Source organism: uncultured Porticoccus sp. (assembly GCF_913061305.1).
Lineage (GTDB): Bacteria > Pseudomonadota > Gammaproteobacteria > Pseudomonadales > Porticoccaceae > Porticoccus.
The window spans coordinates 56,411-114,081 of the sequence record NZ_CAJXST010000004.1; the positions used below are offsets into that span (position 1 = coordinate 56,411).

General features: G+C 53.7%; 54 protein-coding genes (2 of these 54 running past the window's edge). 31 read left to right on the plus strand and 23 right to left on the minus strand.

What is annotated here, in order from left to right:
* The 3 genes from QZ516_RS05720 to QZ516_RS05730 form a co-directional block, all read right to left on the minus strand.
* Positions 1-1,667, minus strand: the 5' portion of a protein-coding gene (locus QZ516_RS05720) for an alpha/beta fold hydrolase (RefSeq protein ID WP_297187460.1). It extends 121 nt beyond the left edge of the window; the window shows 1,667 of its 1,788 coding nt (coding positions 1-1,667); its start codon is at positions 1,665-1,667; the stop codon falls past the left edge of the window.
* A gap of 79 nt (positions 1,668-1,746) precedes the next feature.
* Positions 1,747-3,240 carry a YifB family Mg chelatase-like AAA ATPase gene (locus QZ516_RS05725; RefSeq protein ID WP_297187462.1) on the minus strand — a complete coding sequence of 498 codons (1,494 nt, stop codon included), beginning with the start codon at positions 3,238-3,240 and terminating at the stop codon, positions 1,747-1,749.
* A 67-nt stretch (positions 3,241-3,307) separates the two neighbouring features.
* Positions 3,308-3,565: an accessory factor UbiK family protein gene (locus QZ516_RS05730; protein WP_297187463.1), complete on the minus strand. Its 258-nt coding sequence runs from the start codon at positions 3,563-3,565 to the stop codon at positions 3,308-3,310.
* Between the two features lie 315 nt (positions 3,566-3,880).
* Here QZ516_RS05730 and QZ516_RS05735 point away from each other — a divergent pair, with 315 nt between their 5' ends.
* From QZ516_RS05735 to glnK, 4 genes are all read left to right on the plus strand, one after another.
* Positions 3,881-4,654 carry a TorF family putative porin gene (locus tag QZ516_RS05735; protein WP_297187464.1) on the plus strand — a complete coding sequence of 258 codons (774 nt, stop codon included), beginning with the start codon at positions 3,881-3,883 and terminating at the stop codon, positions 4,652-4,654.
* A 53-nt stretch (positions 4,655-4,707) separates the two neighbouring features.
* Positions 4,708-5,046 (plus strand): P-II family nitrogen regulator, encoded by a 339-nt coding sequence (locus QZ516_RS05740; RefSeq protein ID WP_036858463.1) that lies wholly within the window; start codon positions 4,708-4,710, stop codon positions 5,044-5,046.
* Between the two features lie 19 nt (positions 5,047-5,065).
* Positions 5,066-6,313, plus strand: coding sequence for an ammonium transporter (locus QZ516_RS05745; protein ID WP_036858462.1), 1,248 nt, complete (start codon positions 5,066-5,068; stop codon positions 6,311-6,313).
* A gap of 155 nt (positions 6,314-6,468) precedes the next feature.
* A complete protein-coding gene (gene glnK / locus QZ516_RS05750; protein WP_036858461.1) occupies positions 6,469-6,807 on the plus strand; it encodes a P-II family nitrogen regulator in 339 nt (112 codons plus the stop codon).
* Between the two features lie 121 nt (positions 6,808-6,928).
* Here glnK and QZ516_RS05755 read toward each other — a convergent pair whose 3' ends face one another.
* The 6 genes from QZ516_RS05755 to QZ516_RS05780 form a co-directional block, all read right to left on the minus strand.
* Positions 6,929-7,642, minus strand: coding sequence for an SIMPL domain-containing protein (locus QZ516_RS05755; protein WP_297187465.1), 714 nt, complete (start codon positions 7,640-7,642; stop codon positions 6,929-6,931).
* 89 nt (positions 7,643-7,731) lie between these two features.
* A complete protein-coding gene (gene xerC, locus QZ516_RS05760; protein WP_297187466.1) occupies positions 7,732-8,634 on the minus strand; it encodes a tyrosine recombinase XerC in 903 nt (300 codons plus the stop codon).
* A 16-nt stretch (positions 8,635-8,650) separates the two neighbouring features.
* Positions 8,651-9,349, minus strand: coding sequence for a DUF484 family protein (locus tag QZ516_RS05765; RefSeq protein WP_297187468.1), 699 nt, complete (start codon positions 9,347-9,349; stop codon positions 8,651-8,653).
* Positions 9,346-10,176: a diaminopimelate epimerase gene (gene dapF / locus QZ516_RS05770; protein WP_297187470.1), complete on the minus strand. Its 831-nt coding sequence runs from the start codon at positions 10,174-10,176 to the stop codon at positions 9,346-9,348. The genes QZ516_RS05765 and dapF overlap by 4 nt, the downstream gene beginning before the upstream one ends.
* Positions 10,177-10,233: 57 nt before the next feature.
* Positions 10,234-11,481: a diaminopimelate decarboxylase gene (lysA, locus tag QZ516_RS05775; protein ID WP_297187472.1), complete on the minus strand. Its 1,248-nt coding sequence runs from the start codon at positions 11,479-11,481 to the stop codon at positions 10,234-10,236.
* Positions 11,482-11,504: 23 nt separating this feature from the next.
* Positions 11,505-11,678 (minus strand): lipoprotein, encoded by a 174-nt coding sequence (locus tag QZ516_RS05780; protein WP_297187474.1) that lies wholly within the window; start codon positions 11,676-11,678, stop codon positions 11,505-11,507.
* 118 nt (positions 11,679-11,796) lie between these two features.
* Between QZ516_RS05780 and cyaY the strand changes: the two genes are divergently transcribed.
* The gene (gene cyaY, locus QZ516_RS05785; RefSeq protein ID WP_297187476.1) at positions 11,797-12,129 is read left to right on the plus strand and encodes an iron donor protein CyaY; all 333 of its coding nucleotides are present in this window, start codon (positions 11,797-11,799) and stop codon (positions 12,127-12,129) included.
* A gap of 114 nt (positions 12,130-12,243) precedes the next feature.
* Positions 12,244-12,990: a proteasome-type protease gene (locus QZ516_RS05790; protein WP_297187478.1), complete on the plus strand. Its 747-nt coding sequence runs from the start codon at positions 12,244-12,246 to the stop codon at positions 12,988-12,990.
* Here the strand turns inward: QZ516_RS05790 and QZ516_RS05795 are convergent.
* The 4 genes from QZ516_RS05795 to argH all read right to left on the minus strand — a co-directional run bounded on the left by QZ516_RS05795 (position 12,944) and on the right by argH (position 17,961).
* Complete coding sequence (locus tag QZ516_RS05795) at positions 12,944-13,987, minus strand: putative zinc-binding metallopeptidase (RefSeq protein ID WP_297187480.1); 1,044 nt, start codon at positions 13,985-13,987, stop codon at positions 12,944-12,946. The two genes, QZ516_RS05790 and QZ516_RS05795, sit on opposite strands and share 47 nt — an antisense overlap.
* Positions 13,984-14,922 carry an alpha-E domain-containing protein gene (locus QZ516_RS05800; protein WP_297187481.1) on the minus strand — a complete coding sequence of 313 codons (939 nt, stop codon included), beginning with the start codon at positions 14,920-14,922 and terminating at the stop codon, positions 13,984-13,986. Before QZ516_RS05800 ends, QZ516_RS05795 begins: the two co-directional genes overlap by 4 nt.
* Positions 14,922-16,367 carry a circularly permuted type 2 ATP-grasp protein gene (locus QZ516_RS05805; protein ID WP_297187483.1) on the minus strand — a complete coding sequence of 482 codons (1,446 nt, stop codon included), beginning with the start codon at positions 16,365-16,367 and terminating at the stop codon, positions 14,922-14,924. Before QZ516_RS05805 ends, QZ516_RS05800 begins: the two co-directional genes overlap by 1 nt.
* A gap of 193 nt (positions 16,368-16,560) precedes the next feature.
* Positions 16,561-17,961 carry an argininosuccinate lyase gene (gene argH / locus QZ516_RS05810; RefSeq protein WP_297187485.1) on the minus strand — a complete coding sequence of 467 codons (1,401 nt, stop codon included), beginning with the start codon at positions 17,959-17,961 and terminating at the stop codon, positions 16,561-16,563.
* A 93-nt stretch (positions 17,962-18,054) separates the two neighbouring features.
* Here argH and QZ516_RS05815 point away from each other — a divergent pair, with 93 nt between their 5' ends.
* From QZ516_RS05815 to QZ516_RS05840, 6 genes are all read left to right on the plus strand, one after another.
* The gene (locus QZ516_RS05815; protein ID WP_297187487.1) at positions 18,055-19,155 is read left to right on the plus strand and encodes a histidine kinase; all 1,101 of its coding nucleotides are present in this window, start codon (positions 18,055-18,057) and stop codon (positions 19,153-19,155) included.
* 11 nt (positions 19,156-19,166) lie between these two features.
* Complete coding sequence (locus tag QZ516_RS05820; protein WP_297187488.1) at positions 19,167-19,904, plus strand: LytTR family DNA-binding domain-containing protein; 738 nt, start codon at positions 19,167-19,169, stop codon at positions 19,902-19,904.
* Positions 19,905-20,003: 99 nt separating this feature from the next.
* On the plus strand, positions 20,004-20,936 hold the full coding sequence (gene hemC / locus QZ516_RS05825; protein WP_365333053.1) for a hydroxymethylbilane synthase: 933 nt from the start codon (positions 20,004-20,006) through the stop codon (positions 20,934-20,936).
* Between the two features lie 10 nt (positions 20,937-20,946).
* Positions 20,947-21,708 (plus strand): uroporphyrinogen-III synthase, encoded by a 762-nt coding sequence (locus QZ516_RS05830; protein WP_297187490.1) that lies wholly within the window; start codon positions 20,947-20,949, stop codon positions 21,706-21,708.
* 122 nt (positions 21,709-21,830) lie between these two features.
* Entirely contained in the window at positions 21,831-23,057 is a 1,227-nt protein-coding gene (locus QZ516_RS05835) for a uroporphyrinogen-III C-methyltransferase (RefSeq protein WP_297187492.1), read from the plus strand.
* Positions 23,054-24,268, plus strand: coding sequence for a heme biosynthesis HemY N-terminal domain-containing protein (locus QZ516_RS05840; RefSeq protein ID WP_297187494.1), 1,215 nt, complete (start codon positions 23,054-23,056; stop codon positions 24,266-24,268). Before QZ516_RS05835 ends, QZ516_RS05840 begins: the two co-directional genes overlap by 4 nt.
* 75 nt (positions 24,269-24,343) lie before the next feature.
* On the opposite strand, the gene QZ516_RS05845 is transcribed toward QZ516_RS05840, so the two are convergent.
* The 5 genes from QZ516_RS05845 to yrfG all read right to left on the minus strand — a co-directional run bounded on the left by QZ516_RS05845 (position 24,344) and on the right by yrfG (position 28,426).
* Complete coding sequence (locus QZ516_RS05845; RefSeq protein WP_297187495.1) at positions 24,344-25,903, minus strand: phosphoenolpyruvate carboxykinase; 1,560 nt, start codon at positions 25,901-25,903, stop codon at positions 24,344-24,346.
* An 87-nt stretch (positions 25,904-25,990) separates the two neighbouring features.
* Positions 25,991-26,881: an Hsp33 family molecular chaperone HslO gene (gene hslO / locus QZ516_RS05850; RefSeq protein ID WP_297187497.1), complete on the minus strand. Its 891-nt coding sequence runs from the start codon at positions 26,879-26,881 to the stop codon at positions 25,991-25,993.
* A 93-nt stretch (positions 26,882-26,974) separates the two neighbouring features.
* Entirely contained in the window at positions 26,975-27,412 is a 438-nt protein-coding gene (locus QZ516_RS05855; protein ID WP_297187499.1) for a DUF4124 domain-containing protein, read from the minus strand.
* Positions 27,409-27,816, minus strand: coding sequence for a S4 domain-containing protein (locus QZ516_RS05860; protein ID WP_297187501.1), 408 nt, complete (start codon positions 27,814-27,816; stop codon positions 27,409-27,411). Before QZ516_RS05860 ends, QZ516_RS05855 begins: the two co-directional genes overlap by 4 nt.
* A complete protein-coding gene (gene yrfG, locus QZ516_RS05865) occupies positions 27,809-28,426 on the minus strand; it encodes a GMP/IMP nucleotidase (protein WP_297187872.1) in 618 nt (205 codons plus the stop codon). The genes QZ516_RS05860 and yrfG overlap by 8 nt, the downstream gene beginning before the upstream one ends.
* An 82-nt stretch (positions 28,427-28,508) precedes the next feature.
* Between yrfG and nudE the strand changes: the two genes are divergently transcribed.
* Both nudE and cysQ read left to right on the plus strand, forming a co-directional pair.
* Positions 28,509-29,069: an ADP compounds hydrolase NudE gene (nudE, locus tag QZ516_RS05870; RefSeq protein WP_297187503.1), complete on the plus strand. Its 561-nt coding sequence runs from the start codon at positions 28,509-28,511 to the stop codon at positions 29,067-29,069.
* Entirely contained in the window at positions 29,066-29,905 is an 840-nt protein-coding gene (gene cysQ / locus QZ516_RS05875) for a 3'(2'),5'-bisphosphate nucleotidase CysQ (RefSeq protein WP_297187504.1), read from the plus strand. Before nudE ends, cysQ begins: the two co-directional genes overlap by 4 nt.
* On the opposite strand, the gene QZ516_RS05880 is transcribed toward cysQ, so the two are convergent.
* Entirely contained in the window at positions 29,897-32,380 is a 2,484-nt protein-coding gene (locus QZ516_RS05880; protein ID WP_297187506.1) for a penicillin-binding protein 1A, read from the minus strand. The genes cysQ and QZ516_RS05880 overlap by 9 nt on opposite strands.
* Before the next feature lie 134 nt (positions 32,381-32,514).
* On the opposite strand from QZ516_RS05880, the gene QZ516_RS05885 reads away from it, so the two are divergent.
* The 11 genes from QZ516_RS05885 (at position 32,515) to QZ516_RS05935 (ending at position 47,893) form a co-directional block, all read left to right on the plus strand.
* Entirely contained in the window at positions 32,515-33,582 is a 1,068-nt protein-coding gene (locus tag QZ516_RS05885) for a pilus assembly protein PilM (RefSeq protein ID WP_297187508.1), read from the plus strand.
* A 1-nt stretch (position 33,583) separates the two neighbouring features.
* Positions 33,584-34,171 carry a PilN domain-containing protein gene (locus QZ516_RS05890; protein WP_297187510.1) on the plus strand — a complete coding sequence of 196 codons (588 nt, stop codon included), beginning with the start codon at positions 33,584-33,586 and terminating at the stop codon, positions 34,169-34,171.
* A complete protein-coding gene (locus QZ516_RS05895; RefSeq protein WP_297187511.1) occupies positions 34,171-34,782 on the plus strand; it encodes a type 4a pilus biogenesis protein PilO in 612 nt (203 codons plus the stop codon). Before QZ516_RS05890 ends, QZ516_RS05895 begins: the two co-directional genes overlap by 1 nt.
* A 3-nt stretch (positions 34,783-34,785) precedes the next feature.
* The gene (locus QZ516_RS05900) at positions 34,786-35,322 is read left to right on the plus strand and encodes a pilus assembly protein PilP (RefSeq protein WP_297187513.1); all 537 of its coding nucleotides are present in this window, start codon (positions 34,786-34,788) and stop codon (positions 35,320-35,322) included.
* Between the two features lie 23 nt (positions 35,323-35,345).
* The gene (locus QZ516_RS05905; RefSeq protein ID WP_297187514.1) at positions 35,346-37,493 is read left to right on the plus strand and encodes a type IV pilus secretin PilQ family protein; all 2,148 of its coding nucleotides are present in this window, start codon (positions 35,346-35,348) and stop codon (positions 37,491-37,493) included.
* The gene (aroK, locus tag QZ516_RS05910; protein ID WP_297187516.1) at positions 37,493-38,017 is read left to right on the plus strand and encodes a shikimate kinase AroK; all 525 of its coding nucleotides are present in this window, start codon (positions 37,493-37,495) and stop codon (positions 38,015-38,017) included. Before QZ516_RS05905 ends, aroK begins: the two co-directional genes overlap by 1 nt.
* Before the next feature lie 44 nt (positions 38,018-38,061).
* Positions 38,062-39,150 carry a 3-dehydroquinate synthase gene (gene aroB, locus QZ516_RS05915; protein WP_297187874.1) on the plus strand — a complete coding sequence of 363 codons (1,089 nt, stop codon included), beginning with the start codon at positions 38,062-38,064 and terminating at the stop codon, positions 39,148-39,150.
* A gap of 184 nt (positions 39,151-39,334) precedes the next feature.
* Positions 39,335-43,789, plus strand: a complete 4,455-nt coding sequence (gene gltB / locus QZ516_RS05920) for a glutamate synthase large subunit (RefSeq protein ID WP_297187518.1) — start codon at positions 39,335-39,337, stop codon at positions 43,787-43,789.
* Positions 43,790-43,817: 28 nt separating this feature from the next.
* Positions 43,818-45,236, plus strand: coding sequence for an FAD-dependent oxidoreductase (locus tag QZ516_RS05925; RefSeq protein WP_297187521.1), 1,419 nt, complete (start codon positions 43,818-43,820; stop codon positions 45,234-45,236).
* 18 nt (positions 45,237-45,254) lie between these two features.
* Complete coding sequence (hemE, locus tag QZ516_RS05930; RefSeq protein WP_297187523.1) at positions 45,255-46,319, plus strand: uroporphyrinogen decarboxylase; 1,065 nt, start codon at positions 45,255-45,257, stop codon at positions 46,317-46,319.
* Positions 46,320-46,480: 161 nt separating this feature from the next.
* Positions 46,481-47,893 carry an HD-GYP domain-containing protein gene (locus QZ516_RS05935; RefSeq protein ID WP_297187525.1) on the plus strand — a complete coding sequence of 471 codons (1,413 nt, stop codon included), beginning with the start codon at positions 46,481-46,483 and terminating at the stop codon, positions 47,891-47,893.
* 28 nt (positions 47,894-47,921) lie between these two features.
* On the opposite strand, the gene asd is transcribed toward QZ516_RS05935, so the two are convergent.
* The 3 genes from asd to rsgA are packed head-to-tail and all read right to left on the minus strand — an operon-like array spanning position 47,922 to position 50,648.
* Positions 47,922-48,767 (minus strand): archaetidylserine decarboxylase, encoded by an 846-nt coding sequence (asd, locus tag QZ516_RS05940; RefSeq protein WP_297187527.1) that lies wholly within the window; start codon positions 48,765-48,767, stop codon positions 47,922-47,924.
* Positions 48,764-49,576 carry a rhodanese-like domain-containing protein gene (locus QZ516_RS05945; protein WP_297187529.1) on the minus strand — a complete coding sequence of 271 codons (813 nt, stop codon included), beginning with the start codon at positions 49,574-49,576 and terminating at the stop codon, positions 48,764-48,766. Before QZ516_RS05945 ends, asd begins: the two co-directional genes overlap by 4 nt.
* Positions 49,577-49,628: 52 nt before the next feature.
* Positions 49,629-50,648 carry a small ribosomal subunit biogenesis GTPase RsgA gene (gene rsgA, locus QZ516_RS05950; protein WP_297187532.1) on the minus strand — a complete coding sequence of 340 codons (1,020 nt, stop codon included), beginning with the start codon at positions 50,646-50,648 and terminating at the stop codon, positions 49,629-49,631.
* A 65-nt stretch (positions 50,649-50,713) separates the two neighbouring features.
* Between rsgA and QZ516_RS05955 the strand changes: the two genes are divergently transcribed.
* Together QZ516_RS05955 and orn are read left to right on the plus strand one after the other, a co-directional pair.
* On the plus strand, positions 50,714-51,805 hold the full coding sequence (locus QZ516_RS05955) for a mechanosensitive ion channel domain-containing protein (RefSeq protein WP_297187534.1): 1,092 nt from the start codon (positions 50,714-50,716) through the stop codon (positions 51,803-51,805).
* 1 nt (position 51,806) lies between these two features.
* Positions 51,807-52,373 carry an oligoribonuclease gene (gene orn, locus QZ516_RS05960; RefSeq protein ID WP_297187876.1) on the plus strand — a complete coding sequence of 189 codons (567 nt, stop codon included), beginning with the start codon at positions 51,807-51,809 and terminating at the stop codon, positions 52,371-52,373.
* 50 nt (positions 52,374-52,423) lie between these two features.
* Here the strand turns inward: orn and queG are convergent, their stop codons facing one another.
* Complete coding sequence (gene queG / locus QZ516_RS05965; protein ID WP_297187535.1) at positions 52,424-53,536, minus strand: tRNA epoxyqueuosine(34) reductase QueG; 1,113 nt, start codon at positions 53,534-53,536, stop codon at positions 52,424-52,426.
* 65 nt (positions 53,537-53,601) lie between these two features.
* Here queG and QZ516_RS05970 point away from each other — a divergent pair, with 65 nt between their 5' ends.
* The 4 genes in view from QZ516_RS05970 to mutL are tightly spaced (at most 10 nt apart) and all read left to right on the plus strand, a layout consistent with a single transcriptional unit that may run on beyond the window.
* Positions 53,602-55,095, plus strand: coding sequence for an NAD(P)H-hydrate dehydratase (locus QZ516_RS05970; protein WP_297187537.1), 1,494 nt, complete (start codon positions 53,602-53,604; stop codon positions 55,093-55,095).
* Entirely contained in the window at positions 55,092-55,565 is a 474-nt protein-coding gene (tsaE, locus tag QZ516_RS05975; RefSeq protein WP_297187539.1) for a tRNA (adenosine(37)-N6)-threonylcarbamoyltransferase complex ATPase subunit type 1 TsaE, read from the plus strand. The genes QZ516_RS05970 and tsaE overlap by 4 nt, the downstream gene beginning before the upstream one ends.
* Before the next feature lie 10 nt (positions 55,566-55,575).
* On the plus strand, positions 55,576-56,904 hold the full coding sequence (locus QZ516_RS05980) for an N-acetylmuramoyl-L-alanine amidase (protein WP_297187541.1): 1,329 nt from the start codon (positions 55,576-55,578) through the stop codon (positions 56,902-56,904).
* Between the two features lie 10 nt (positions 56,905-56,914).
* A protein-coding gene (mutL, locus tag QZ516_RS05985) for a DNA mismatch repair endonuclease MutL (protein WP_297187543.1) crosses the window boundary here: on the plus strand, positions 56,915-57,671 show its beginning. 1,040 nt of this gene lie beyond the right edge of the window; only the first 757 of its 1,797 coding nucleotides appear in the window; it begins with the start codon at positions 56,915-56,917; its stop codon lies beyond the right edge, outside the window.

Sequence of the window (57,671 nt, forward strand, 5' to 3'; positions counted from 1 at the left end):
GGCCACCAGGAGCCGGGGTGGCTCTCTACCGACTCCACCCAGCTGTCCGGGTCAATATAGGGTGCCATGGGATCCTGTGACTTGATCTGGTAGCGGCGGTGGGGATGCTCCGGGCCGGATACGATGCCGGCATTGTGGCCGCCACTGGTGAGCAGGAAGGTGATATCCGAGCGGGCCATATGGTGGATTTTATAGACGGATTTCCACGGTGCCACATGGTCGGCGGAGGTGCCCACCACAAAGAAAGGTGCGCGAATATCCTGGATTGCGACAGGTTTGCCCTCCACCAGAAATTTGCAGCTGGCCAACCGGTTTTCAACAAACAGTTCGTGCAGATAGCGGCTGTGCATGGCCGCAGGCATTCGGGTGCCATCGGCATTCCAGGCCATCAAGGCGACGGGTTTCGTCTCGCGGCCCAGATAGTAGCGTTCCACCGCCGGGTTCCAGACCAGTTCCTGGGTGCGCAGCGCCTTGAAGGCGCCGCCCATGTTGGCGGCTTCCAGATAGCCGTCGGTCCACATCATACTGTCGAGAAAAGCCAGCTGGCTGGCACCCAGGAACAGCTTGATTTCGCCGGGCTCGGTGAAGTCCGTTTGGGCCGCCAGCAGAGTGATACTGTTGAGGATGTCATCCTGCTCTCTGGCCAGGTAAGCTGCAGCCATTGCCAGCAGGGTTCCACCAATACAATAGCCGGTAGCATTGATTTTGGTCTTTGGGACCACCGTTTTGACGGCATCCAATGCGTCCAAAATACCGGATTTGATGTAATCATCAATATCCAGTTCGCGATCATCTTTATCGGGATTTTTCCAGGAAATCATGAACACGGTTTTCCCCTGGGCAACCAGATAATTGACCAGTGATTTTTCCGGCACCAGATCGAGGATGTAATATTTCATGATCCAGGCGGGGACGATTAATACCGGCTCCCTGGCCACGGTTTTCGTGGTGGGACTGTATTGAATCAGTTCGATCAGATTGTTCTGGTAGATGACCTGACCCGGGGTAATGGCCAGATTTTCCCCCACCTTGAAATCACCCATCTCAGGCCGGTTATCCCTGAGCAGTTTCTTTTGAATGTCCCGTTGCAGATTGCCGATGCCCTCCAGCAAATTCCGGCCTTTGTTTTCCCAGGTGGTCTTGAGAACCTCGGGGTTGGTTTGCGGCAAATTGGTCGGTGAGATGACCTCCAGGGCGTGGCCATTAATGAAGTCCACCAGTTCCTTGCTGAATGGCCCCATACCCGGCAGATCCGTATCCGCTTCCTTCAGCCATTCCACCGCCATGCTGTGGCCCTTGGCCATGACACTGAAAGGGACCTTTTTCCAGAGATCATTCATGAAATAAGGGTATTTTTTGGGGGGTGGATTCTCGCTTTTTTCGGTGATGGCCCGGGCGGTAAACGTGGATAGTCGCAGCAGCTTCTCAGAGAAATTCTGCAATAATCTCACACGTCTGGCGGGAGAAATAGACAGGTGGGCCAGCCAGTCTGTGTAGGCCAGCAATAACTGAACAGGAGACAGCCCCTGGGATGCCTTGCCAATGATTGAGCGTATCCGTGAGTCTATTTTCTCGACGGATGCATCGTTTAATCGGGGAATTTCGGCGATGAGGTTATCCAGTTCATCAATCACACTGGAAACTGTTCTGTCCGGTTTTTCCGCCATGTATTGCTCCTTGGTTAAGTCTTGCCAGTATACCACCGCCCAGAGGTCATTTTTGTGGCAGTCGTTTGTCGATGGCAAATCAATGACTCAGTCTGAGCCTGTAGCCGAGGGCTTCAGTGAGGTGAGCCATGGTGATAGCGGCACTGTTGTCGAGGTCTGCAATGGTCCGTGTCACTTTCAATATACGATGAAATGCTCTGGGTGATAAACCGAGTTGCGCTACAGCTTGATTGAGCAGGGTTTTTTGTGACGGGTCAAGTGCGCAAAAAGCAGCCACTTCCCGGCTGGAGAGGCGGGCATTGATTGTTCCAGCCCGGGTCAGCTGGCGCTGGCGGGCTGCCATGACCCTGTTGCGGATATCCGTGCTGCAGTCGCCATCGGTTTTTCCTTCAACCAGCCGGTCGCCCGGCAGGGGCGGGACTTCAATCTGTAAATCGATACGATCCAGCAATGGCCCGGAGATGCGATCGGAATAGCGGCGTATCTGGTCGGGGGTACAGCGACAGCGTTGGCTGCCCTGGTAGCCGCAGGGGCAGGGGTTCATGGCTGCAACCAGTTGGAATGCCGCCGGAAAGCGCGTCTGGGCCTGAACCCGTGAAATCATGATTTCACCGGATTCCAGTGGTTCGCGCAGTACTTCGAGGACCCGCCGGGGAAATTCAGGCAATTCATCCAGAAACAATACGCCGTGATGGGCGAGGGAGATTTCCCCCGGCCTGGGCACACTGCCACCACCCACCAGTGCCGTAGCCGACGCCGTATGGTGGGGCGAGCGAAAAGGCGGATTGTAAAGCGTATCCCGCAAGCCGCGACCTGCGACTGAATGAATGGCGGCCACCTCGAGCATCTCCCGCTCCTGCAACGGTGGCAATATACTGGTGAGCCGGCTGGCCAACATGGTTTTGCCGGTTCCCGGAGGGCCGCTGAAAAGCAGGTTGTGCCCGCCGGCAGCAGCGATTTCCAGTGCCCGTTTGGCTTGGTGCTGACCGATAATATCGGCCATATCTCCCTCCGTTTCAGTAGCGCTTGCCCCGGTGCGGCAGGAAAGGGGCTCAATCGGCTGATTGCCGTTCAGGTGTGCACAGACTTCGAGCAGATGGGTGGCGGCGATAACGCGGGTCTTGCTACTCAGGGCCGCTTCCTCCGCGTTCATGGCAGGCAAGATCAGAGATCTGCCCGACTTTCCGCAGGCCAGTGAGGTTGGCAGTACCCCCTCCACTGGGCGCAAACCTCCCGACAGCGCCAGTTCACCGATGACTTCGTATTGGTCGAGCCGGTCTGCGGGGATTTGTGCCGACGCGGCCAGTACCCCCAGCGCAATTGCCAAATCGAAACGACCCCCTTCCTTGGGCAGATCGGCGGGGGCCAGATTAATCGTGATACGTCGTGCGGGGAAATCGAAGTGAGTGTTCAGCAGGGCACTGCGAACCCGGTCCTTGCTTTCCTTCACTGCAGTTTCCGGCATGCCGACAATTGACAGCCCGGGGAGCCCGTTGGACAGATGAACCTCCACGGTCACGGCGGGGGCATCGATGCCGTATTTGGCGCGGGTATGGACGATGGCAAGTGACATGGATGCCCTCCTTGGCTGGCATGTCGATCAGATGGTGCTTCCTTTGTATTAGGGCGGCCGGGACCGTTCAGTCTTGCCGATTCTCCAATTGTGCTTCAAGCCTGGCGAGCTGTTGCTCGAGTTGTTCCAGCTTTTCCCGGCTGCGCTTCAGGACAGCCTGCTGCGCATCGAACTCGTCCCGGGTCACCAGCTCCAGCTTGTCGAAAGCAGCCTGTGCAGCCGTTCGCAGCTTCTGTTGCATGTCGCTACCCAGGGCCTCTGCGCCCGGGGTAATGACATTGTTGAGTTGGTGCAAAAACTGGTTGATGAACTCGTTAGGTCGCATTGATGGGCCGCTCCGAATAAGTGGTGATCTATTTTAAGGAGATCACTCTGTATGTACAGAGCACTTTAGTGACGGTTGCTTCCGGGCAGCAGTAAGCAGTGGGGCTTCCAGCGAAGTTTTTTGGTGCGATGACAGATTTGGTGAGTCCATTTGTGCACAAAAAAGGTGCATTGAGAGGTTGGTGCCCGCTTTACAGGAGTTCAATTACTGCTTTTTGAAGGTTGGCATGCCAAATGCATTAAGTGCTGATGTACCAATTACAAACCGTGATTGCATGTTTAATTTTTCGCTGTTGTTTATATTTTGGAGAAGCATATGAACGCATTTAAAAAGTCTCTGGTCGTTACCTCTATGGCGCTGACCTTCCCCTTGGCTTCCAATGTTGCGCAGGCCTACGAGGTCTCTGCCAACGTCACAATCGCTTCGGATTACAGATTCCGTGGGATTTCACAGAATGACACTGAAATTGCCATACAGGGTGGTTTTGATGTCGCGTTTGATAACGGACTGTATGTGGGTACCTGGGGTTCCCAGGTGGATTTCAATGATCCGGACAGCTCTGATGCTGGGCTCGAGCTGGATTACTACTTTGGTTACGGTGGCGATCTCACTGAAGAGGTTAGCTATGACGTCGGTTATATTTACTATGATTACCCCGGTTCCGATGCAACTGCATTTCCTCTGACCGGTAATCGTGATCTCGACTACCAGGAACTCTACGGTAGCCTGTCCTACAAGGGCGGCACACTGGGTTTCGCGTACTCTGACGATTATTGGCTGGAAACCGGTGAATTCTGGTATCTCTACGCGGACTACGGTTTCGAGCTGCCCCACGGGTTTTCATTGGGATTCCATGCGGGCTACAACAAGTTTGAAAATAAAAGTACTGACAGTGGCAAGGATGGCGAAGAAGCTTTCCTGACCGATGGTGAAGATAAGTACACCGACTACTCCATCACCCTCGGCAAGTCCTGGCAGGGACTGGATTTTGCACTGAGCTGGGTTGATACCACGCTGGACGATGAAGAGTGCTTCGATACGTCCTGGTGTGACAGCACGTTGTTGTTTTCCATTAGCAAAAGCATGTAATTGAACGGTGGCACCCGGCATGTCGGGTGCCACTATCTCTGAGGAGCAATGCAATGAAAATGATTACAGCAGTTGTCAAGCCCTTCAAACTGGATGACGTGCGAGAAGCGCTTGCCGCCATCGGTGTTCAGGGCGTGACGGTGACCGAGGTAAAAGGGTTTGGCCGACAAAAAGGCCACACAGAACTGTACCGTGGTGCTGAATATGTGGTGGATTTTTTGCCCAAGGTAAAACTGGAATTGGCCCTTGCGGATGAAATGGTGGACGGCGCTATCGAAGCGATTACCTCTGCCGCTCATACCGGCAAGATTGGTGATGGCAAAATCTTCATTTCGGATTTACAGGAAGTCATTCGAATTCGCACCGGTGAAACCGGTGTAGAAGCAGTTTAAGACACGGGAGACTACGACAATGAGTCCTGAAATTATTGAAGTTAAATACGCGCTCGATACATTTTATTTTCTGATCGCTGGCGCGTTCGTGATGTGGATGGCGGCAGGTTTTGCCATGTTGGAGGCCGGCCTGGTTCGCGCCAAAAACACCACTGAAATTCTTACCAAAAACGTCGCACTGTTTGCCGTTGCCTGCACCATGTATCTGTTTGTGGGTTATACCATCATGTATGGCGGCAGCGCGGGCGGTTTCCTGCCCGATGGCTGGTTCGGTAACAGTATTGCAAATGCTTCTCTCGAAGAGGTGCTGGCCAGCGACGGAGACACGTATTACTCCGGCGCATCGGACTTCTTCTTCCAGGTGGTATTTGTGGCAACCGCGATGTCGATCGTATCCGGTGCTGTTGCAGAGCGGATGAAGCTCTGGGCCTTCCTGATTTTTGCCGTGGTCATGACGGGTGTGATCTATCCGATCCAGGGAATGTGGACCTGGGGTGGCGGTTTCCTTAGCGAAGCCGGTTACTCCGATTATGCCGGCTCCGGTATTGTCCACATGGCCGGTGCTGCCGCTGCCCTGGCGGGTGTGTTGCTGCTCGGAGCCCGCAAGGGGAAGTACGGTGCCAACGGACAGATCAACGCTATTCCGGGTGCCAATATGCCTCTGGCAACACTGGGTACCTTCATCCTCTGGATGGGTTGGTTCGGCTTCAACGGTGGCTCTGAGCTGGTTGTTTCAGATGTCAGTTCCGCCAATAACGTGGCCAGTGTCTTCGTCAACACCAATGCCTCAGCTTGCGGTGGTTTGATCGCTGCCCTGTTGCTGGGTCACATCCTGTTTGGTAAAGCGGATCTCACCATGGCGCTGAACGGTGCCCTGGCTGGTCTGGTCGCCATTACTGCCGGTCCTCTGGCACCGAGTCCTGTGGTGGCAACATTGATCGGGGCCATCGGCGGTATCATTGTGGTGTTTTCCATCGTCGGCCTGGACAAAATGAAAATTGATGATCCCGTAGGGGCCATCTCTGTTCATGGTGTGGTAGGTATCTGGGGTGTCCTGGCTGTGCCATTCACCAATAGCGACGCCTCATGGGGCTCTCAGATCTATGGCATCGTGGTGATTTTCCTTTGGGTCTTTGTGATGAGCCTGATTGTCTGGGGTATTATCAAGGTCGCCATGGGTATCCGCGTCAGTGAACAGGCAGAATACGAGGGTGTTGATGTGTCCGAGTGTGGCATTGAAGCCTATCCCGAGTTCACTAAAAGCTGATCTCTCTTCCCACTCTCAGGGGGCCGGTCGAGATGACTGGCCCCCTGTTTTTATGTTTGATCTGAAAACCGGGTAACCGGGGTGCAATTATTGATGGGAAGGTGTATCTTTTGCCGTCAATTGTTCGTTCTAAATAAAATGTACAAGGTAAATCTATGAAGCTTATTACAGCTATTGTAAAACCCTTCAAACTGGACGATGTCAGAGAGGCGCTTGCTGAGGTCGGCGTTCAGGGTATTACTGTCACTGAGGTAAAAGGTTTTGGGCGCCAGAAAGGCCACACTGAACTCTATCGTGGTGCGGAATACGTAGTGGATTTCCTGCCCAAGGTAAAACTGGAAATTGCGCTTGATGACAACCACGTCGACGTTGTGGTTGAGGCGATTACCAAGTCTGCTCAAACCGGTAAAATCGGCGATGGAAAAATCTTTATTTCCACGTTGGAAGAAGTGATTCGTATTCGTACCGGAGAAACCGGTAGCGACGCAATTTAGATGGCTGGCCGGGCTGAACGCCCGGCAACCCCTAATTTTCCCGTCCCATCGCGCTCTTCTCTTTTGAACAGAGTCGACAGGTTGTCAGTTTGATCACGTCTCTATCGGATCTTTTATCGGCTCAGGGGCTGATGATCAGGTCAAAGCTCACCTGAATATTATCGCTGTAGGTGATTTCATCGGGTAGATAGGTTCCCGGTCTAGCAGCGCTGCTGCGTACCATCATCGTCTCCATCCCTGACGCCTTCATCATGTCGCCAGAGGGGGGCGTGTTGCGGTGGTAATCGATTCGCACGACAGGTCCAAGCTCTGCACCGTAGGCTTTTGCAAGCGCCTCAGCTTTGCTCTTTGAGTCCGAGATTGCCAGCAGATGAGCTGCCTGTATGTGTTTGGGCATTTCGCTGTTTTCGTAACGTACGTTATCAATACCCTCCAGCCGTTGGGCTAGCGCCTGGTCCATCACTTCGGTGAGTTGTGTCATATCCTTTAACGTGACAGTGAGCTGGCGGATCGCTTCATAACCACTGAACAACCGATTGCTGTTGGTGTGTTCGTAGCGAGGGTAAATGCGGATGGATGAGGCCACCAGGTCATCCTGTGAGATAGACATGGCTTTGAGTTGATCGATAAAGGCATTTACTCGGTCATCCACATCGCGCTTGGCTTCCTGGCCGGATTTGCGGGTGGCCCGGACGCTCAAATCAAGGATGGCGGTATCAGCAGGGACGGTAACTTCACCGTAGCCATTGGTGGAAATCAGCCTTCGGTCAGTTTCATCATGGGCCTGGCAGGACAGGGACAGAAACAGTAAAGGTAACAATAGGACGTTGCGCACAATAAAACTCCGTTGATGTATGTTGAGAAACCATGACATAAAGTAGGGCAGGCAATGAATACCTGCAACCGGATAGCCTCAGTAGCCGCTCACTTTTTTTGGGCGCGAGGATGAGACTGATCATAAATCCTGGCAAGGTGCTGGAAGTCCAGATGGGTGTAAACCTGAGTCGTGGATAAATTGGCATGGCCCAGCAGCTCCTGAACAGCGCGCAGGTCGCCACTGGACTCCAGCAGATGGCTCGCAAATGAGTGGCGCAGCATGTGGGGGTGTATTTTCCCGTCCATATTTTGCTTGAGACCGATCAGCCTGAGCCGTTCCTGAATGGCGCGGCAAGAAATGCGTTTGCCCTGGCGGCTAACGAATATCGCCCGCGTGTCGTCGTTGGCAAATTCACGGCGCCTTGTTAGCCAGGCTTTCAGGGCCCTGATTGCATGGCTGCCCACGGGCAGTTGCCGCGATTTGTTCCCCTTGCCGGTAACCGTCACCAGTTGATCATTCAGATCGATATCCCCCAGGTTCAGGGCCGTTAGTTCCGATAGCCGCAGGCCGGAAGAATAGAACAGTTCGACGATAGCCAGATCCCTGCAGTCGATCCAGCTTTCCGCCGAGAAAGCCAAATAGCGCGCCACCTGGTCTGTGTCGAGGGTTTTCGGGAGTTTTTTCGCGGATTTTGGTGCACTGATGGCAATCGCCGGATTGGCTTTCAGCCACTGTTGTTTGAGGGCATAGTTAAAAAAAGTCCTCAGTGACGCGAGCCAGCGGTCGAGACTGCGTCCGCCCAGTCCTTTGCGATGAAGAGTGGTCAGGCAGGTGCGAATATGCTGGCCGTCCAGTTGTAGCAACGACAGGGATTGCTTTGCACACCAGTCGTCCAGTTTGTGCAGGTCGCGAAGATAGCCTTTGATGGTATGGGCGGAAAGCCTGCGTTCGCTGCGCAAGTGCTGTTCAAATTGCTGGAGTGGATGATGATCAGCGGAGTCAGGCGGCATCGGCACGGCCCCTCAGCTAGGGTAGCAGGCGGGGAATAATACGATTAAGGACCTCTGCAATATAGCTGAGGAACAGTGTTCCCATACTGCTTCGGTAGTAGTTTGGGTCAGTATGGCCGATGGCCAGCACGCCGAACACAGAGCCGTGGGTCAGGGGTACAGCAGCCACAGAACCCACATTTTTAGCGTCATTGCCAAACAGGAAAGCCAGTTCGTCACTGCCCAGAACTCCACAGATAGCCCGGTTGGTGCGCAGCAGTGTCCCGATATGACTATTGGCCTGTTCAATGTTGACCATTCGCACATGGGAATTCAGTTCAGATATCTGATCGTCACCAAACAGTAGCATGCTATGGAACTGAACCTGGAAGTCTGTACTGAGACTGTTGGCGGTGGCGTTGACAATGGTTGCCAGGTCCTCTGCTTCCAGAAGAGTCAGGATGAGCCGTTTGGTTTTCTCGAAGAGCTTGTCATTGATTTTTGCGGAATCCAGCATGGCATTGAGCCGCTGTCGCATTTCGAGGTTGCGTTCCCGTAAAACGGCTACTTGCCGTTCAATCAATGAGATGGCTGGCCCGCTGTCGTGGGGCAGCTCAATGACTTCAAGTAAATCGGGGTGATCTTCAAAAAAACACGGGTTTGTTTCCAGATAGGTTTTAATCTGGGCGGGGGTCAGCAATTCTTCGGTATGCGGTTTTTTTTGCTCTGTACTCATATTTTTATCCGTCCATGAAAAACGGTGGTGGCCGGTCCGGACATGATTACCGGCTGATTCTCGCCTGGCCACTCGATCTGGAGACTGCCGCCCGGGAGGTTGACGGTTACGGACGAGTCTAGCAGGTCTTGCAAGTGGCCTGCCACTACGGCGGCACAGGCCCCGCTGCCACAGGCCAGTGTCTCGCCGACGCCCCGTTCAAAAACCCGCAGGTTGATCTCCTGGCGGTTTATAACCTGCATAAAGCCCACGTTGACCCTTTGGGGGAACCGATGGTGGCCCTCGATCGCCGGTCCCAGAGTGTCAACCGGTGCCGTTTGTACGTCGGCGACGGTGAGGACAGCATGGGGATTGCCCATCGATACTGCACTGATCGGCAGCGTTTTGTCATCCACTGATAAGGAGTAGCTGATAGCTCTTCCGTCGGCAACAAACGGAATATCTGGCGGGGTCAGAATCGGCACGCCCATATTTACTTCGATCAGGTTGTTGGTTTTAACCCGCAGCGTGATAATGTCTGTCGCGGTTTCCACCCGCAGCGTGCTTTTCCCGGTGAGGTGCCTGTCCCGGACAAATTTGGCAAAACAGCGAGCACCGTTGCCACATTGCTCAACTTCGTTGCCATCCTGATTGAAAATTCGGTAGCGAAAATCCACATCATGGCGGCTGGGGGGCTCTACCACCAGGATTTGATCGCAGCCAATACCAAAGTGGCGGTCCGCCAGCTTGCGGCCTAGCGCCGGAGTCATGGTTATAGCCTGAGAGACCCCGTCAATGACGACGAAATCATTACCCAATCCGTGCATTTTGGTAAAACGTAACAGCATAGCGCAGTTGTCTTTGTTAAAAATTTGTCCCCAGGGGCGTTCAGTGTCGCTGTGGGTTCAGGTGGGTAGCAGGGTCTCTCCGCGAATGAGGTCTTCAACTGTTTCCCGAGCCCTGACCTGATGGGCCCGGTTGCCATCCACCATGATTTCCGCCGCACGGCCCCGGCTGTTGTAGTTTGAGCTCATGGTAAATCCATAAGCTCCGGCTGAATAAACGCACAGCAGGTCTCCCTGCTCAAGTGCCAGCAATCGATTTTTTCCCAGGAAGTCTCCGGTTTCGCACACTGGACCGACAATGTCCCAGCGCCGGGGCGTACCGGCATGGGGCGATGCCGGTTCGATGGCCATCCATGCCTCGTAAAGTGCCGGCCGGATCATGTCGTTCATGGCTGCATCGACAATGGCAAAGTTTTTGTCTTTCCCTGGCTTCAGGTATTCCACCCGGGTTAGCAGGATGCCAGCGTTTGCCGCTATTGATCGGCCGGGCTCGAGCACCAGCGTCATCGGCGATTGGTCGAGCTGCTGTCGAATGGCCGCGATGTATTCCGACGGATGAGGCGGCTGTTCGTTCTGGTAACACACGCCGAGTCCGCCCCCCAGATCCAGGTGTTCCAGCTCGATACCGTTGGCAGACAGTTGTTCTACCAGCTTCAGTACCCGATTCAGCGCATCGATAAAAGGTGCGATCTCGGTCAATTGGGAGCCGATGTGGCAGTCAATGCCGGTAATGGTCAAGTGGGGCATTTCGCTGGCGACCAGGTAGACATCCAGCGCCTGGTTGATATCAATGCCAAATTTGTTGTCGCGCAGGCCGGTGGAAATATAGGGATGGGTTTTTGCATCCACGTCAGGGTTGACCCGCAGGGAAATGTTCGCTTTCTTGCCGGATTCACCTGCCACCCGATTGAGTACCGCAAGCTCGGCTTCCGATTCAACGTTGAAACAGTGGATTCCGACCTGTAATGCCCGGGCCATCTCTGATGGCTGTTTGCCCACGCCGGAAAAAATGACTTTCGCGGGATCTCCACCTGCTGCCAGAACGCGCTCCAGCTCACCAACCGAGACAATGTCGAATCCTGCACCCAGCTGGGCCAATACATTTAATACAGCCAGGTTGGAATTGGCTTTCACTGCGTAGCAAATCAGGTGACGTCTGCCGGCCAGTGCGTCCTGATAAGCCATAAAATGTTCTGTGAGCGCCGCCCGGCTATAGACGTAAGTCGGCGTACCGTAGCGCTCGGCAATGGTGTCCAGCGCAACGCCTTCGATACACAACCTGCCGTCTCGGTAATCAAAATGTTTCATGGTTGGCCGCAACCCTTGGTGAATTATGCGTCGGTGTCCGAAGGCTGGGCCTCTTCCTCTTCCGCAGGTTGGCTTTGTTGTTCCGCAGGTGACTGTTGCACCGGTTCGGGTGGAAGATATAGAGGGCCTTTGTTGCCGCAGGCGGACAAGCCGATAAAAACCGCGCTGAGCAGTATCAGTGCAAAAAAACGTTGCATGTGGGGAAGCCTGTATTCTGATTCCGGGAATTCCTGCGAGTATAGCGGCTGTCACCCTAAACACTCAATCGCGTATACTCTTCAATGAGTTCAGTAATGCCTCCAAGAGTTCTACCCTATGACTGAAATTGAGTTCACCCAGCTGGCAGACGAGCTGATGCTGTCGGTTGAGGATGCTATTGAAGACAGTGGCCTGGATATTGATTATGAGAGCGCCGGCGGCGTGCTGACACTCACCATCGAGGCAGAAAACTCCAAAGTGATTATTTCCCGGCAGCCGACGATGTCCCAGATATGGCTGGCGGCCAGGTCCGGTGGGTTTCATCTGGATCACCTTGATCAAACCTGGCGCTGTACCACGACAGGTGAAACATTTGAGGCCCTGCTGAACCGTGTTTGCCGGGAGCAGGGCGCTGGCGAACAGGGGATTTTTGATCGCTCAAATGGCTAGCCAAGGTGGTTCCGGTTAGGGAAAAGCTGATAGCTTTTACGGATCGGAGCCTTTATTCTTTCCGGTCTCCCGGTTAGACCCCCACTGCATTGACATGAATTGGTTTTTAGCGATATGACGTATTGCGTTTCGATAAGATTGAATGAAGGACTGGTTTTCTGTTCTGATTCACGCACCAATGCTGGCCCGGACAGGGTCAGCACTTACAGCAAGTTGCACCGCTTTTCTATCCACGGCGATCGTCAGATGATGATGATGTCCGCCGGTAATCTGGCCACCAGTCAGGCAGTGATGGCCCAGATTGAGCGGGATCTCAAAGAAGATGCCGACTTTAATTTGCGCAAGGCCTGCTATCTGTCTGAAGTGGCTGATTATATTGGTGAGCTGAGCGTCAGGGAGCAAAGCAAATACAAGCAGAATGGGATGAAGGCCGGTTTCAACGCCGAGGCAACCTTTATTCTGGGTGGACAAATCAAGGGAGTGGATACCGAGCTTTACATGATATATCCCGAGGGCAACCACATTACCTCCTCGGAACAGTATCCGTTTTTGCAGATCGGTGAAACCAAATATGGCAAGCCGATACTGGACCGGATTGTCCGTCCCGAAACACCCCACGAGACGGCCATGCGCTGTGCCCTGGTGTCGCTGGATTCAACGATGCGCAGTAACGCCACTGTGGGGCCGCCCATCGAGCTGCTTTACTACGAGGCAGACAGCCTGAGCAATCCCAATAAGTATTATAAGTTTGAGGAGAATGATCCCTACCTGGTGATGTTGCGTCAGAGCTGGGATGAAAATATACGCAAGGCTTTTAGTGAGTTGCCGTCGTTGAGCCAAGTGTTTGGAGCTGACTTATAACCTGGTCCACAAATACCAGTTTGTTCTCCACCTGGTGATTGATGATAAAAGGATAGGCATCTTGCCGGCCGACACTCCGGTTGAGTTCATTCAGGGTGATGCTTAGCTGTCGCCAAATATCAATGCGCGTTTGCATATCCATGGCTGAGGGTCCGTGATTGATTACGCCGTGAGCTGCGGCGGTTTCCAGTGCATCATAGATGTGCAGGTAATGCCCCCAGCTTTCAGCCCAGTCTTCAGAGGGGTGGGCACTGGCATAACTGCTGATGAAATGCTCGGCCCAGTCTGGCGCCGGTCCATGCCTGTAGTAGTCATCCAGTGCGCTGCGGTAATCCCGGCGTTCATCACCAAAGACGTTTCTGAAGGCCTGTTTCATGTCGTCATCCGGATTGAGTCTTGACCAGTAATAATGTCCGGATTCATGGCGCAGGTGTCCAAGTACGGTGCGATAGGATTCCTTCATTTCGGATTTGACGGTCACTCGGGCGATGTCGTCCGCTTCCATCACGTTGATCGTAATGACCCCGCCGAGATAGCCGGTGGTGACAAAAGTCTCTGCAAAAAGCGGCTGTGTACGGCCATCTTCAATAAAATCCAGTAGCAGGCCACGCTCGGGTTCCGACCAACCATTTTCAAAAGGTAAGCCCAGTTGTATCAAGGTGAAAAACAGGCGCTTTTTGCCCTGTTCCAGTCGCAACCAGCGAGCCTTGTTCTCGGGCTGGCTCTGATTGGGGATAGTGCGGTTGAATTGACAAGCCGTACAAAGTGAGTGGTCACTTTCTTTGGAGATAAGCCAATTACAGACACCAAATTCCGTTTCGTTGCTACAGAAGCGGAACAACTGCTGATCGCTGGCCTCGAAAAAATGGCCATGCACAGCGGTCAGCGTCCGCATTTCCATATTGCCGGGGTCGAAACCCAGGTTGGTTTTGCAGTAGAGGCATTGGCGACTTTCGAAAAAAACCTGATTGCCACAGTGGCAGAAAAACTTCTTCATGATTGCATGGGCAAAAACCAGGCTGTATTGATGGCATCGTCAAGTTGATTGAGTGATATTTGCAGCTGATCGATAAATTGGTGCAGTTGCGGCAGGGTCATGTTTTCCGCATCAAACCGGGTCAGCTTTTGCAGTGCCGATTCCACTATCTGAATCGCGTCGCCATTGTTGCTCAGTGGCTGCAGTTCTTCAAGGATTCCTGTCAGGCAAAAGTAAACGGTACGCGGTAGCCTGGCTTCCTTGAAAATAAAGTTGACCACAGCATTTGGTTCCACCAGGGGGCCAATTTTGTGGCGATAGGCGCTCATCGCCGAAAGCGATTTAAGCATGCTGCCCCACAGCAGGGGGTCGATCGCCTGATTGGTTTCTGCTCTGCCCAAAATGGCGCCTGCACCCACGTCGATAATGCGAGTGCTCATATCGGCTCGTTCCAGCAGGTGCCCCAATTTTATAAAGCGGTGTGAGTGCTCCCGGAAGAGGGTGGTCATCAGCAGGCCATTGACCATCTGGCAGCGGGAAATAATCTGTTCCAGAAATTCGTAGCGGTGACGTCGACCAATCGACTTTTCTGCCGTCTCCTGCGTGTAGATGAACAGTTCATTGACATGCTCCCAGGTCTCTTCGGGCAGTACATCGCGGGTGGTGCGGACATTCTCCCGAGCCGCCCTTACCGAATTGCTGATGCTCGAAGCGTTTTCCTGGTCCGCAATCAGGAAGCGGAGAACGTTCTGCTCGTTAAAGACCCGATACCGCTTTGTATAAACAGGCTCTGCATCCAGCATTTGGATGAGCACCTCCCAGCCAACCTGGGTGTCACGCGGCAGGTCCATTATCAGGTGAGTATAGGCATTGGTCAGTCTGGCCGTGTTCTCTGCGCGCTCCAGATAGCGGGCCATCCAGTAGAGTCGTTCGGCAACGCGGGACAGCATCGTCATCAGTTCCCCTCCACAATCCAGGTGTCTTTGCTGCCGCCACCCTGAGAGGAGTTGACCACGAGAGAGCCTTTTGTCATGGCGACTCTTGTCAGTCCGCCCGGTGTGACCCAGGTATCTTTGCCCTGCAGGATAAAGGGGCGCAGATCCAGGTGGCGCGGTTCTACCGTGTGGTCGATATAGGTCGGCGCAGTCGATAATGACAGGGTGGGCTGGGCAATATAGTTGCGTGGATTATTTTCAATCAGCGCGGCAAACTCCCTGCGCGTCTGGACGCTGGCATGGGGGCCAACCATGATGCCGTAACCACCGGATTCATTGGCGGGCTTTACCACCAGCTTGTCGAGATTGGCCAGCACATACTCACGGTCTTTTTCGATCATGCAAAGATAGGTTTTTACGCTATCGATCAAAGGCTCCTGTTTGAGGTAATAGCGAATCATTTCGGGTACATAGGCGTAAATCACCTTGTCGTCCGCTACGCCGCTTCCCGGCGCGTTGGCAATGGCAACATTTCCCGCCTTCCAGGCCCGCATGATGCCGGGAACCCCTAACATGGAGTCCTTGCGGAACGCCTCCGGGTCAATAAAATCTTCATCTATGCGTCGATAGACCACGTCCACTTTTACCGGCCCGTCCACGGTGCGCATATACACACAGTCGTCGTCACCGGTGTGCAGATCGCTACCCTCTACCAGTTCAGCGCCCATACTTTGGGCAAGAAATGCATGTTCAAAATAGGCGGAGTTATAGATACCGGGCGTCAGCACGGCAATGCATGGCTTTCGGGTTTCGCGGGGAGAGAGTGAAGCGAGTGTTTGATAGAGTTTTGACGGATAGTCGTCGACCGGCTGGATACTGTAGTTTTCAAACAGCTCCGGCAAAACACGTTTGGTTATCTCCCTGTTTTCGAGCATGTAGGACACACCGGAGGGCACCCGCAGATTGTCCTCCAGTACATAGAATTTTCCGTTGCTGTTGCGCACCAGATCGGAGCCACAAATGTGGGCCCATGCGCCATAACGAGGCGAAACTCCTCTGCACTGAGGTTTGTAGTTGGTGGATTCCAGGACAATATCTGCCGGCATCAGCTGGTCGGCGAGGATGCGCTGTTTATTATAAATATCATCGATAAAACAGTTGAGGGCACGGGTGCGCTGTTGCAAGCCAAGACTGACCTTCGACCACTCCTTTGCCGTGATGGTCCGGGGGATAATGTCGAATGGCCAGTTTCGATCAATATTGCCACCCTCTGTGTAAACCGTGAAAGAGATGCCCATATCCCGGATCGCCAGCTCTGCGGCAGAGCGTCGCTCATTAATCTCCTCCTCTGGCAGGCGCTGCAGAAAATTGATCATAGCCCGTGCGGCAGTTCTTGGATTTCCTGAACTGGTTAGCAGCTCGTCATAAAACAAGCTGGAGTTATAGCCTTGCCAGGTTTTATTCATAAATTGTCATGCACCTCCTGTTGTGGCGGATCAGCCGTCCCGAAGGCAGCCCAATTAATGACAAATTAGCAATCGCTATGCCAACAACCGCGGCCGGAGGAAATAGGCAGCGGTCCTCTCCTGCAAAACGGTTGTCGACTGCGCATTTATCTTGCAGGTTACACGGCCATACTGGTGTGGCACTGTCCCTCGGTCAGGGTCGATTGCTGAGTCGCTCGGCTGCAGACTGGACGGCACTTCTTACTTGTTCGGGTGCTGTTCCTCCAATGTGGTTTCTGGCGGCGACAGAGCCTTCGAGCGTCAATACATCAAACACATCGGTTTCAATGACGGTCGAGAATTGTCGCAGTTCCTCCAGTGACATATCCGAGAGATCCTTGTTTTCAGCAATGCCAAATGCCACGGACTTGCCGACAATTTCATGGGAGTCGCGGAAGGGAATGCCTTTGCGAACCAGGTAATCGGCGAGATCGGTGGCGGTTGAAAAGCCACGGCGTGCAGCTTCACGCATGGATTCCTTCTTTGGTTGAATAGCCGGGATCATGTCGGCAAAGGCCCGCAGGCAATCCTTGACGGTATCGACAGTATCAAACAGCGGCTCCTTGTCTTCCTGATTATCCTTATTGTAGGCCAGTGGCTGGGACTTCATAAGGGTCAGCAGCGCCACTAAATGGCCGTTAACCCGGCCCGTTTTACCCCGAACCAGTTCGGGTACATCGGGATTTTTTTTCTGTGGCATGATGGATGAACCCGTGCAAAAGCGATCCGGCAGCTCAATAAAATCAAACTGTGCGGAGGTCCACAGAATCAGTTCTTCGGAAGCGCGGGACAGGTGCGTGAGCAGGATGCTGGCAAATGCGCAAAATTCAATGGCAAAGTCCCTGTCGCTGACGGAATCCAGAGAATTTCGGGTGGGGCCATCAAACCCCAGCAGATCTGCGGTCATATGGCGATCGATGGGGTAGGTGGTTCCCGCCAGGGCTGCAGCACCCAGGGGCGATTGATTGAGGCGTTTTCTGCAGTCGAGCAATCTGCCGTAATCGCGTTCCAGCATTTCAAACCATGCCATCAGATGGTGACCAAAGGTAACTGGCTGGGCCGTCTGGAGGTGGGTAAATCCGGGCATGATAGTCTCCGCCTGGGCTTTTGCCAGGCCCAGAATGCCCTGTTGCAGGCGGGTCAACTCCTCACCGATTGCGTCAATTTCATGTCTCAGCCAGAGTCTGATATCCGTGGCCACCTGATCATTTCTGGAGCGCCCGGTATGGAGCTTTTTTCCGGTGATGCCGATCTGTGAGGTGAGCGCTGCCTCCACATTCATATGGACATCTTCCAGTGCCAGGCTCCACTCGAATGTACCGTTTTCAATAGCCGTCAGAATAGCCGTCAGGCCGCTTTTGATCGACTCAAGTTCACTTTCGTCAAGTACCCCGACTTTGGTCAGCATGGTGGCGTGGGCGATGGAGCCCTGAATATCCTGTGGGGCGAGGCGTTGGTCAAAATCGACAGAGGCCGTAAATCTGGCCACGAAGGCATCCGTGGCCTCATTGAAGCGGCCGCCCCAGGATAGATTGGTATCTTTTGAATTGCTCATCGGTACACTGAACCTTTATAACTTGTCGGACCACAGATAAAGTACTGCGGATGCAGGAAAAAGCTGATTATAGCAAAGCCGCGTGAAACGCGAGTGAAACAGGATGGGTTGACGTTGATGGGAATCATGGATCGGTGGAAAGCGAATAAATCCGGGCCTGCGCAACTGTTTCTTCGGGAAGGGGATACCTTCTTGCCAAACTTTTGCCGCGGCCAGGGGTTGCTGACCGTGATTGTTATCTCCGAACTGCTGGCATTGATGATTAGTGTCGCCGACAGTGGTTTGCAAAATTTTGACTGGGTCAAGCTGGCGAAAGTGTCCCTGCTGTCGCTTTGGATAGTCCTGCTCAGTGCAGTTGTGCTCTGTTTCGCCAACCGGCTGTTAACCGGTGTGCGGCTGGTGACCGCAGCAACCCTGTCTTTTCTGCTCATTCTGATGGTTACTCTGCTCTGTGGCGCCGTTTCCGAAGGCATTATGTGGTGGTACTCAGCGCCTCTGGCTGAGCGCAGTTACAACATCTGGAATATTGCCGAGTACTTGCTTCTGGCGGCGATTCCCGCCGGTATTCTGCTTCGCTATCTGTATCTTCAGCAGCAGTTGTGGTTGCGCCAACGGGCTGAACTGGAAGCACGGATTCAGGCATTGCAATCGAGAATCCGGCCCCATTTCCTGTTTAACAGTATGAATATGATTGCCAGCCTGATTGGTTCTGACCCCGAAAAAGCCGAGCGCGTCGTGGAAGATCTGTCGGACCTCTACCGCTATGCCCTGACGGATGCGCAAACGCTGGTTCCACTGCGCGAGGAGTTATCTCTTTGCCGCCGTTACATGGCACTGGAAAAGCTGCGATTGGGTGATCGACTTTCGGCGCGGTGGGAAACTGGTGATTATGGCGAAGGTGTACAGATACCCTGTCTGACACTTCAGCCAATCCTGGAGAATGCAATTTACCATGGTATTCAGTTGTTACAGGAGGGCGGTGAAATCACCATTTCTGTCCAGCGAATCCGGGACTGTATTGAAATTGTCGTCTCCAATCCATTGCACCGTGCGCTCCAGCAGCACCGGGGTAATAAAATTGCATTGCAGAACGTCCGGCAACGCCTGCAGGCACACTTTGGTTCAGGGGCCAGCGTCACTGCGGAATCCGGTGAAAGTTGCTATATTACTCGCATTAGCTACCCAGTCGGATAGTAGGCTTGTCGATGAGAATACTGATCGTTGATGATGAACCACTCGCCCGTGACCGTCTGAAAAGAATGTTGTCGGTGATTGATGGTTGCATGCATATTGGTGAAGCAAGCAGTGGTGAGCAGGCCCTTGAGGTAGCCGAGGAATTCAGCCCGGATCTGGTGTTTATGGATGTGCGAATGCCGGGGATGGATGGTCTTGCGGCGGCCCAGTATCTGTCGGATTTTGAGCCGCCGCCGGCGGTTATCTTCTGCACCGCTTACGATGATTATGCCGTCGAGGCTTTTTCCTCCCAGGCTATCGGTTACCTGCTCAAGCCGGTCAAACAGGTGGATTTGGAAAATGCCATTCTGCGCACCAAACGAATCAATAAAGCACAATTAATCGAATTGCAGGATTCACCAATTTATCAGACAGATGGCAGGAGCCATATTGCGGCCAAAAATCGCCGAGGTATCGATTTGGTTGCAATTGCCGACGTACGGCTATTTCAGGCAGATCATAAATATGTCACGGCCTATCACACCCAGGGCGAAGCGCTTCTCGACGAAACGCTGAAAGAACTTGAGGATGAGTTCGAGAACCGGTTTTTCCGTATTCATCGCAATGCCCTGATTTCAATCCCGCATATTGAAGGCCTGGAGCGCAATCTTGACGGACAGTTTTTTGTTCGCCTTCAGGGTATGGATATTCGTCCTCAGGTTAGCAGGCGTCATGTGGCGCCGTTACGTAAACTGCTCGAGCAGATGTAACGCGTTAACTGCATGTGGCAGGGGTTACGTCGTCTGCCGGCAAAGATCCGAACCCAATCTGTTATGATGCGCCGTTTGCAGTCAATGGTCGTTACTATCATGTCAAAACACCTTCGTATCGCAACCCGTAAAAGCCCCCTGGCGCTCTGGCAGGCAGAGTATGTCAAAGAGCGGCTGCTGCAACTCCATCCGGATCTCGAAGTGAGTCTTGTCACCTTTACCACTAAAGGTGACAAGATACTGGATGTGCCATTGGCCAAGGTCGGCGGCAAAGGACTGTTTGTCAAAGAGCTTGAAGTGGCCATGCTGGAGGATCGGGCAGATATTGCGGTGCACTCGATGAAAGATGTGCCCATGGAGTTTCCGCGGGGTTTGGGACTCAGTGTGATCTGTGAACGAGAGGACCCCACCGATGCTTTCGTATCCAATCATTTTGCGCGACTGGAAGATATGCCGTCCGGCAGTCGGGTGGGGACTTCGAGTCTGCGTCGCCAGTGCCAGCTCCGGGAGGCCTTCCCCGAGCTGTTGGTCGGCGATCTGCGAGGCAATGTCCAGACGCGTCTCGGCAGGCTGGACAGTGGTGAATTCGATGCTATTTTGCTGGCGACGGCTGGGCTGGTAAGGCTGAAAATGGAAGAGCGCATCAGCCTCCGGTTGGCACCTGAGCAGTGCTTGCCTGCAGGTGGACAGGGGGCCGTGGGCATTGAAAGTCGTGTTGGTGATGACTGGGTTCAGGCGTTGCTGAAGCCGCTACATGATGAGGCCACAGCGGAGTGTGTCATGGCAGAGCGCGCCATGAATCGACGTCTGGAAGGCGGCTGCCAGGTGCCGATTGCCTGCTATGCCATTCACCGTGGAGAACAGCAGATCTGGCTGAGGGGCCTGGTCGGCTCTCCCGATGGTACCCGGATCATACGAGACGATATCAGCGGCAGTGTAAACGACGCCGAAGCATTGGGTATTGAGCTGGCAGAACGCCTTTTGCAACGGGGTGCCGGTGTCATTCTGCGTGAGGTCTACGAAGATTATTGAGTCGAGCGCAATGAGCCGGTTGAATGTTTTGCTGATAAGGCCGCTCCAGGAGCAGGATGAGCTTGTGACCTTGCTGGAGCTGGCAGGGGTGCAGGTCTACCGCTATCCGGTAATGAAAATAGAGCCTGTACTAGCCCCGGATGCCAAATCGAGAATTCTGGACTTCGATCACTATCAGATAGCGATATTTGTCAGCCGCACTGCAGCCCGGCTGGGAGTTGATTGGCTGGAAAGTTACTGGCCGATGTTGCCGGTGGGTGTACGCTATTATGCGGTGGGCAAAGCCACAGCGGCGGAGCTTGCAGAGCGTGGAATTTTCGCCGAGGCGCCCTGTGCGGCGTTCAACAGTGAAGCGCTGTTGGCGCTGGATTCCCTTCGGTCTGTTGCCGGCCAGAGAGCGCTGATTTTTGCCGGGGAAGGCGGTCGTACGCTGTTGGCTGAGGAGCTGCAAAAACGTGGTGCGACAGTGGATCGCTGTGAGTTATACCAGCGCCGCCCAATGAAAGACTCGGCCGGTAAAATTGCCAGCTTGCTGACAGATAAAAAGTTGGATCTGGTGGCTGTCCACAGTGGTGAGTTAGTCCATCATCTGCTTGCAGTCGTTCCCGGCGAACTTCATGACGCACTCTGTCGGTTGCCTGTCATCGTGCCGGGTGAGCGGGTTGCAAGCATTGCGAGAGAGCTGTCGTTTGAGCGGGTTCTCACCGCCCCATCGGCGGCGCCAGAGGACATGGCCTCGACTATCCTTGAGTGGTACAGTAATAAAATCTAGATCTGTGTTACACGTTTGCCGTTGATCGCTTGGCTGCCGGTGACAGTTAATTGCACCGTCGGCATCAAAGCCCAAGCCAAGCGCTAAATAAACTCCAGTCACCATCGCCAGGAATTGAGTCAGTGGATAATGACAAGCAGCCAGATGACAACAAACAGCCAGTAAATCCGGAAAAGTCTGTAAACCGTCAGTCAGCCCAGGCAGATGATTCGGTGTTGACGCCTTCCGGGGACATATCGGACCCACCCCCCGCAAAACCCTCTAAAGCTTCCGGTTCGGCGAAAAGTACAACCCCGGAAAAACCGGTCAAGTCTTCATCGGGCAGGCCAATGCTGATCTGTCTGATGTTCCTGCTGCTACTCACCATTGCCGGGGGCATGGCCGGCGGCTGGTGGCTTTATCAGCAGCAACAGCATCAACCGGGTATTCAGGACGACTTGACTGCCCTGCGATCCGACGTTGGTCGTCTGCAGCAGAATCTGGCTGAGGAGAGGCGTTTGCGGAGTGATCTCGCCGCGGGTTCAAGTCAGGCTGACCAGGAGCTGACACTCAGAATGAATCGTCAGGCCAGCCGGCTCGAGGAGATTTCGACACCCTCCAGAAAGGACTGGAAACTGGCTGAGGCCGAGTATCTGCTCAGACTGGGTAATCAGCGTCTGCTGACCGAGCGCGACAGTGCGGGTGCACTGGCCTTGTTGCAGTCTGCCGACAGCATTCTTCGCGACCTGGATGAAGTTGAGTTATTGCCGGTTCGCGAGGTGTTGGCAAAAAATATCGTCGCCCTCAAGTCGGCCCCCATGGTCGATACAGACGGGCTCTATCTTGAATTAAAAGCGGTTGCCGGGGAGGTGGGTGAATTGCCGATACTGGCCCCTCAGATGTCGGAATTACCGGGGCAATTCATGCCAGCGGATATCCCCACTGATCAGGCTGACACCTGGTATGCGCCGTTGGTCAGGGTATTTCACAGTACCTTGAACCAGCTCGGTCAGATCGTTCGCGTCACGTATCGCGACGAAGTGGTCGAGCCAATACTGTCTCCTCAGCAGGAGCAACTGATCCGCCTGCGGCTTGTGACGGTTCTGGAGTTGGCTCAGTTGGCCATGTTGCGTGAGCAACAGGTGGTTTACGACGAGAGTCTGGCATTAGCCCAACAATTGCTGGCGGATTATTTTCAGCTCAATGAAGCGCGGTCAATGGCTTTGGTCGAGCAGTTGGGTGAGTTGCAGCAGCAATCAGTGGTTCAGCCACGTACGGATATTTCTGCTGGGCTCAACGCGTTGCGCGATTACATCGACAGTTGGCGTCAACGTCATGACCTGGATTCCAGGGGAGGTCAACAACGGTGAGAAAGCTGCTGTTGTTTATCGTATTGATTGCCCTGATCGGTGGGGTCGTGGCCTGGCAAATGCTGGAAACCAGGGGTTATGTGCTGATAGCCGTTGGTCACTACACCGTCGAAATGAGCCTCTGGACGCTGCTGTTCTTACTGCTGCTGGTGTGGTTCCTGCTCCGAGTGGGGGGCTATTTTTTTCGCTTGCTGGTAGAGCCCGGTCGACATTTGGTTCGTCAGGGCATTTCCGCCAGGCAATCACGTTTTCGTGCACGGACCGCAAAAGGGTTGTTGCAGTTTATCGAAGGGCGTTGGGATCTGGCCCGGCGCAATCTCAAACGCGCAGCCCGACACTCCGATATGCCGCTGATCAATTATCTGGCGGCCGCCAATGCGGCTCATGAACTTGGTGACCGTCTGGATGCCAATCGACTGCTTTTGAAAGCAGAACAAACCGACCCCGGTGGTGAGCTGGCTATCGGGTTGGTTCAGGCAAGAATGCACCTGCATAGTGATCAGTACGAAGAGGCGTTGGCGATTCTGCAACGCCTCTACGCTGGCGAGCCTGACCATCCTCTGGTGTTGCGCTTATTGCAGCAGGCCTATCGTGGACTGGAAGACTGGACCAGCCTCGAAAAGCTGCTGCCGGATTTCAAACGTTACCGGGTGTTTGATGAGCGCACAATGGGGCAGATTGAAGTGGATATTTACGCTGCGCTCCTGGCGGGAATGGCGGCCCCGGCCCAGCACAGTGGGTCGGCAAGCCTGGTCAAGCTCTGGCAGGACATGCCCCGTCATGTGCGTTCAAACCCATTGATACTGGATGCCTATATCAACAGTTTGTATCAATTGGGCGATTATGCCCGAGTCGAGGATTTGCTGCGCAAAACCCTCAAATCCAGATGGGACGAAAAATTGGTGAAGTTGTTCGGTCTGGTGGATAGTGGGGACCCGCACCGACAATTATTGCTCGCTGAGCGCTGGTTGCGGGAGCGTCCCAATGATGCTGTGCTGATGCTCACGCTGGGCAGGCTTTGCCTTCGTAATCAACTTTGGGGCAAGGCTCGCGATTATCTGGAAAGTTCCTTGTCGCTCAAAGCTGATCCCGAGACTTATGCCGAACTTGCCGGTTTGATGGCCAGGCTGGGTGAGCATGAGAAAAGTGCACGTTACTACCAGCAGGGGTTATCTTTCACCACGGGCATAGGCCAGACGCTCAGGACCTAATGTCCAGGGCCTGAGTAGCCAACAACAAAAAGGCGCCCCTGGAGGCGCCTTTTTGTTGTTCTGATTGACGGGCCGTTAAAGCTTGGGACCAGCATTTAAAACAGCGTCAGTGACTTCAAATCGTTTGATATTTTCAATAAACAGTCCGGCGAGCTTGGCGGCCTGTTCGTCGTAGGCAGCCTTGTCTTCCCAGGTTTCGCGGGGGTTGAGATAGCGGGTGTCAACGCCCGGGACCGTGACAGGGATATCCAGGTTGATCAGTGGCAGTCTGACGGTTTCCACGTCCTCCAGGTCGCCATTCTGAATGGCGGCAATAATGCCTCGTGTCACGGGGATCGGGAATCTGGAACCTGTGCCACCCGGTGCTCCCGAGCCCGCGGTCCATCCGGTGTTGACCAGGTAGACACGGCTGTCGAAATCGTCGATACGCTTCATCAGCAACTCGGCGTATACATTGGCTGGGCGGGGCATAAAAGGGGCCCCGAAACAGGTGGAAAAGGTCGGCTGAATGCCTGCACTTCCGCCCACTTCCGTGGAACCTACTCTGGCCGTGTAACCGCTGAGGAAGTGATAGGCTGCGGCCTCTTTTGAAAGAATCGATACCGGTGGCAAAACGCCGGATACATCACAGGTCAGAAAGATGACATTTTTCGGTTCGCCGGCACGGTTTTCCAGGCAGCGCATCTCCACATGCTCCAGCGGATAACTGCAGCGACCATTTTCTGAAAGACTGGTGTCATCGTAATCGGCCGTGCGGCTGGTATTGACGACAACATTTTCCACAATGGCGCCAAAGCGAATCGCATCCCAGATGACCGGTTCGTTCTTTTTGCTCAGATTGATGGTTTTGGCGTAGCAGCCTCCCTCCATGTTGAATACGGAGCCTTTTGCCCAGCCGTGTTCATCATCGCCGATAAGATAGCGGTTTGGGTCGGCAGAGAGGGTGGTTTTCCCGGTGCCTGAGAGGCCAAAGAACAGGCAGACATCGCCGCCGGCGCCGACGTTGGCAGCGCAGTGCATGGGCATGACGTCTTTTTCCGGCAACAGGAAGTTTTGTACCGAGAACATGGCTTTTTTCATTTCGCCCGCATACTTCAGTCCTGCAATCAGTACCTTGCGCTGCGCGACATTGATAATACCCACGGCATCACTGTTGGTGCCGTCCCGTTCCGGGTCGCAGACAAAATTGGCGGCATGGATGATTTTCCATTGCTCTTTGCCGGAGGGGTTGTATTTTTCCGGACGAATAAACATGTTGTGGCCGAACAGGCTGTGCCAGGCGGTTTCGGTAGTAACCTTTACTGGTAGATAGTGCTCTGAATCCTGGCCTACATGGAGGTGGGATACAAAGCGATCACGATCCGCCAGATGGGTTTCCACGCGATCCCAAAGTGCATTGAATGCCTCTTGTGGAAAGGGGCGATTTACGGGGCCCCAGTTGATGTCATCCCGGCTGCTTGGTTCATCTACAATGAAGCGATCCGCCGGTGATCGGCCGGTTCGGTTGCCAGTGACAGAGAGAAAGGCGCCGGTATCGGTCAGGTGTCCTTCCCCGCGTTGGAGGGCCAGCTCAATCAGCTCGGCGGAGCAAAGATCGGTGTAAACGTTCACCGCAGAATCTTCGATTTGCGTCATCAGTAATATCGTCCTGTAGGGGTTTCCGGTCAGGTTGTCGGCCCTGCTGGAGCCGAAGGGGTGGCAATTATGCCAGAAAAAATTCCTCTAGTGGAGCACTGGGGGACTTTCGTCGAACAGCCGTTGGATATCATCGCGGGTAAACCTGTAATGCTGGCCGCAAAAATGACAATCAATGGCCACCAGACCGGCTTCGTCAAGGATGCTGTTGAGCTCTTTTTCTCCGAGGGAAAGCAGTGCCTGAGAGATACGCTCTTTTGAGCAGCTGCAGTTAAACTGGACAGGCTTTGCTTCGAACAGTCTCAGCGGTTCCTGGTGAAAAAGGCGGTGAAGTTGTTGTTCGTGGTCGAGTGTTAACTGCTCTTCGGCCGTGATCGTGCTGGCCAGTTGTGTGGTGTGTTCCCACATCTGCAGATTTTCTTCCGCCGACGTTTCCAGCTGCCTGGGCAGTGCCTGAAGCAGCAAGCCGGCAGCCCTTGGTGAATCAAGTTCAGTGTCGGCCGCCAGCCAGATCCGGGTTCTGAGTTGTTCCGAGCGAGTGAAGTAATCCTCCAGACAGTTGGCGAGATTCTCTGACTCCAGTGGCACAATGCCCTGGTAGCGCTCGCCGTTACTGGGGTCAATCGTGAGGCTCAAGGTTCCCTTGCCCACGAGCGCTGCGAGTGATTCGTCGGTATTAAAGTCATAAGCGCGGTCAAAACTGGCAATCGCTCGCAGGTTGTGGTGGCGAGTGCAGTCAGCCATGATCATCGAGAGTGGGCCAGGCCCCTGGGCCTGAAGTGTCAGGACGCCATCAAATTTGAGTGTTGCACTGAGCATGCCTGCAGCCGCCATGAATTCCCCCAGCAGTTGCTTGATCAATTGAGGGTAATTGCCGCGGGCGATGGCTTCGCCATAGCTGTGTTCCAAGGTTAAAATTTCGCCGCGAATATCAAATTGATCAAAGATAAATCCTTGCAGCTTGTCCCTGTCGGGCATTTGGTGGCTCCTCTGAAACGGGCGATGGAATTTAGTGTGATACTCGGGAGTTGTCCAGTGTGGCCAAGTCTCTGCGGGTTCAAATGTAGGTGGCTACGAGCAATGGATCTGGATTTGTTGTTCCAGCTGTTTTGCCCGTTGCTGCCGTTCCTCTTCGCTAATGATAATTTCGTTGCCCTCAGTATCTTCGAAAGCGACCCTGCCACGCAGTACACGGAGCTGGTTGCGCGCTTTCTGGCAGTCTCTTTGTTTGTGTAGATACTGTTTCTCCTGCTCGGCCTTTTGTCGGGCGTTAAACGCTTTTTCTTCAGGCGTTGCTCCCTGGAAAACAGCCTTGAGCTTTTCCGTTTCAGTGGTGCTGGAATCGTTGTTGAGTGGGCGCAATTCCCCCGATATGTCTTGTGCGGTGGCGTTGTTCTCCGGCTGTTTATCCGAAAAATGTATTTTGCCGTTTTCATCGACCCAGCGGTAAATGGCCGCCTGGCTCAGGGGCGTCAGGCATAACAGCAGGACAAGAAGGCACGCTTTCATGATTGGTTCTGCTCTTTGAATCGATGGATTTGCCGGCGCTGCTTTTTGCTGGGCCGCTCGTCGGAAAAGCGAATGCCCTGTTGCGCGACTTTGCGTTGAAGCGCCTGTTGCTCGCGTCTGACCCGGCTTTGTTCCGTTTCTGTATAGAGTTTCGCCGCGTCGTCGGCGCCCCGACGTTGGGTGCTGAGCTGCTCCACCAGAACGGTTTTTTCATCCCACCCCTGTCGTATATCGAGGACGGTTCCCACTGTGATCTCTTTGCTGGGCTTCGCCCGGTGGCCATCAATGTGGACTTTGCCGCCTTCAATGGCCACTTTAGCCAGTGCGCGTGTTTTAAAGAATCTCGCAGCCCATAGCCATTTATCCAGACGGACCTTCTGCTCAGGTATTTTTTCATTAACCATCGGGCAATATCTCGTCAAAGTGAATGATGGAGGGAAACTCCTGGATGATGATGGGCGCTGTTTTGCTATCCGGTTGGCTAATAGCCAAAAGGTGGCCGATGCCATAGGCGGCTGCCGCTTTTAATACCGGCAGGGAGTCGTCGATAAACAGTGTTCTGGCCGGGTTGAAATGTTGCCTGCGTTCCAGTGCTTGCCAGAATACGGGGGATTCTTTGGGATGGCCGAATTCATGTGAGCTGTAGACATGGTCCAATAGCGATTCGATGCTGGTGAGTTTCAGCTTGAGATCCAGGCTCTGTGGATGGGCATTGGTGATCAGGATTCGTTGTTTACCATGGGCACCCAGTTGTTCGAGGAATTCCTGCACGAAGGGGCGTTCAGTGATCAAGTAGTCGATCTCTTCTTTCAACTGACGAATATTCAGCGATAGTTCCTGGGACCAGTGCTCCAGGCAATACCACTCCAGCGTACCGCGTTTTGCATTGATCCGTTTGTACAACTCGGGCGTTGTCTTGTCCGCGCAGAGTCCATGATGTTCTGCATAGCGGCGGGGCAGGTGGGTGAGCCAGAAAAAATTATCGAAATGCAGGTCCAGCAGCGTGCCGTCCATGTCGAGTAGTACGGTGTCGATAGTATTCCAGTCGATCTTCACAGCTATAATGGTCTGCCACGTTATCAAGGTATTGTTCAGTATGCCGACAAAACCCCTCATATTGAAGCGGCGACAGCTGGCCAAAACCCGGTTGTTCCAGATTGAAGAGCAGGACCTGCAGTTTGCCAATGGCGCTCGGCGTGTCTATGAGCGATTGCTGCGATCCGGTGAGGGTGCGGTATTGATTGTTCCCATGCTGGATGATGAAACGGTCCTGCTGGTTCGGGAGTATGGTGCCGGCATCGGCGATTATCAGATCGCCTTGCCAAAAGGCGCAATAGATCCAGGAGAGGATGCGTTGCAGGCGGCCAACAGGGAGTTGATGGAGGAGGTGGGCTATGGTGCGCGCGAGCTGCAATTCGTCAAAAGCCTGACACTGTCACCCGCCTATATGGAGCACGATATTCTGGTGGTTCTGGCCGAGGGGTTGTATGAGAAGCGATTGCCCGGCGATGAGCCAGAAACTATTGAGGTGATCCCCTGGAAAATGGCCGATCTGGCCACATTGGTGGCGCGGGATGATTTCACGGAGGGGCGCTCCATCGCTGCATTGTTTTTGGTCAGAGACTTACTCAATAATCGAGCGGCGGTAAAGCTGTGAATCACCCTTTTCTGAACGGCGCCATGGCGCTCGCAGTGGATGCGGGTAAAAGCATACTGTCGTTTTACCGCAGCGGCGATCCTCTTCCGGTGATGACCAAACAGGATCGCTCGCCGGTGACCGAGGCAGATTATAGCGCTCACCGGGTATTGGTGGCTGGGCTGCCGGATATACTGGCCGTTCCTGTGCTGTCGGAAGAGTCCGAGCCGCCTCCACTTGATGTCAGGGCCCGTTGGGATCGCTATTGGCTTATTGATCCGCTGGATGGTACGCGGGAGTTTCTGGATGGCAATGATGAGTTTACGGTCAATATCGCACTGATTGAGTCAGGCATACCCATCCTGGGGGTGATCTATGTCCCCGTTACGGGCATAGGCTATGCCGGTGGCCCTGGTCTTGGTGCATTCAAATATGAAAGCCAGCGATGGTCCGGGATTCAGGTGCGGACGGAGGCTCAGCGACGCCTGCTGGAGGAGCCTTTCAGGTTGGTGACAAGCCGTCGGCACGGCATGCCCGAGGTTAGGCAGCTGGCGGAAAGGCTGAGCCGCTCTCTCGGCGATGTGATGATTTGCGAGATTGGCAGCTCACTGAAGTTTTGTCATGTCGCCGAGGGGCACGCCGATTTATACCCGCGCTTTGCCCCCACCAGCGAATGGGATACCGCAGCAGGTCAGGCAATACTTGAAGCCGCCGGTGGGCGTGTGGTGGGGCTGGATTTTCATCCCCTCGCCTATAACAGCAAGTCTGACTTTCTCAACCCTTTTTTTTATGGATTGGGTGACAGGGCTTTTCCCTGGCAGGATTTATTAACCACGCCCGGGGACGATCTAGAATAAATCCTCAGGTCTCGGACCTTGTGATGTGCCGAAACCGCCGTCAGATGATCTGTGAGTATCCATCAGGGGAGGGACATCCTCCTCGCGGAAAATTTCAAACACGGCATTGCTGTGGTCCGGCCCGACCCGCAGTCCTGTGTCAGGATCAATTCTCACCATCACCACGCCTTCCGGTTGCGGGCGACTGATTTCCGGTTTGTCCGCCAGTGCCACTCGCATGAAGTCCATCCAGATTGGCAGAGCCGCAGAGCCGCCATATTCATTTCTGCCCAATAACAGATTTTGGTCAAAACCAAGCCATGCAGTGGCGACAATGTGCGGGCTATAGCCTGAAAACCAGGCATCTTTCGGACCATTTGTCGTACCGGTTTTTCCTGCCAGATCGGTGCGCTTGAGCGCCAGGGCCCGCCTGCCTGTTCCCTTGACAATAACGTCTTTGAGAATGGAGTCCATGATGTAGGCAACGCCCGGCTCAATGATTCTCGGTGCATTGGGTGGAGGTAAATACAATTGTTCTGGCACGTGAGGGTTGGTGTTGGCCGCGTCATTATCGGGGTCCTGCGTGGACGGGCCGACATCCCTGTTGTCCAAAGCGTTCTCCAGGCGATTGTTTTCAGGTTGCCTGTGGTCACAATCCTTGCGGCAGACAGTCATGGGGGCCGCTTTATACAGCAGTTCGCCGGCAGAGTCCTCGACGCGATCCACCAGGTAGGGCTCAACCCGGTAGCCACCGTTAGCCAGCGCTGCATAGCCGGTGACAATCTGCAATGGAGTGACGGCATGACTGCCCAGTGCCAGTGACAAGTCTCTGGGCAATTTGCTTTCATCAAAACCAAAACGTTTTAGTCCTTCGATGGCTTTGTTGATGCCAATGGATCTCATCAACCGGATAGAGACCAGGTTTCGAGAGAGGTAGAGTGCTTTGCGCAGACGGGTGGGTCCAAAAAACTTGCCCCCGTCGTTTTCAGGGCGCCAACTCTTTTCCAGTGACCCGTCGTCGAATACCACAGGCGCATCATTGATGATGCTGGCCGGCGTAAATCCGTTTTCCAGCGCAATCGTGTAGATAAAGGGTTTGAAGTTAGAGCCCGGCTGGCGCTCAGCCTGGGTTGCCCGGTTAAAATTGCTCTGGCGGAAGTCGTAACCTCCGATCAATGCCTGAATGGCGCCATTCTCGGGATCGAGGGCAACGATGGCGGCCTGGGCTTTTGGCAATTGACCCAGTTGCCACGACTCCTGATGTTGCCGGATTCTGATGAGGTCGCCCACAGAGAAGAGCTCATCTGCTGTTTTTATGGGTGCGGAGCGGTTGCTGGGGCTGATATAGCGCCGAAGCCCCTTGAGACCGTTTTCCCAGGAAATTTCAACCGTCTCAGCGAATTCTGTCTGAACGACCAGGGCCTGGGGTTTTATCTCAGAGATAATGGCGGGAACCAGGTTTCCGTAGGTCGGTGTCTCACGCAGGGTTGTCTGCCAATCCTCCGGTTCGGGTAGATTTTTTTCAGGGCCACGAAAGCCGTGCCGGCTATCATAGGCGACCAGCCCATCCTGAACGGCCTGCTCGGCGGCTTGCTGCAACTGGCTGTTGATGGTCGTAATCACCCGGTAGCCATCGGTGTAGGCGGACAGTCCCACCATATCAACGATCTCCCGGCGGGCCATCTCTGCGATGTAGGGTGCATCGAGTTCAGTCAGATAGCCGTGATAGCTGGCACTGACAGGTTCGTTTCGTGCCGACAGGTAGGTCGCTTCATCAATATGATCCAACTCGAACATTCGCTTCAGGATCCAGTTGCGTCGAATCAGAGCCCTGGTTGGGTTGGCGATGGGATTAAAGGCGGAGGGAGCTTTTGGTAAGCCCGCCAGCATGGCCACTTGAGCCAGGTTGAGGTTGTCAATGGTTGTGCCGTAGTAAACCTGAGCGGCGGCCTCAATACCGTAGGCGCGATTACCCTGGTAAATCTTGTTGGCGTAAAGCGTGAGAATCTCCTCTTTGCTGAGCTCGTCCTCGATACGCAATGCCAGCAGAATTTCATTGAACTTTCGGGTGAATGTTTGTTGGCGTGAGAGGAAATAATTGCGGGCCACCTGCATGGTAATGGTGCTGCCGCCGGTTTGGATTTCGCCAGTGCTGATCAATTCCGATGCGGCACGCAACAAGCTGGTAATATCCACGCCGGAATGCTGATAAAAGCGATCATCCTCGGCGGATAGCAATGCTTGTATATAAATGGGGGGAATTTGCTCGAAGGTGATCGGGTTGCGTCTTTTTTCACCAAATTCACCAATTAGATGCAAATCTTGTGAGTAAATTCTCAAAGGTGTCTGCAGTTTTACCTGCCTGAGGCTTTCAGAAGAGGGCAGTTTGGGGCTAAGGTAGAGATACAGGCTTCCGGTTGCAATCAGTGTGCAGCCCAGTGCGGATAGAGCAAGCCAGACAAGTATGCCGGTGATTTTGTAAAAGCGGTGAATCATGTGGTGACCGTTTTAAAAAAACAGCATGGTATTATAGAGCCAAAAGAATGGGGACACACTACTTGCAAACTTGCAAAAAATAGTTAAAGTCCTGACTTAGTTGCTTTACGTAACCTTGGGAAAAGAAAACAAAAATGGGACTTTTCAGTTTTCTAGACCAGCAACCCAAAAGTTTATTGGGGCTGGACATAACATCTTCCGCTGTGAAGTTGCTGGAGATCAGTCGTAGCGGTAATCGTTACAGGGTTGAAAGCTACATGGTGAGGCCTCTGCCACCGAACACGGTTGTGGAAAAAAACATCAATGATGTAGAGGCTCTCGCCGAGATTATTCGCAAGGTGGTGAGCCAAGCCAAAGCCAAGGCCAGGGATACCGCTGTTGCGGTATCGGGTTCGTCGGTGATCACCAAGGTGATTGAGATGCCAGCCGACCTCAATGATCAGGCAATGGAAACCCAGATTGCCCTCGAAGCAGACCAGTATATCCCCTATCCCCTCGACGAGGTTGCCCTCGATTTTGAAGTGATCGGTCTTTCGGATAATAACCCCGAACAGGTCGACGTTCTGCTGGCCGCGTGCAGGCGGGAAAACGTCGATTCCCGTGCCGATGCGCTAGAGCAGGCCGGCCTTAACCCCAAGGTGGTCGATGTCGAGGTCTTTGCTGTCGAGCGGGCATTCGAGTTGTTGTCTACGCAATTGGAAGAGCTCGGTGATCAGGTGGTCGCTATCGCGGACATAGGCGCCACCATGTTGACACTGAGTGTTCTGGTAAACGGTAAAACAGTTTATACACGGGAACAGTTGTTTGGTGGCAAGCAGGTTACCGAAGAAATCCAGCGCCGTTACGGCCTATCCCTCGAAGAGGCAGGTCAGGCCAAAAAACAGGGCGGCCTTCCGGAAGACTATGTCTCAGAAGTACTGGAGCCATTTAAGGATGCCTTGGTCCAGCAAATATCCCGTTCTCTGCAATTCTTCTTTTCATCCAGTCAGTACAACTATATTGACCAGCTGATCCTGGCGGGGGGGGTGGCCGCGATGGAAGGATTGCGTGAGGAAATAGAGGGCAAGTTGGGGTTGCCCACGATGATTGCAAACCCCTTTGCGGATATGGAAGTGTCCAACAAGGTGAATGCCGTTGCATTGGCTAACGATGCTCCGGCCATGTTGATTGCCGCTGGGCTAGCGTTGCGAGGGCTTGAATAAGATGGCCAAGATCAACTTACTGCCCTGGCGCGAAGCGCTTCGCGCGGAGAAGAAAAAAGAATTTATTACGCTTATCTGTGTGGTTCTGGTTGCTGCAGTGATCAGTGCCTTCGGCTGGGATCGCATGCTCTCCAGCCAGATAGAGACCCAAAACGATAGAAACGCCTTGCTGAAGGCCGAGATCGCCAAACTTGAAAAACAGGTCACAGAGATCAAAGAACTGAAAAAGCGCCGCCAGGATCTGCTAGATCGTATGGAGGTGATTCAGGAGCTGCAAGGCAACCGGCCGGAAATAGTCAGAATTTACGATGAGTTCGTTCGATCAGTGCCAGACGGTGTTTATTTCACCAAGATGACCAGAAAGGATGATCAGGTTTCACTGGAAGGGTATGCAGAGTCAAACAATCGCGTTTCTGCTTTGATGCGTCAGCTTGACGCTTCCTACAAATTCACCGAGCCAAATCTTACCAAGGTGCAGGCCAATGATGCCCTCGGAGAAGACGGAAGTCGGTTTGAGATGAAGGTCAAAATTGTCAATACACCGGTTGCGCAAGGGTCGCCGAGTGAGACTGCTGAGGGAGATACCTGATGGCGCTAAGTGATTCCTTTCAGCAATTAAAGGATTTTGATTTTACTGACCTGGATTTTGACAGTATTGGCGTATGGCCCCTTCCTGTCAGAGTGCTGTTGTTGATCGTGGTGTTTTCCCTGGTGTTGGCCGGTACTTATTACTTCCATGTCAAGGATCTTGGTGTACAGCTGGAGCAATCTAAAGCCCAGGAAGTCAAGTTAAAAAACAACTTTGAACAAAAGGCATTCCAGGCGGCAAATCTTGAGGCGTACAGGATTCAGATGGCGGAAGTGGAAAAACTTTTTAGCGCCCTGCTGGCGCAGCTGCCAAGTGATACTGAAGTACCTGGATTGCTGGAGGACATTACGGAAATCGGTCATGGTGCAAGCCTGAATATTTCCAGTATTACTCTCCAACCCGAGCGGTCAGCGGAGTTTTATGTGGAGTTGCCAATAAAAATTGTTGCTGAGGGCGGTTACCACGATGTTGGCGCCTTCGTCAGTGGTGTGGCCGGCTTGCCAAGAATAGTGACCCTGCATGACTACAGCTTGTCGACTAAAGGGAGCGGGGGGCTGCTGGCGTTGGAAATCCAAGCCAAAACCTACCGCTACAAGACACAGGAAGACTAGGAAATGGCCAAGTTGAAGGGTTTGACTTCTGTTATTGCCGGCTGTGTCCTGCTATTGGGTTGTTCGGGCGATAAAAGCTATAACGATTTGCAAAATTACATGCAAGAGGTCAAAGCGCGGCCTGTCGGGGAGATTGAGCCCCTGCCCACTTTCCGTTCTCACAAAACTTTCCGATACGGTGCTATCGCCATGCGGAGTCCCTTCGACGCCCCACTGCTCGCTGGTTCGGCAGAAAGTGTTGCCGGTAGGAGCACGGTAGAGCCACCCAGCGAAAATCGGAAAAGGGAATACCTCGAAAGCTTCAATTTTGCTGCGTTGTCCATGGTGGGGACCCTTTCCAGGACGGGGCAGATGTGGTCGTTGATCAATGACGGGAGTGGTGGGATTCATCGGGTTACTGTCGGTAACTATTTGGGAAAAAATTACGGACGGATTACCTCCATATCGAATGCCAAGGTAGACGTAATTGAAATTGTTCCCGACGGGAAAGGAAACTGGGTAGAGCGTCCGCGCACCCTGGGTCTGAATGAGAAAGACTAATCAAGAGGTTTGGGGAAACTGAGATGAAAGGCTATCTGAATAAGAGCATATTGGTACTGGCCGGGTATTTGGCCTGTTTGGGCCTGTCATCACAGGTGTTGGCTGAGGTGGTGCTCGAGGATATCAGCTTTGCAACTTTGCCAGGTGGCCGCTTCGAGGTCCGCATGGACTTCTCTGATACCCCCCCTGCCCCGGAGGGTTACACGATAGATAACCCGGCCAGAATCGTTCTGGATTTGCCCAGTGTAGCCAGTGCACTGGATCAAAAGAAATATGCTCTATCCTTCGAAAATGCCAGAAGTGCAGTGGTGTTGGGCACGTCAGACCGTACCCGTGTCATTCTGAATATGCTGAAAATGGCGCCCTATGAAACCCGCGTAGATGGAAACAGCATTGTTTTGTTGGTGGGTGCGAGCGATGGTGTTGCCAGAAGTACAATAAGGAAGACCAGTATTGTTGGGGCCGCAGCTACCGAAGATCGCACCAGCGCACCCACCTACAGTATTGAGGGAATTGATTTCCGCCGTGGCGAAGAAGGTGAAGGCTTGGTGGTCATTGAGCTGTCAAATCCAGCGACCAGTATTGATATTTCCCAGTCTGGTGGCGATGTCAAACTGCGTTTCTTCCGCACGATGCTGCCGGAGTCACTCGATCGCCGACTGGATGTGGTTGATTTTGCCACACCTGTAAAAGAAATTGATGCCAGCTTTGATGGTTCTACCTCGACAGTGTTGATCGATGCTGTTGGTGAATACGATTACATGGCTTACCAGACGGATGACCAATATATAGTTAGCCTGAAACCGCTCTCGGAAGAAGAGCTGGAAAATAAAAAATCCAAGTTCGCCTATGTCGGCGAAAAACTGTCGCTGAATTTTCAGGACATCGAGATCAGATCAGTGCTGCAGTTGATCGCTGACTTTACCGATCTGAATCTGGTAGCCAGTGACACGGTGTCAGGTAGCATCACCCTGCGTTTGGAGAATGTTCCCTGGGATCAGGCCCTCGATATTGTGTTAAAGGCGAAAGGGTTGGACAAGCGACAGGAGGGCAACGTGCTGATGGTCGCCCCGGCGGCTGAAATTGCAGAGCGGGAACGACTTCAGGTTGAAGCCAATAAGCAACTTCAGGAACTGGCGCCACTCAGGACTGAATTTATTCGTGTGAAATATGCCGATGCGAAAGAACTTTATGAATTATTTGATGTTCGTGGAGGCAGTAGTGGTGGTAGTTCCGGAAGTCGCACAGCCACAGATAGTATTCTGTCCGAACGGGGTTCCGCGATTGTCGATAACCGCACCAACACGATTATTCTCACTGATACAGAAGACAAGATTCTTGAGTTCAAGCGGCTGATTGACCAAATCGATATCCCGGTGAGGCAAGTTCTGATCGAGGCAAGAATTGTCATCGCCAACCGCGATTTCAGAAAAGAGATCGGCGCGCGGATGGGCTTGCAGGGCCTGCGCAACCCGGGTAATTCACAGTTCGGTTTCTCGGGCTCATTAGAGGGTTTTGATGGCGGGGTTAACCCGATTGATGCTTTTGATGGCACCCCGGGTATCGGCTCTATTCTGGTGAATGATGCCGGATTGGGTGTAGATCTTGGTGTGGAAGACCCCAATGGCAGCTTTGCGCTGGAGCTTTTGACCAACAATACGTTCATTGACCTGGAGCTCAGCGCGCTGGAAAACGAGGGCAAGGGTGAAATTGTCTCGCAGCCAAAGGTATTGACTGGCGACAAGCAGCAGGCCTCTATAAAAACCGGTACTGAAATTCCCTATCAGAATGCCACATCAAGTGGTGCCACCTCCACCCAGTTCAAGGAAGCGGTACTCTTGCTTGAAGTGACCCCGCAGATTACGCCGGATGGTCGTATCGTAATGGATATTAATGTGGCACAGGATTCTGTGGGTGACCTCCTGCCTACCGGAGAGCCTGTTATCGATATTACCCAGGTTGAGACAAAAGCCATTGTTGGCGATGGCCAGACTCTGGTACTTGGCGGGCTGTTTCAGATGCAGACTGTCAATAATGTGGAGAAGGTTCCGCTGCTGGGTGATGTTCCCTATCTGGGTCGCCTGTTCCGTCATGATATTGATGATATTCAGAAGCGTGAGATCCTGATTTTCATCACTCCCAAAATACTGAATGAAGCTTTGCTTGATTAATGACAAAACCCCACAACATCTTCCTTGTCGGCCCTATGGGGGCCGGCAAGACCACCATTGGCCGACTCCTTTCAAAGACGCTGAAACTTCAATTCATTGACCTTGATACCGAGATAGAGAAACGTTGCGGTGCCGATATCCCCTGGATATTCGATGTCGAGGGTGAAACCGGTTTTCGCAAACGGGAAAGCCAGTTGTTGGATGAAATTACAGCATCTACAGATATCCTCCTTGCGACGGGAGGTGGCGCTGTGCTTCAAGAGCAGAACAGAGCGCTTTTGCAGCAAAGGGGTTACGTTGTTTATCTGACGGCCTCGGCGGATCAGTTACTGGAGAGGACCGCACACGACCGGAATCGGCCACTACTTCAGGTGGATGATCCCGCCGCTGTCATTGATTCCCTGCTTCACGAACGCGACCCCCTCTATCGTGAAATAGCCGATTTGGTGGTTGCTACCGAGCAAAAAAAACCCCAACTCGTCGCTGATGAGATCGCAAGGATTATTCGCCAGCTAAACAGCTGATGTGATAAATTCTACCCCCTTTTTTTACTGCTAAAGAGTGACACATCGTGGACGCTGCCAATCAGCTCATTGTCGAACTAGGTGATCGTAGCTATCCAATACATATTGGGGAGGGGCTACTCCAAACGAGCGACGTTTTCGCACCCTATATCAAAGGTGCGCAGGTGTTGGTCGTGACCAATGAAACCGTTGCTCCCCTATACCTTGGCCCGATTGAAAAAAGTCTGTCCCGTTACCAGGTCGATACGCTGATTCTGCCTGATGGTGAGCGGTACAAAACGCTGCAGTATCTCAATAAAATCTATGATCGGTTGCTGGAGAAAAGGCATAACAGAAGTACTACGCTGATTGCTCTCGGTGGGGGTGTTATTGGCGATATGACCGGTTTTGCTGCCGCCACTTATCAGCGCGGTGTGAATTTCATTCAGGTTCCCACCACGCTGCTCGCCCAGGTTGATTCTTCTGTGGGGGGGAAAACAGCCGTCAATCACCCGCAGGGAAAAAACATGATTGGCGCGTTTTATCAGCCTGAATGCGTGATTGCCGATACGGCTACCCTGAAGACCTTGCCTGAAAGAGAGCTCCATGCCGGCCTCGCCGAAGTGGTCAAGTATGGCTTGATCGCCGATGAGGATTTTTTCTGCTGGCTTGAAACCAATGTGGAGCAGTTGATGGGCAAGTGTCCCGATTCGCTGGCGGTTGCAATCATGCGCTCCTGTGAAAACAAGGCAAGGATTGTCAGCCAGGATGAGCGGGAGACGGGTATTCGGGCAATACTTAACCTTGGCCACACTTTCGGGCACGCCATTGAGACGGCACAATCGTACTCGGATTGGCTGCACGGTGAAGCGATCGCTGCCGGAATGGTTATGGCGGCTGAGCTATCCAGGTTACTTGGGTGGTTACCTTCTGATGATGTCCTCCGAGCCAGGGAACTGCTTGGTCGGTGTCAACTGCCGCTATGGGCCCCGCATACAATGAATGCCGACAGGTTTCTCGATTTGATGGCGGTGGATAAAAAAGTCATGGACGGGAGCCTTCGTCTGGTTCTGCTCAAAGCTATAGGTCAGGCGATAGTCACCTCTGATTTCGATCACCAGCTACTGAGAGAGTTGCTGAAAAGCAGGTTATGACAGAAAATACTGCTCTGTTTGTCTGTCCAAGCTCCCGACCCTGAAAGACGTTTCACCCAACAGAAATTTGTGGCGCCCGCTAGTGGCGTGTAAAATGTGCCTCCTTTTGCCTCCATAAGCTCGGTTGGGCTTTTTTGGTGCTGTAACCAGCTGTTTTTATTTGTATTTTACCTAGAGTTATATTATGTCCACTGGCCTCTACCGGTTAGATGAGTTCAAAGATAACTGTGGCTTTGGTTTGATTGCCCATACCAAGGGGCAGGCGAGTCACCGTATTCTGGAAACAGCCATCGAGTCATTAACCTGCATGACCCACCGTGGTGGGATTGCCGCCGATGGCAAGACCGGCGATGGCTGTGGCTTGCTGATACAAAAGCCCGATCGTTTCATGCGGCAGCTTGCTCGTGAGCTCTTCTCTGTGGAGTTGCCAGAGATCTATGCGATTGGTGCGATCATGCTCAGTCAGGATGCGTCCCGTCGTGACAGAGCCAAAAACGTGCTTTCTGAAGCGTTGCTTGGCGAGGGTTTATCGGTAGTCGGTTGGCGCGATGTGCCTACCGACAATGCCTGCCTCGGTGATATCGCGTTGGAAACATTACCTGTTTTCGAGCAAGTCTTTGTTACCGCTGGAGAGTTGAGTGAGCAGCAACTCAATGCGGCGCTATACATGGCGACGCGGCGAGCAGAAAAAAACCTGGTTGAGGACGAAGCGTTTTATATTGCGAGTCTTTCCGCCAATGTCATCAGTTATAAAGGCTTGATGATGCCGGTGGATCTGCCAAAGTTTTATCCCGATCTGGCAAACCCCCAGCTCGAGACAGCCATTTGTGTCTTTCACCAGCGGTTTTCCACCAATACCATGCCCCGCTGGCCCCTGGCGCAACCTTTCAGGATGCTTGCCCATAATGGAGAAATCAATACCATTACCGGCAATAGAAACTGGTCCGTAGCGCGCACACCCAAATTTGAAACTGCCCTGTTGCCGAAACTGGGCGAAGTCAGCCCACTGGTCAATCGTACCGGTTCGGATTCCTCCAGTCTGGACAACATGCTCGAGGTGTTAGTCGCTGGTGGTATGGATTTGCATAAGGCCATCAGACTGCTGGTTCCACCTGCCTGGAACAATACCCAGGATTTTGGCCCCAATGAGAGAGCTTACTTCGAATACGTTTCCATGCACATGGAGCCCTGGGATGGTCCGGCTGGCCTGGTGATCACCGATGGTCGTTATGCTGTCTGTACACTCGACAGAAATGGCCTGCGCCCTTCCCGCTGGGTATTGACGGATGACGATGTCATCACTGTTGCCTCCGAAGTGGGTGTTTACAACTACAGTCCGGAGAGTGTTGTTGCCAAGGGTAAGCTCGGCCCGGGTGATATCCTCTCGATTGACACATTGACCGGCGCTATTATCGATTCAGAAGAAGTGGATCGCCAGCTGGCCTCCGGTAATCCTTACCAACAGTGGTTGAGGGATGGCAGTGTCAAAGTCATGTCGACGATGGATCAGGATTCCATCGAAGTGGAAGGCGCGCTGACCCGCGAAGAAATTTATAAATACATGAAAATGTTTCTCGCCTCTCGCGAGGAACGTGATCAGGTACTCAGGCCGATGGCGGAAGGCGGCCAGGAAGCGGTAGGTTCGATGGGTGACGATACGCCGATGGCGGTGTTGTCGAGTAAAAACCGCACGCTTTACGATTACTTTCGGCAACAGTTCGCCCAGGTCACCAATCCGCCGATCGATCCTCTGCGCGAATCGCTGGTGATGTCTTTGCAGACCCATCTCGGCCGTGAACACTGCCTGTTTACGGAAACCGAGGAACACGGTCACCGGGTAAACCTTAACAGTCCCGTGCTGTCGCCACGCAAATATTACGCGCTGAAGAATATCAATATCGCGGACTACCCGGTTCAAAAATTCGGAATTAATTACGATCCCGAACAAACCGATTTGGAGCAGGCGGTCAAACGCTTGTGTCTTGAGGTTGAAGATGCGGTTCGCTCGGGTATTGGCTGTTGTATTTTATCGGACTCCGACATTGTTCCCGGGCAACTGCCCATGCCCATGTTGATGGCGGTAGGCGCCGTCCACCATCACCTGATTGCTGTGGGGGAGCGCTGCAACGCAAACATCATCGCCAGCACGGCCTCGGCGCGGGATGCGCATCAGATTGCTGCGCTGATCGGCTATGGGGCTTCGGCGGTCTATCCCTATCTGAGTTACCACATCCTGTGTGATCTGGTGCAATCCGGTGAACTGCTCAGTGATCTTGATGTTGCCTTTAAGAATTATCGCAAGGCGATTAACAAGGGCCTGTTGAAAATACTTTCCAAAATGGGTATTTCCACGATTGCATCCTATCGGGGCTCCCAACTGTTTGAGATCGTGGGCCTGTCATCTGAAGTGGTCGACCTCTGTTTCACTGATACCCCGAGCCGTATTCAGGGCGCCGGGTTCGAAGACCTGCAGCAGGATCAGCAGCGATTGGCCCGGGAAGCATGGAGTGATCGCAAACCCGTTAATCCCGGCGGTCTCCTGAAATATGTTCACGGCCAGGAATATCACGCGTTCAATCCCGACGTGGTCCAGGCGCTGCATCGCTCTGTGCAAAATAATGATTATGCGGCCTGGCACGACTATGCCGCGCTGGTTAATCAGCGCCCGATAGCAACGCTGCGGGATCTGCTGAAGTTGCGTGATGACATCGTGCCTATGCCCATGGCGGAGATTGAGCCGATCGAAAAAATCATCAAACGCTTTGATTCGGCGGGCATGTCGTTGGGCGCACTATCACCGGAGGCACATGAAGCCCTTGCCGAGGCCATGAATACCCTGGGCGGACGCTCCAACTCTGGTGAGGGCGGTGAGGACTCGGTGCGCTTTGGTACGAACAAGGTCTCCAAGATCAAACAGGTTGCCTCGGGTCGATTTGGTGTGACACCGCATTATTTGTCCAGTGCGGAAGTCATCCAGATCAAGATTGCCCAGGGCGCAAAGCCGGGTGAGGGTGGTCAATTACCGGGTGGCAAGGTCAATGAATTAATTGCCCGGCTGCGCTATTCGGTTCCCGGTGTGACACTGATTTCACCGCCCCCGCATCATGATATCTATTCTATTGAGGATCTGGCCCAGCTGATTTTTGATCTGAAGCAGGTTAATCCGACCGCTCTGGTATCCGTAAAATTGGTATCGAGGCCGGGTGTGGGAACGATTGCTGCAGGTGTGGCGAAAGCCTATGCAGACCTGATCACCATATCGGGGTATGACGGTGGCACTGCGGCCAGCCCCTTAACCTCCATTCGTTACGCGGGCTCTCCATGGGAGCTCGGTTTGTCGGAAACCCACCAGATGTTGCGAGCCAACGATCTGAGAGGGAAAGTGCGTGTGCAAACTGACGGTGGTTTGAAAACCGGGCTGGATGTTGTCAAGGCGGCCATTCTCGGTGCCGAGAGCTTTGGTTTTGGCACGGCCCCGATGATCGCCCTGGGCTGCAAGTACCTGCGTATTTGCCATCTCAATAATTGTGCAACGGGCGTTGCCACTCAGGACAAGACACTCCGGGAACAGTATTACCTGGGTACCGTGGAAATGGCGCGCAATTTCTTCCGTTTCATGGCAGAAGAAACCCGCGAGTGGATGTCACGTCTCGGGGTCAGGAGTCTTGAGGAGCTCGTGGGACGGGTGGATTTGCTGGAAGTATTACCCGGCGTGACGGAAAAACAGAAAAAGCTCGATCTGTCACCCATCATCTATACTGATGAACTGTTGCAAAGCAAACCGCAAACCTGCCAGGTGCCAAGAAACACGCCATTTGACAAGGGGTATCTGGCAGAGCGTATGGTCGAGGATATCCTCCCCGCAATCGAGGCAAAGTCGGGCGGGGAGTACCACTACTCCGTCAGCAACTGTGATCGTTCCATCGGTGCGCGTTTGTCCGGGGAGATAGCCAAGCGCCACGGTAATCAGGGGATGGCCGACGCGCCGGTGAAACTGAACCTTCAAGGCGTCGCCGGTCAATCACTGGGTGTCTGGAACGCCGGTGGACTGGATATTTATTTGCGGGGGGATGCCAACGATTACGTCGGTAAGGGTATGGCCGGTGGGAAAATTGTCATTGCGCCACCAGAAGCCAGTAAATTTTCTTCAAATCAGGCACCGATTATAGGCAATACCTGCCTGTATGGTGCCACCGGTGGAAAGTTATACGCCGCCGGCCGTGCAGGCGAGCGTTTTGCGGTGCGTAACTCGGGTTGTATCGCGGTGGTCGAGGGTGCTGGGCACCATTGCTGTGAGTATATGACAGGTGGCGTAGTCGTGGTGCTTGGCAATACCGGTCCGAATTTCGGTGCAGGCATGACCGGTGGTTTTGCCTATGTACTGGATGAAGAGCGAACTTTTGTCGACCGCTACAATATGGAGCTGGTCGATATTCAGCGCATTACCAGTGAGGCCACCGAGGCCTACCGCCATAACCTGGAAAGTCTGATCAAGGACTTTGTGGAAGAAACCGGTAGCGCCTGGGGTCAACAGGTCCTCGAAAACCTGGAGAGCTTCCTCAATAAATTCTGGCTGGTCAAGCCCAAGGCTGCGAGTCTGCAAAGCTTGCTTGAACACACTCGTGCTGCACCCCAATAAGGCTGTTGTTGAGTAAAGGTTTCCACTTATGACGCAAAGATTGAACAACAATTTCCAGTTTGTGCAGGTAAGCAGAGAAGAGCCCGGAAAAAAGGGATTGCTCAGTCGCACCCGTGAATTTGTCGAAATTTACGAGCCATTCGAACAAAAGGAGGCCGCCAGTCAGGCGCATCGCTGTCTGGATTGCGGTAATCCCTACTGTGAGTGGAAGTGCCCGGTTCACAATTATATCCCCAACTGGCTAAAGCTATTATCTGACGGCAATATTCTTGAAGCAGCGGAGCTCTGTCATCAGACCAATACACTCCCCGAGGTCTGTGGCCGGGTTTGTCCTCAGGACCGGCTTTGCGAAGGTGCCTGCACCCTGAATGACGACTTTGGTGCTGTCACCATTGGCAGTGCAGAGAAATACATTACCGACACCGCTTTTGCCATGGGTTGGCGTCCGGATATGTCCAATGTGACATGGACCGACAAGCGGGTGGCTATCATCGGGGCTGGACCGGCGGGTCTCGGTTGTGCCGACATTCTGGTGCGGGGCGGTGTTCGACCGGTGGTATTTGACCGCTATCCGGAAATTGGTGGCTTGCTGACTTTCGGTATACCTGAGTTCAAGCTCGAGAAGTCGGTGATGCAAAATCGCCGTGTCATCCTTGAAGATATGGGTGTGGAATTCAGACTCAACACTGAAATTGGTGTCGATGTGACCATCGATCAGTTGCTGGAAGAGTACGATGCCATTTTCCTCGGCATGGGCACCTATAAATACATGAAAGGCGGTTTCCCGGGAGAAGACCTGCCGGGCGTTTACGATGCGCTTCCTTTTCTGGTGGCCAATGTCAATCGCAACATGGGTTGGGAAAAGAACCCCGACGATTTTATTAGTGTTGCCGGGCAGCGAGTGGTAGTGCTGGGCGGTGGTGACACAGCCATGGATTGCAATAGAACATCCATTCGCCAGGGTGCGACCTCGGTGGTGTGCGCCTATCGGCGAGATCAGGAGAACATGCCGGGTTCCCGTCGTGAAGTGAAAAATGCCCAGGAAGAAGGTGTGCAGTTCCTGTTTAACCGCCAACCGGTTGAGATCGTTGGCAATGGCCGTGTAGAAGGCGTTAAAGTGGTCACGACAGAGCTGGGTGAGCCGGACGAACAAGGTCGCCGTCGACCCAGAGCTGTTGCAGGAAGTGAAGAAATCCTGCCGGCAGATGTCATCCTGATTGCGTTTGGTTTTCAGCCTGATCCCGCCCCCTGGATTGGCGAGAAAAACGTTCAGCTCAATGACTGGCAGGGCGTCATAGCGCCAGAAGATCAGTGCTTCAAGTTTCAGACCAGCAATCCAAAGATTTTTGCCGGGGGTGACATGGTGCGTGGCTCGGACCTGGTGGTGACCGCAATTTGGGAGGGGCGCCAGGCAGGTGAAGGTATTCTGGATTACCTGCAAGTTTGACCACAAGGCTCCAAACCTATGGCATTACTAAAAAATGATCGTTTTCTTCGGGCTCTGTTGCGCCAACCTGTTGACGTAACCCCGGTATGGATGATGCGTCAGGCGGGCCGGTATTTGCCAGAATACCGCCAGACCCGTTCCGCAGCCGGGGATTTTATGGCTGTCTGTACCAATCCTGAGTTGGCCTGCGAGGTCACCCTCCAGCCTCTTGAGCGCTACCCGTTAGATGCGGCAATTCTGTTCTCGGATATCCTCACTATCCCGGATGCCATGGGGCTGGGCCTTTATTTCGAGGCCGGAGAGGGGCCACGTTTCAGAAAACCGGTCAGGACTGAGGCGGATATCGCTAGTCTCCAGGTGATTGATCCGGCCAGCGATCTTCCCTATGTGCTGGATGCCGTGTCCACCATCCGTCGTGAGCTCAATGGCCGGGTGCCTTTGATCGGGTTTTCCGGAAGCCCCTGGACCCTGGCAACGTACATGATTGAGGGCGGGAGCAGTCGCGATTTTGCCCGCAGCAAAACCATGCTCTATGACCAGCCGCGGTTGCTCCACCAACTACTTGAAAAGCTGGCAGAGTCGGTGATCGCCTATCTCAACGCACAGATAGATGCTGGCGCACAGGCGGTACAGATTTTTGATACCTGGGGCGGTGCGCTCTCCCATAGTGCCTATCAGGAATTTTCGCTCAATTACATGACCAGGATTGTTGCCGGTCTGACCAAACACAGCGAGGGTCGAGAGGTACCGGTGATTCTCTTTACCAAAGGTGGAGGACAGTGGCTTGAAGCCATTGCGGATTCTGGCTGTCATGCGGTCGGATTGGACTGGACGACACATATTGGCCACGCTCGCCAGCGCATAGGGGACAGGGTGGCGCTGCAGGGAAATATGGATCCGGCGACACTTCGTGCTTCACCTGAAAGAATTCGTCAGGAGGTTGCCGGTATCCTCAAACAGTTCGGCAGTGGCGAAGGTCATATATTCAATCTTGGTCATGGCATCACGCCAGACATCAGTCCTGAGAAGGCTGGAATTTTTATTGACGCAGTTCACAGTTGTTCAGTGAATTACCACAAATAAATCTAAATAAGCTAACCAGTCATCTCATAATTAGACCGACCGTGCATTCCCGGTTGCTATTGATCCGTATCAGAATACTCTTAAGGATGAAATTTGCCTTGTGTAAAGGCCGTATGACAATAAGGCTTCATTTAAATTTATAAACTTGAGCGTGCATCAGTATGAGCATCAAGCAGGTCAAGGTCAGTGTCGCAGACATCACGATGGGGATGTATGTCTCTTGTCTTGATCGTCCCTGGAGTCAGACACCCTTTCCTATTCAAGGCCTCCTTGTTAAAAGTCCCAAGGAGATTAGTGCTCTGCGCAACTACTGTGAATACGTGTATATTGATGTGACCAAAGGCTCAAGTCCGGTAGTTACCATTCAGCAACCATCAAAAGTCGGCCCCAGGACTTCCCCCGCTTTATCCACCAGGGTGGCTGGCATGGCCGTCGAAACCTCTCCAATTGACGTCAAGCGTGGTGTATATAGCCGGGTTGTACCTCTTTCCGAGGAGGTGCAGTACGCCGAAAAGGGGTTGATGCAACTCCGAGGCCATTTTGCCCTGGCCGTAAAACAAATCGCCAAAGGCCGGGACTTTGATTACCAGGGGTTGAAAGATTCCGTTGGTGACATGGTCAACAGTGTTGTCAGGTGTCCCGATGCCTTTACCTGGCTGCTGCGGCTTCGTCTCAAAGACCAGCACAGTCATGACCACAGCATGCGTTCAGCCTTGTGGGCAGTGCAGTTCGCCCGCTTTGTCGGTATGCCAAAAGAGGAAATGTCAGTACTTTGCCTCGGTACCCTGTTGAAGGATATCGGCAAAATTAAATTGCCCAACGGATTGCTGCGGAAAAGAAAACGTACGCCTGAAGAAGTCACTGAATACCAAAAGTTTGTCGACTACGGTGTAGAGATGTTGCGCAGCAGCAATGTTGAACCGCGCGTTGTGTCTGTGGTGCGTTTCCACTGCGAGCGTCACGATGGCAGTGGGTTTCCCGAGGGGTTGCAGGGTGGGAAAATTCCTCTGTTGGCCAGAATTGCCGGTATCGCGACAACCTACGATGCCATTTCAAATCCCCGCGAAGCCGAGGAGCCGGTGGCGCCATCCCGGGCGGTGAGCCTGCTCTATAACCTGCGGGATAAAAAGTTTCAGGATGACCTGGTGGTGCAGTTTATCCAGTCGATCGGTCTTTACCCCACGGGTACGCTGGTGGAGTTGACGACCGGAGATGTCGGTATTGTTGTGGAACAACACGCGGAATCCCGTTTGACACCGAAGGTTGCGGTGTTGGATCAGAAAAAAGCACAGGCTTCAGGTGCCTATATTCTGGTTGATCTCAAGGATGAGGGTTTATCGCGGAGAATTCTGGAGAAAAGTGGCCAGTCAAAAGCAAAATCCGTTTCCAAGCTGGCTATTGCAAGAGATCTCGATTTGTCCGGTTACGATGTGGACATCGCCGCTGTCAGTGGCATTTTTATGAAAAATGCGCAACGGGTAATGGAATCGGTTGTTTCTGATAATCCTGAAATTGAAACGCCAGCTCGCCAGGGTGGGTTATATGCCACGCTTCGGGATCGGTTTCGTCTCTGATGGATTGCGGGATTCGATTTGGGCCGGCTTAGTGCTGGCCCATTTTTTTCCCCATTTGAACGGCGGTTCCCGGGCTGCAGATTGCCTCCCAGGCCACTGAATTTTCTTCAAATAATAGAATAACGGTTGAGCCAAATTTGAATCGGCCCATTTCCTCCCCTTTTTTGAGAGCGAATTGGCCATCCGAAAACTGTTCTGTTTTCAGCTTTCCCGGGGGGTAATTTCCCCAGACAGTCTCAATGCCTGCTACCAGCATGGCGCCTACCATGACAACGGCGCAACGACCTGTTTCTGTATTGAAAAAACTTACCAGGCGTTCATTTCGGGCAAAAAGGCCATCGATATGCCGGGTTGTGGTTGTATTGACAGAAAACAGTTTGCCGGGGATGTAGCGGCAATACTCCAGTGATCCGCTAATGGGCATGTGTACCCGGTGGTAATCTCGGGGAGACAGGTAAATGGTTGCAAACTGCCCATTCAGGAATTGTTCGCTCCGGGGGCTGTGTTCACCTAATAACGCGTCTACTGAAAAATGCCTGCCCTTTGCCTGAAAAATACGCCCCTGCGTGATAGCCCCCAGCTGACTGATAGTGCCATCCGCCGGTGAAACGATACTCCCCGGTGTGTTGTCAATTGGGCGCGACTCGGGTTTCAGTGAGCGCGTGAAGAAGTCATTGAAACTGGCGTAGTCATTGTCGGAACTACCTACCGCTTCATCCATATTCACGTGATAGGTTTTGATGAATTGTCGGATAAGCAGGTTTTTTGTCCGGGGGTGGGTGCTCTCGGCCAGTTTTGACACCAGCCGGGACAGCTGGTGTTGTGGGGTCAGCCGTTGCAGGGCAACAAACCACTCGGCAAGAAAATCACTCACCGCCCCTGCTCCACGGGTGTGTCGGATCGATTTCCCCACTCCCACCAGGAGCCATCGTAGGCGCGAATATTACTGAAACCCAGCAGGCGGCCTACTAGATAGGTAAAGCCTGAACGGTGATGTGACTGGCAGTGGGTGATGGTGGGTTTATCGGGAGAGATACCCACTGTGGCCAGGTATGCGAGGGCATCCTGCCGGAGCCGCATATTGCGCTCACGATCCATTAGGCTGGTCCACTCGCAATGAATAGCGCCGGGAATATGGCCACCCTTCTCGGCCATTACTTTTTCTCCCGTATATTCCTCAATGCTGCGGGCGTCCCAGATTTGTACATCGTCGGTAGCATCCAGCGCCATGATATCCTCGGCGCTGACAATCGCTGCCCGATCAACAGTCACCTCGAATTCGACCACTTCGGGTGGCGGAACTTCATCGGTGGAGGGAAAGCCCTCGGCGTACCAGGCAATGAGTCCGCCGTTGAGGTACGACCAGTTTTGATGACCGATAACATCCAGTGTCCATATCAACCGGCCTGCCCAGCCACCCCCTTCATCATCGTATACCACCACATGTTTGTCGGCCGTCAGGCCGATTCGACTGAACAGTGCATCCAATTGCTCGGGGGCGGGCAATTTGTTGGGCCATGGTTGACCGCCATTCATCAGCTCTTTGGTCGACACGTGCACAGCACCGGGGATATGTCTCCGGCTGTAAATTTCATCCTTGCAAACATCAATCAGCAGGATGTCAGGTCGCTCAAGCAGTTCAACCAGTGACTCTGGTTCCAGTAACTTAGGTAGCTCAGACATAATTACTCCCATTCACGCGAGGCGCGATTGTAACATCAAAAAACCCACGACTTTACTGCTGGTCCGACTCCAGACTCTGTACAATTTGCTGGTAGCTACTGAAGCGAGTTGCGCTAATGCTGCCGGAGGCAATGGCCTGGCGCAGGGCGCAACCGGGTTCTCCCTGATGCCGACAGTCGCGGAATCGACAGTGGCCGAGGAAAGCCCTGAACTCCACAAACCCCTCCGCGATGGCACCCGGTTCAAGGTGCCAGAGTCCGAATTCGCGGATACCCGGTGAGTCGATCACCTCGCCACCACCCGGTAGATGGAAGAGTTGTGCTGTCGTCGTGGTGTGTGTCCCTTTTGCTGCGCTCTGCGATAGCGCTCCCACCGCCGCTTCTGCTTCAGGGGCGATTCTGTTCAGCAATGAAGATTTGCCCACGCCCGATTGCCCGACAAAGACACTGGTGCGGGTGCTCAAATAGTCTGTGAGTTCGTCAATACCGCTTCCGGTATAAGCCGATACCAGCAGGCAGTCATACCCCAGCTTTCTGTAATCATCCATCAGGCTGACCAGCGTTTCGTGCTGATCCTCGGCAATCAGGTCAATTTTGTTCAGAATCAGGATGGGTTGAATACCCTGGCGTTCAGCAGCGACCAGGTAACGATCTATCAGGTTGGCATGGGGTTCAGGAAAGGGGGCGATGACAACAGCAATGCAGTCGATATTGGCTGCAACCGGTCGCAATTTGCCGCGGTTGTCGGGTCGACAAAGTTCGGAGCTGCGGGGGCTGATGGCCACCACCACGCCATTGGATGATCCGTCCTGCCAGGTGACCCGGTCTCCGGTGACAATGGAGGGCAGATTGGCGCGCAAATAACAGCGGTGTACTTCACCTTTGTGCTCGTCGGATTCCACTAATACCCGGTTGCCATAACACGCAGTAATTCTGCCGGTTTGTTCTGGACCAAGGCCATCCGTAGTTGTCTGACTTTCCGGTGAATCCGGTCTGTCAGTGGACGACTGTGCTCGACGCTGGTTTTCCAATATTCGGCGGCGCTGTTGTTTGGTTAAATGACGCTTGGACAATACTTCTCCTTTTCCTGCCCGGATAGCCGCAGTGGCTGGCTTAGTTGCCCGGGAGGATATAGCATATGTTCAACCGGGGACAGGCACCAGAGATGATTGATTTTCAGGAAATTTACCAGTCACTGGCGGGTTTTATCCCGTTGCTGGTGGTCTTGGTTGTCGTAATATTGGGACTGTGGCTCGCCAACTGGCTACTGTTGCGTCGCGCGGGTTTGTCCACTGAGTCGAAGCTTCCCGGTCAGGTAACCATGTTGGCGCTGACGGCGCTGGCACTGGTGATTATTATCCTGGTGTTACCCGTGAGTGAATCCACTCGCGGTGATCTGTTGAGCCTGCTGGGGCTGCTGTTGTCCGTTGTGGTGGCCATCTCATCGACCACCTTTGTCGCCAATGCCATGGCCGGATTGATGCTCAGGGCAGTAAAAAGCTTTCATCACGGCGACTTTATTCGCGCCGGCGAGCATTTTGGCCGCGTCACTGAGCGGGGCTTGTTTCATACCGAAATACAGTCCGAAGACCGTGACTTGATTACTTTGCCAAACCTGTTTCTGGCGGCGAACCCGGTCATTGTCATTCGTTCTTCTGGTACCATCATTTCCTGTGATCTGTCGCTGGGCTACGATATTCCCCATTATAAAATTGAGCCCCTGCTCAAAGAAGCGGCGCTGGCAGCAGAGCTGGAGGAACCGTTTATGCAGATTCGGGCACTTGGCGACTTTGCCGTCAGCTATCGAATTTCCGGTTACTATGCAGAGGTAAAGCACCTGTTGACGGTGCGAAGCAGATTGCGTCGCGAGGTGTTGGATAAACTTCACAGCGCCGGTGTCGAGATTGTATCCCCGGCATTCATGAATCAGCGTCAGTTCAATAACGGCGAAAGGTTTATGGCGCCTGCCAAACGGACCGTCTCCGTTGAACCACCTGAGACGACACCGGAAGCCATTATTTTTGACAAAGCCGATCGCGCAGAGAAGATCGGAACCCTGGAGCATGAAATTCAGGAGACAACAGAAAGGATCAAGACGCTGAAGGGGCAGCTCCCGGGCTCGGGTGAATCGGAAGCGAACCAGCTCAATGCCGAAATCAGCCGCAGCGAGGAGCGTCTCGTGCATCTTGACAATATAATCCGCATAGCAAAAGAAAAGCCTAATGAATGATATGACTACAGCCAGACACCCCCTCAATCTGATCTGGATAGATCTGGAAATGACGGGACTTGATACCGAGAGAGACGCGATTATCGAGATCGCTACGCTCGTTACCGACAAGGACCTGAATGTTCTGGCAGAGGGCCCGGTGATGGCCATTCATCAACCGGAAGCCATGCTGGCGGGAATGGATGAATGGAATACACGCCAGCATGGCCAATCGGGTCTGGTAGAACGGGTGCGCAACAGTACAACGACGCTGGCAGAGGCGGAGCAGGCGACCATTGCCTTTTTGAAACAGTTTGTGGATGAGCGGCAATCGCCGATGTGTGGCAACTCTATCTGTCAGGATCGCCGTTTTCTGGCGAGACAGATGCCGTCGCTGGAGGCTTTTTTCCACTATCGCAATCTGGATGTCAGCAGTGTGAAGGAAATTATCCGGCGCTGGCGACCTGAGTTGATGAAAGGCTTCAATAAACAGAGCTCACATCTTGCCATGGCAGACATCAAGGATTCCATTGCCGAGCTAACCTACTACCGGGATGTTTTTTTTATCATGGAGCCGCAGGCGGAATAATACACCTTCTGTCATGGGGGAAGGTCTGGTATCTCATTCAGATGCCGATTCTAGCGATTGAGGGTATTGGTAATTTTTCGTTTGCGCCTTTTCTGTTGCCGATGTTGTTCCAAAGCCCATTCCACATGTTCTCTCACCAAAGGGGAGGCATGTGACTTGCGGCTTCGCAGGGCGCTGACCACTGTCTCCGAGGTGGGGGCGTTGCCAAGGCCAACGGCCAGGTTCCTGAGCCAGCCCTGATAACCTACACGCCTGATGGGTGACCCTTCGGTCTTCTTGAGAAACTCCTGTTCACTCCACAAAAACAGTTCGGCGAGTTCGCGATTGTCCAGATTGTGTCGGGGGATGAAATCTTTCTCGTCACTCAAGGATGCTGCCTTATTCCAGGGGCAGACGGCCTGACAGTCGTCACAGCCGAATACCCGGTTGCCCATCGGTTCGCGAAACTCCTCCGGAATGCTGCCTTTCTGCTCTATGGTGAGGTAGGAGATACAGCGTCGCGCATCCAGTACATAGGGTGCCGGAAATGCATCGGTCGGACAGACTTTCAGGCAGGCCTGGCACTCCCCGCATTGATCTGTCTCGCTGGGTTGATCCACCGGTAGCGGCAGGCTGGTATAGATTTCCCCAAGAAAAAACCAGGAGCCGGCCTGGCTGTTGATCACCAGAGTGTGTTTGCCCATCCAGCCCAGCCCGGCTTTCACGGCGAGGGGTTTTTCCATGACCGGCGCACTATCGACAAAGGGGCGTTGTACCACGGTTCCCGGCACCGCTTTCTCGATCTCTTTGCTGAGGGTTGTCAGTCGATTGCGGATCAGTTTGTGGTAGTCGCGACCCAGCGCGTATCGGGAGATGTAGGCTTTGCTCTCATCTTTCAGCGTCGCGATCATATTGCTGTTATCGGTCAGGTAGTCCATTCTGACCGTGATCACACGAAGCGTGCCGGGAAGTAACTGTTCCGGGTGATAGCGCTTTTCACCGTGCTCACTCATCCAGCGCATCTCTCCCTGGTGGCCCGCCGCAAGCCAGTCATTCAGCTGGTGTCCGGTTTCCGATAAGTCGGTGTCGGTGATCGCCACTTGCTGAAAACCGAGCTGTCTGCCCCAGTCTTTTATGTCCAGGGCAAGTTGTGTGTAATCGATCTCGGGTGTTTCACTGCACATAGTCGAACGGCCGTGGTGAGTTGACGTATAATTTTGCCAGATATTCTCGGGATAATCGGTATTTTATGTACCAGAATTTGCCAGTGTCATTGTTTACCACCGAGCAAGCTCGCCAACTGGATCAGGCTGCCATCCGGAACGGTACCCCCGGCATCAAATTGATGAAGCGGGCGGGTTATGCCGCGTTCCGGAAAATTCTCAGTCACTGGCCGGGAATGCCGTTGACGGTGTTCTGTGGTGCGGGAAACAACGGTGGTGACGGCTATATCGTGGCGGCATTGGCGGCCGAGGGTCAGCTGCCTGTTCGGGTGATTCCGATGTGCTCGCCCGAGAAGCTCCGCGGAGATGCACGCACAGCGTTTCAGTTTGCCCGCGATGCGGGTGTGCCGATGGTTCCGTTCAGTGATTGCCTGGATCTGTCGACGGGTGTGGTTGTGGATGCATTGTTGGGCACCGGGTTTTCCGGTGGGGTTCGCGAGCCCTATGCCCAGGCTATTCGATTAATCAACCACAGTGGTTTGCCGGTTGTCTCGGTGGATGTTCCCTCGGGTCTATGTGCGAATACGGGCGCTGCCAACGGCCCTGCTGTCGAGGCGAATCTTACGGTCACTTTTATCGCTCTGAAACAGGGGCTTTTTACCGGTCGGGGGCCGGCCCTCTGTGGAGAGCTGGTTTACAGCGATTTGCGTGTTTCCGAGCAGATTCTGGCGGCAGAGCCCCCCCCGGCTTATCGCCTGGAGCCGGATACGCTGAGGTCGACCTGGCTGGCGCCCCGTCGACGCGATGCCCACAAGGGGGCCTTTGGTCATGTGCTGGTCATTGGCGGCGATCAGGGTTTTGGTGGCGCGGTAAGCATGGCTGCCGAAGCTGCGTTAAGGGTGGGGGCAGGGCTGGTGAGCGTTGCTACCCGACCTGAACATGTTACAGCGCTATTGACGCGTTGCCCTGAGGTGATGGTGCGAGCGGTGACCTCGGGACAACAGCTGCGGCCGCTGCTGGCCCGTGCCACCGTATTGGTCGCAGGCCCTGGCCTTGGACGATCGCCCTGGTCCGAGCAATTATTGCAGCAGGTGTTGGCCTCGGAGTTGCCGGTTGTTCTGGATGCCGACGCATTGAATATTCTCAGTGAGGGGCGGCTGACATCAGGCCATTTGCCCTCAAACTGGATAATCACCCCTCACCCGGGTGAGGCCGCGAGGCTGCTGGGTGTCACTGTGGAGGAAGTTGAGGCCGATCGGTTTGCCGCTGTGCGGGCTCTGCAGCAAACATTTCAATGCCCGGTTGTCCTGAAAGGGGCCGGGTCACTGGTGTGCCTTGACCCCGGGCTGCCGGTGGCGGTCTGTACCGGCGGCAATCCGGGCATGGCCAGTGGCGGCATGGGCGATGTCCTGAGTGGTATTGTTGGCGGATTGATCGCCCAACGGTTGCCCCCGGACAGGGCATTGCCGCTGGCCGTGTGCCTGCATGCCGAGGCCGCCGATCGAGTGGCAGTGGACGGCGAGCGAGGTATGCTGGCCACGGATCTGCTGGGCTCTCTGCGGCGCCTGGTGAATCCATGAGTCAAACTGTGGTCAAGGTACTTTCCGGTGAGCAGGCAATGGTGGAGTTCGGGCGCCGGTTTGGTGAATCAATAGCCGCACCGATACTGATTTTCCTGAAGGGTGATCTGGGTGCGGGCAAGACCACCCTGTGTCGCGGTATTCTTGGTGCGTTTGGTCACAAGGGGCCGGTAAAAAGTCCAACCTATACACTGGTGGAGCCCTATCAGTTGGGTTGTGGTGGATTGGTTTATCATTTTGATTTATATCGGCTGGGTGATCCCGAGGAATTGGAGTTTATCGGTATCCGTGATTACCTGGCGGAAGGTGGCTGCTGTCTTGTGGAGTGGCCCGAACGCGGTGCCGGCATGTTTCCGCTACCGGATTTGGAGATCGTGATAACAGCCGTTGAGGATGGCCGTCGTTTGAGTATTACCGGTAATACCTCAAAGGGGACGACCGTTCTGGCTTCCCTGTCGGAACCGGGGTGAGGGCAGCATTTTGTTAAAAACGCGAATCATCGTATCTGTTCTGCTGCTGATGGCTGGTGTCTGTCAGCCTCTGGCCGCGGCCACGGTGGATGGCGTTCGGCTGTGGCGCGCCCCTGATCACACGCGACTGGTTTTTGATGTCAGCGGACCGGTCAATCACACTGTTTTTGAGCTTGATAACCCCCGCAGGCTGGTGGTTGATATTGATCAGACCACGCTGAAAACTGCGTTTACCGGGTTGGATCTCTCCACTTCACCGATTGTGGGGATTCGCAGTGGTGTGCATGAACAGCATCATCTGCGAATTGTGCTGGATCTGAGCGCCTCGGTGAAGCCGCGCAGTTTCACGCTGCTGAAGAACGAGCAATATGGCCATCGATTGGTCCTGGACCTCTACGATCGTGAAAAAGAAGAGGCTCGCACCACCGCAGCTGAATCTGCCAAGCCACCGCCCCAGGGGCAGCGGGATGTGATCATCTCGATTGATGCCGGCCACGGCGGGGAAGACCCGGGAGCCTCGGGCCCCAACGGCATTCGTGAAAAAGATGTAGTGATGGCGGTCAGTCGCGAGCTGAAAAGGTTATTTGATCAAACGCCGGGTTTTAAGGCCCGGCTGGTCAGGGATGGTGATTACTATATTGCACTGCGGGAACGGACGCGCATCGCCCACGAACAACGTGCGGACATGTTTATTTCAATCCACGCGGACGCCTTCACCAAACCTTCGGCCAACGGTGCCTCTGTGTTTGCCCTGTCCCGGCGGGGTGCTACCAGTGAAACGGCCCGCTATCTGGCCAGTAAGGAAAATCGTGCAGATTTGATCGGCGGTGCCGGTTCGGTGAGCCTTGACGACAAGGACCATATGCTGGCCAGCGTATTGCTCGATCTGTCGATGACCGCGACCCTCAGCAGCAGTCTGGATGCCGGGACAGAAGTGCTGAAATACATGGGGGGGGTTGCCCGGCTGCATAAAAAGCGTGTGGAGCAGGCGGGTTTTATGGTGCTTAAATCACCCGATATTCCTTCAATTCTGGTGGAAACCGGATTTATTTCCAATCCCCATGAGGCGCGGTTACTAAGTACCCGTGATTACCAGCGAAAAATAGCCAGATCGATATATAGCGGGATTCACCAGCATTTCAGCAAAGCGCCGCCCTCGGGGACGCTGCTGGCCGCGAGAAAGTCGATGGGCGGGAATGTCCATGTGATTGCGAGGGGTGATACGCTGTCCGATATCGCCCTGAAGTACAATATTTCCGTCGATGCATTGCTCCGGCACAACGGACTGACCAATACCCGTATCAACATTGGTCAACGCCTTAAAATTCCTTCTTCATAAGAATCGTTTCATGCCCAAAATACACCTGCTCAGTCCCCGGCTAGCCAATCAGATAGCTGCCGGCGAAGTGGTTGAACGCCCGGCCTCTGTGATCAAGGAGTTGCTGGAAAACAGTATCGACAGTGGTGCCAGTCGCATTGACATCGATGTGGAGCGGGGCGGCGTCAAACTGATGAGAGTGCGTGATAACGGTTCCGGGATTGCGTCAGATGACTTGCCGTTGGCGCTCAGTCGGCACGCCACCAGTAAAATTGAACAGCTTGATGATCTTGAATCGGTCGCGACTCTGGGTTTTCGCGGCGAGGCTTTGGCCAGTATTTCCTCTGTGTCACGGCTGGCTATTGCCACCAATGACCAGGAGAACGGCCCGGGTTGGAAAGCCGAGGCCGAAGGTCGCGATATGGCCGTGAACCTGGCCCCGGTCGCCCATCCACGGGGCACCACGGTTGAGGTCCGCGACCTGTTCTTTAATACCCCGGCCCGGCGCAAGTTTCTGCGGACCGAGGCCACCGAGTACAAGCGGATTGACGAAGTCCTCCGCAAGCTGGCCCTGAGTCATTTCGAGATCGATTTTACCCTGCACAATAACGGCAAGGCCGTACACCATTTCCGCGCCACCACCAGTCAGGCAGAGCAGGAACGACGGGTGGCCGCTATTTGCGGCCCGGCGTTTATGGAAAATGCGCTCTATCTTGACCTAGAGGCCGCCGGTTTGCGACTCTGGGGTTGGGTGGGCTTGCCAACGTTCTCGCGCAGTCAGGGGGATC

Bases quoted from the DNA above. Each gene is read 5' to 3' on its own strand.
- QZ516_RS05725 (WP_297187462.1), bottom strand. From the start codon at position 3,240: ATGTCACTTGCCATCGTCCATACCCGCGCCAAATACGGCATCGATGCC.
- QZ516_RS05730 (WP_297187463.1), bottom strand. From the start codon at position 3,565: ATGCGACCTAACGAGTTCATCAACCAGTTTTTGCACCAACTCAACAAT.
- QZ516_RS05735 (WP_297187464.1), top strand. From the start codon at position 3,881: ATGAACGCATTTAAAAAGTCTCTGGTCGTTACCTCTATGGCGCTGACC.
- QZ516_RS05740 (WP_036858463.1), top strand. From the start codon at position 4,708: ATGAAAATGATTACAGCAGTTGTCAAGCCCTTCAAACTGGATGACGTG.
- QZ516_RS05745 (WP_036858462.1), top strand. From the start codon at position 5,066: ATGAGTCCTGAAATTATTGAAGTTAAATACGCGCTCGATACATTTTAT.
- glnK (WP_036858461.1), top strand. From the start codon at position 6,469: ATGAAGCTTATTACAGCTATTGTAAAACCCTTCAAACTGGACGATGTC.
- xerC (WP_297187466.1), bottom strand. From the start codon at position 8,634: ATGCCGCCTGACTCCGCTGATCATCATCCACTCCAGCAATTTGAACAG.
- QZ516_RS05765 (WP_297187468.1), bottom strand. From the start codon at position 9,349: ATGAGTACAGAGCAAAAAAAACCGCATACCGAAGAATTGCTGACCCCC.
- dapF (WP_297187470.1), bottom strand. From the start codon at position 10,176: ATGCTGTTACGTTTTACCAAAATGCACGGATTGGGTAATGATTTCGTC.
- lysA (WP_297187472.1), bottom strand. From the start codon at position 11,481: ATGAAACATTTTGATTACCGAGACGGCAGGTTGTGTATCGAAGGCGTT.
- QZ516_RS05780 (WP_297187474.1), bottom strand. From the start codon at position 11,678: ATGCAACGTTTTTTTGCACTGATACTGCTCAGCGCGGTTTTTATCGGC.
- cyaY (WP_297187476.1), top strand. From the start codon at position 11,797: ATGACTGAAATTGAGTTCACCCAGCTGGCAGACGAGCTGATGCTGTCG.
- QZ516_RS05790 (WP_297187478.1), top strand. From the start codon at position 12,244: ATGACGTATTGCGTTTCGATAAGATTGAATGAAGGACTGGTTTTCTGT.
- QZ516_RS05795 (WP_297187480.1), bottom strand. From the start codon at position 13,987: ATGAAGAAGTTTTTCTGCCACTGTGGCAATCAGGTTTTTTTCGAAAGT.
- QZ516_RS05800 (WP_297187481.1), bottom strand. From the start codon at position 14,922: ATGACGATGCTGTCCCGCGTTGCCGAACGACTCTACTGGATGGCCCGC.
- QZ516_RS05805 (WP_297187483.1), bottom strand. From the start codon at position 16,367: ATGAATAAAACCTGGCAAGGCTATAACTCCAGCTTGTTTTATGACGAG.
- argH (WP_297187485.1), bottom strand. From the start codon at position 17,961: ATGAGCAATTCAAAAGATACCAATCTATCCTGGGGCGGCCGCTTCAAT.
- QZ516_RS05820 (WP_297187488.1), top strand. From the start codon at position 19,167: ATGAGAATACTGATCGTTGATGATGAACCACTCGCCCGTGACCGTCTG.
- hemC (WP_365333053.1), top strand. From the start codon at position 20,004: ATGTCAAAACACCTTCGTATCGCAACCCGTAAAAGCCCCCTGGCGCTC.
- QZ516_RS05830 (WP_297187490.1), top strand. From the start codon at position 20,947: ATGAGCCGGTTGAATGTTTTGCTGATAAGGCCGCTCCAGGAGCAGGAT.
- QZ516_RS05845 (WP_297187495.1), bottom strand. From the start codon at position 25,903: ATGACGCAAATCGAAGATTCTGCGGTGAACGTTTACACCGATCTTTGC.
- hslO (WP_297187497.1), bottom strand. From the start codon at position 26,881: ATGCCCGACAGGGACAAGCTGCAAGGATTTATCTTTGATCAATTTGAT.
- QZ516_RS05855 (WP_297187499.1), bottom strand. From the start codon at position 27,412: ATGAAAGCGTGCCTTCTTGTCCTGCTGTTATGCCTGACGCCCCTGAGC.
- QZ516_RS05860 (WP_297187501.1), bottom strand. From the start codon at position 27,816: ATGGTTAATGAAAAAATACCTGAGCAGAAGGTCCGTCTGGATAAATGG.
- yrfG (WP_297187872.1), bottom strand. From the start codon at position 28,426: ATGGACGGCACGCTGCTGGACCTGCATTTCGATAATTTTTTCTGGCTC.
- nudE (WP_297187503.1), top strand. From the start codon at position 28,509: ATGCCGACAAAACCCCTCATATTGAAGCGGCGACAGCTGGCCAAAACC.
- QZ516_RS05880 (WP_297187506.1), bottom strand. From the start codon at position 32,380: ATGATTCACCGCTTTTACAAAATCACCGGCATACTTGTCTGGCTTGCT.
- QZ516_RS05885 (WP_297187508.1), top strand. From the start codon at position 32,515: ATGGGACTTTTCAGTTTTCTAGACCAGCAACCCAAAAGTTTATTGGGG.
- QZ516_RS05890 (WP_297187510.1), top strand. From the start codon at position 33,584: ATGGCCAAGATCAACTTACTGCCCTGGCGCGAAGCGCTTCGCGCGGAG.
- QZ516_RS05895 (WP_297187511.1), top strand. From the start codon at position 34,171: ATGGCGCTAAGTGATTCCTTTCAGCAATTAAAGGATTTTGATTTTACT.
- QZ516_RS05900 (WP_297187513.1), top strand. From the start codon at position 34,786: ATGGCCAAGTTGAAGGGTTTGACTTCTGTTATTGCCGGCTGTGTCCTG.
- QZ516_RS05905 (WP_297187514.1), top strand. From the start codon at position 35,346: ATGAAAGGCTATCTGAATAAGAGCATATTGGTACTGGCCGGGTATTTG.
- aroK (WP_297187516.1), top strand. From the start codon at position 37,493: ATGACAAAACCCCACAACATCTTCCTTGTCGGCCCTATGGGGGCCGGC.
- gltB (WP_297187518.1), top strand. From the start codon at position 39,335: ATGTCCACTGGCCTCTACCGGTTAGATGAGTTCAAAGATAACTGTGGC.
- QZ516_RS05925 (WP_297187521.1), top strand. From the start codon at position 43,818: ATGACGCAAAGATTGAACAACAATTTCCAGTTTGTGCAGGTAAGCAGA.
- hemE (WP_297187523.1), top strand. From the start codon at position 45,255: ATGGCATTACTAAAAAATGATCGTTTTCTTCGGGCTCTGTTGCGCCAA.
- QZ516_RS05935 (WP_297187525.1), top strand. From the start codon at position 46,481: ATGAGCATCAAGCAGGTCAAGGTCAGTGTCGCAGACATCACGATGGGG.
- QZ516_RS05945 (WP_297187529.1), bottom strand. From the start codon at position 49,576: ATGTCTGAGCTACCTAAGTTACTGGAACCAGAGTCACTGGTTGAACTG.
- QZ516_RS05955 (WP_297187534.1), top strand. From the start codon at position 50,714: ATGTTCAACCGGGGACAGGCACCAGAGATGATTGATTTTCAGGAAATT.
- orn (WP_297187876.1), top strand. From the start codon at position 51,807: ATGACTACAGCCAGACACCCCCTCAATCTGATCTGGATAGATCTGGAA.
- queG (WP_297187535.1), bottom strand. From the start codon at position 53,536: ATGTGCAGTGAAACACCCGAGATCGATTACACACAACTTGCCCTGGAC.
- QZ516_RS05970 (WP_297187537.1), top strand. From the start codon at position 53,602: ATGTACCAGAATTTGCCAGTGTCATTGTTTACCACCGAGCAAGCTCGC.
- tsaE (WP_297187539.1), top strand. From the start codon at position 55,092: ATGAGTCAAACTGTGGTCAAGGTACTTTCCGGTGAGCAGGCAATGGTG.